The sequence below is a fragment of the Vibrio cionasavignyae genome, from assembly GCF_050337155.1.
GTDB lineage: Bacteria > Pseudomonadota > Gammaproteobacteria > Enterobacterales > Vibrionaceae > Vibrio > Vibrio nomapromontoriensis.
This window is the reverse complement of sequence record NZ_JAKJSR010000019.1, coordinates 1-57671: the sequence shown is the minus strand read 5'-3', so window position 1 is coordinate 57671 and position 57671 is coordinate 1. Positions and strand designations below refer to the sequence as shown.

General features: G+C 43.9%; 50 protein-coding genes and 2 pseudogenes (1 of these 52 running past the window's edge). 22 read left to right on the top strand and 30 right to left on the bottom strand.

Annotation, left to right across the window (positions count from 1 at the left end):
• Positions 1-696 carry the end of a diaminopimelate decarboxylase family protein gene (locus tag L4D74_RS15350; protein ID WP_428753062.1) on the top strand. The gene continues 948 nt to the left of window position 1, outside the view, so 696 of the gene's 1644 nt are visible here — the last part of the coding sequence; its start codon lies off the left edge, out of view; it ends in the stop codon at positions 694-696.
• Between the two features lie 209 nt (positions 697-905).
• Here the strand turns inward: L4D74_RS15350 and L4D74_RS15345 are convergent, their stop codons facing one another.
• Positions 906-1553 carry a hypothetical protein gene (locus L4D74_RS15345; protein WP_428753060.1) on the bottom strand — a complete coding sequence of 216 codons (648 nt, stop codon included), beginning with the start codon at positions 1551-1553 and terminating at the stop codon, positions 906-908.
• A gap of 465 nt (positions 1554-2018) precedes the next feature.
• Between L4D74_RS15345 and L4D74_RS15340 the strand changes: the two genes are divergently transcribed.
• Positions 2019-2711: a PilZ domain-containing protein gene (locus L4D74_RS15340; RefSeq protein ID WP_428753222.1), complete on the top strand. Its 693-nt coding sequence runs from the start codon at positions 2019-2021 to the stop codon at positions 2709-2711.
• A 79-nt stretch (positions 2712-2790) separates the two neighbouring features.
• On the opposite strand, the gene L4D74_RS15335 is transcribed toward L4D74_RS15340, so the two are convergent.
• From L4D74_RS15335 to L4D74_RS15325, 3 genes are all read right to left on the bottom strand, one after another.
• A complete protein-coding gene (locus tag L4D74_RS15335) occupies positions 2791-5151 on the bottom strand; it encodes a Lon protease family protein (RefSeq protein WP_428753059.1) in 2361 nt (786 codons plus the stop codon).
• Between the two features lie 160 nt (positions 5152-5311).
• The gene (locus tag L4D74_RS15330; protein ID WP_428753058.1) at positions 5312-6268 is read right to left on the bottom strand and encodes a LysR substrate-binding domain-containing protein; all 957 of its coding nucleotides are present in this window, start codon (positions 6266-6268) and stop codon (positions 5312-5314) included.
• 133 nt (positions 6269-6401) lie between these two features.
• A complete protein-coding gene (locus L4D74_RS15325) occupies positions 6402-7802 on the bottom strand; it encodes an FAD-dependent oxidoreductase (RefSeq protein ID WP_428753056.1) in 1401 nt (466 codons plus the stop codon).
• Between the two features lie 348 nt (positions 7803-8150).
• Between L4D74_RS15325 and L4D74_RS15320 the strand changes: the two genes are divergently transcribed.
• The 4 genes from L4D74_RS15320 to L4D74_RS15305 all read left to right on the top strand — a co-directional run bounded on the left by L4D74_RS15320 (position 8151) and on the right by L4D74_RS15305 (position 13239).
• Positions 8151-10280 (top strand): alkaline phosphatase family protein, encoded by a 2130-nt coding sequence (locus L4D74_RS15320; protein WP_428753055.1) that lies wholly within the window; start codon positions 8151-8153, stop codon positions 10278-10280.
• Positions 10281-10479: 199 nt separating this feature from the next.
• On the top strand, positions 10480-11568 hold the full coding sequence (locus tag L4D74_RS15315) for a linear amide C-N hydrolase (protein WP_428753054.1): 1089 nt from the start codon (positions 10480-10482) through the stop codon (positions 11566-11568).
• Between the two features lie 207 nt (positions 11569-11775).
• Positions 11776-12684: a hypothetical protein gene (locus L4D74_RS15310; RefSeq protein ID WP_428753052.1), complete on the top strand. Its 909-nt coding sequence runs from the start codon at positions 11776-11778 to the stop codon at positions 12682-12684.
• Between the two features lie 24 nt (positions 12685-12708).
• Positions 12709-13239 (top strand): GNAT family N-acetyltransferase, encoded by a 531-nt coding sequence (locus L4D74_RS15305; protein WP_428753050.1) that lies wholly within the window; start codon positions 12709-12711, stop codon positions 13237-13239.
• Between the two features lie 78 nt (positions 13240-13317).
• Here L4D74_RS15305 and L4D74_RS15300 read toward each other — a convergent pair whose 3' ends face one another.
• The 3 genes from L4D74_RS15300 to L4D74_RS15290 form a co-directional block, all read right to left on the bottom strand.
• Positions 13318-13887, bottom strand: a complete 570-nt coding sequence (locus L4D74_RS15300; protein WP_428753049.1) for a DUF4136 domain-containing protein — start codon at positions 13885-13887, stop codon at positions 13318-13320.
• A gap of 165 nt (positions 13888-14052) precedes the next feature.
• Complete coding sequence (locus L4D74_RS15295) at positions 14053-14832, bottom strand: lipid-binding SYLF domain-containing protein (RefSeq protein ID WP_428753047.1); 780 nt, start codon at positions 14830-14832, stop codon at positions 14053-14055.
• 191 nt (positions 14833-15023) lie between these two features.
• Entirely contained in the window at positions 15024-15605 is a 582-nt protein-coding gene (locus L4D74_RS15290) for a class I SAM-dependent DNA methyltransferase (RefSeq protein ID WP_265675462.1), read from the bottom strand.
• Between the two features lie 182 nt (positions 15606-15787).
• Between L4D74_RS15290 and L4D74_RS15285 the strand changes: the two genes are divergently transcribed.
• Both L4D74_RS15285 and L4D74_RS15280 read left to right on the top strand, forming a co-directional pair.
• On the top strand, positions 15788-16666 hold the full coding sequence (locus L4D74_RS15285) for a LysR family transcriptional regulator (protein ID WP_265675461.1): 879 nt from the start codon (positions 15788-15790) through the stop codon (positions 16664-16666).
• A gap of 278 nt (positions 16667-16944) precedes the next feature.
• A pseudogene (locus tag L4D74_RS15280) lies at positions 16945-17583 on the top strand (cation efflux transmembrane domain-containing protein); the annotation flags it as partial.
• Positions 17584-17715: 132 nt separating this feature from the next.
• On the opposite strand, the gene L4D74_RS15275 reads toward L4D74_RS15280, so the two are convergent.
• Both L4D74_RS15275 and yddG read right to left on the bottom strand, forming a co-directional pair.
• A complete protein-coding gene (locus L4D74_RS15275) occupies positions 17716-18411 on the bottom strand; it encodes an START domain-containing protein (RefSeq protein ID WP_428753045.1) in 696 nt (231 codons plus the stop codon).
• Between the two features lie 89 nt (positions 18412-18500).
• On the bottom strand, positions 18501-19412 hold the full coding sequence (gene yddG, locus L4D74_RS15270; RefSeq protein WP_428753220.1) for an aromatic amino acid DMT transporter YddG: 912 nt from the start codon (positions 19410-19412) through the stop codon (positions 18501-18503).
• Between the two features lie 202 nt (positions 19413-19614).
• Here yddG and L4D74_RS15265 point away from each other — a divergent pair, with 202 nt between their 5' ends.
• Positions 19615-21147 carry a phospholipase D family protein gene (locus L4D74_RS15265; protein ID WP_428753044.1) on the top strand — a complete coding sequence of 511 codons (1533 nt, stop codon included), beginning with the start codon at positions 19615-19617 and terminating at the stop codon, positions 21145-21147.
• A 45-nt stretch (positions 21148-21192) separates the two neighbouring features.
• On the opposite strand, the gene L4D74_RS15260 is transcribed toward L4D74_RS15265, so the two are convergent.
• Positions 21193-21798 carry a TetR/AcrR family transcriptional regulator gene (locus tag L4D74_RS15260; protein ID WP_428753042.1) on the bottom strand — a complete coding sequence of 202 codons (606 nt, stop codon included), beginning with the start codon at positions 21796-21798 and terminating at the stop codon, positions 21193-21195.
• Positions 21799-21881: 83 nt separating this feature from the next.
• Between L4D74_RS15260 and L4D74_RS15255 the strand changes: the two genes are divergently transcribed.
• Complete coding sequence (locus L4D74_RS15255; protein ID WP_428753040.1) at positions 21882-22412, top strand: dihydrofolate reductase family protein; 531 nt, start codon at positions 21882-21884, stop codon at positions 22410-22412.
• Positions 22413-22466: 54 nt separating this feature from the next.
• Here L4D74_RS15255 and melR read toward each other — a convergent pair whose 3' ends face one another.
• On the bottom strand, positions 22467-23471 hold the full coding sequence (gene melR, locus L4D74_RS15250) for a transcriptional regulator MelR (protein WP_428753038.1): 1005 nt from the start codon (positions 23469-23471) through the stop codon (positions 22467-22469).
• 325 nt (positions 23472-23796) lie between these two features.
• Here melR and L4D74_RS15245 point away from each other — a divergent pair, with 325 nt between their 5' ends.
• From L4D74_RS15245 to L4D74_RS15235, 3 genes are all read left to right on the top strand, one after another.
• On the top strand, positions 23797-25149 hold the full coding sequence (locus L4D74_RS15245; RefSeq protein ID WP_428753037.1) for an alpha-glucosidase/alpha-galactosidase: 1353 nt from the start codon (positions 23797-23799) through the stop codon (positions 25147-25149).
• A 95-nt stretch (positions 25150-25244) separates the two neighbouring features.
• Positions 25245-26672: a melibiose:sodium transporter MelB gene (gene melB, locus L4D74_RS15240; protein WP_428753036.1), complete on the top strand. Its 1428-nt coding sequence runs from the start codon at positions 25245-25247 to the stop codon at positions 26670-26672.
• A gap of 98 nt (positions 26673-26770) precedes the next feature.
• On the top strand, positions 26771-28984 hold the full coding sequence (locus L4D74_RS15235) for a hypothetical protein (RefSeq protein ID WP_428753034.1): 2214 nt from the start codon (positions 26771-26773) through the stop codon (positions 28982-28984).
• Positions 28985-29033: 49 nt separating this feature from the next.
• On the opposite strand, the gene L4D74_RS15230 is transcribed toward L4D74_RS15235, so the two are convergent.
• The 10 genes and pseudogenes from L4D74_RS15230 to L4D74_RS15185 all read right to left on the bottom strand — a co-directional run bounded on the left by L4D74_RS15230 (position 29034) and on the right by L4D74_RS15185 (position 41148).
• Entirely contained in the window at positions 29034-30557 is a 1524-nt protein-coding gene (locus L4D74_RS15230) for a PTS transporter subunit EIIC (RefSeq protein WP_428753032.1), read from the bottom strand.
• 225 nt (positions 30558-30782) lie between these two features.
• Positions 30783-31685, bottom strand: a complete 903-nt coding sequence (locus L4D74_RS15225) for a hypothetical protein (RefSeq protein WP_428753030.1) — start codon at positions 31683-31685, stop codon at positions 30783-30785.
• Positions 31686-31812: 127 nt separating this feature from the next.
• Positions 31813-33054: an ABC transporter substrate-binding protein gene (locus tag L4D74_RS15220; protein WP_428753028.1), complete on the bottom strand. Its 1242-nt coding sequence runs from the start codon at positions 33052-33054 to the stop codon at positions 31813-31815.
• Entirely contained in the window at positions 33051-34463 is a 1413-nt protein-coding gene (locus L4D74_RS15215; protein WP_428753026.1) for a HAMP domain-containing sensor histidine kinase, read from the bottom strand. The genes L4D74_RS15220 and L4D74_RS15215 overlap by 4 nt, the downstream gene beginning before the upstream one ends.
• Before the next feature lie 26 nt (positions 34464-34489).
• Positions 34490-35185, bottom strand: a complete 696-nt coding sequence (locus tag L4D74_RS15210) for a response regulator (RefSeq protein WP_428753024.1) — start codon at positions 35183-35185, stop codon at positions 34490-34492.
• Positions 35186-35325: 140 nt separating this feature from the next.
• Positions 35326-36225 carry an EamA family transporter gene (locus L4D74_RS15205; RefSeq protein WP_428753022.1) on the bottom strand — a complete coding sequence of 300 codons (900 nt, stop codon included), beginning with the start codon at positions 36223-36225 and terminating at the stop codon, positions 35326-35328.
• An 81-nt stretch (positions 36226-36306) separates the two neighbouring features.
• Complete coding sequence (gene phnR, locus L4D74_RS15200) at positions 36307-37011, bottom strand: phosphonate utilization transcriptional regulator PhnR (protein ID WP_428753020.1); 705 nt, start codon at positions 37009-37011, stop codon at positions 36307-36309.
• A gap of 59 nt (positions 37012-37070) precedes the next feature.
• Positions 37071-38723: pseudogene (locus tag L4D74_RS15195) on the bottom strand (putative 2-aminoethylphosphonate ABC transporter permease subunit); the annotation flags it as partial.
• Between the two features lie 80 nt (positions 38724-38803).
• Positions 38804-39946 (bottom strand): putative 2-aminoethylphosphonate ABC transporter ATP-binding protein, encoded by a 1143-nt coding sequence (locus L4D74_RS15190; RefSeq protein WP_428753019.1) that lies wholly within the window; start codon positions 39944-39946, stop codon positions 38804-38806.
• A gap of 194 nt (positions 39947-40140) precedes the next feature.
• On the bottom strand, positions 40141-41148 hold the full coding sequence (locus L4D74_RS15185; protein ID WP_265675452.1) for a putative 2-aminoethylphosphonate ABC transporter substrate-binding protein: 1008 nt from the start codon (positions 41146-41148) through the stop codon (positions 40141-40143).
• 312 nt (positions 41149-41460) lie between these two features.
• Here L4D74_RS15185 and phnW point away from each other — a divergent pair, with 312 nt between their 5' ends.
• The 3 genes from phnW to phnX are packed head-to-tail and all read left to right on the top strand — an operon-like array spanning position 41461 to position 44778.
• A complete protein-coding gene (gene phnW, locus L4D74_RS15180) occupies positions 41461-42564 on the top strand; it encodes a 2-aminoethylphosphonate--pyruvate transaminase (RefSeq protein WP_428753017.1) in 1104 nt (367 codons plus the stop codon).
• Positions 42564-43937, top strand: coding sequence for an aspartate aminotransferase family protein (locus L4D74_RS15175; protein ID WP_428753015.1), 1374 nt, complete (start codon positions 42564-42566; stop codon positions 43935-43937). The genes phnW and L4D74_RS15175 overlap by 1 nt, the downstream gene beginning before the upstream one ends.
• A complete protein-coding gene (phnX, locus tag L4D74_RS15170; protein WP_428753014.1) occupies positions 43930-44778 on the top strand; it encodes a phosphonoacetaldehyde hydrolase in 849 nt (282 codons plus the stop codon). The genes L4D74_RS15175 and phnX overlap by 8 nt, the downstream gene beginning before the upstream one ends.
• A gap of 204 nt (positions 44779-44982) precedes the next feature.
• Here phnX and L4D74_RS15165 read toward each other — a convergent pair whose 3' ends face one another.
• The gene (locus L4D74_RS15165; protein WP_428753012.1) at positions 44983-45393 is read right to left on the bottom strand and encodes a DUF2061 domain-containing protein; all 411 of its coding nucleotides are present in this window, start codon (positions 45391-45393) and stop codon (positions 44983-44985) included.
• Between the two features lie 138 nt (positions 45394-45531).
• Positions 45532-45972 carry a PACE efflux transporter gene (locus L4D74_RS15160; RefSeq protein WP_428753011.1) on the bottom strand — a complete coding sequence of 147 codons (441 nt, stop codon included), beginning with the start codon at positions 45970-45972 and terminating at the stop codon, positions 45532-45534.
• Between the two features lie 129 nt (positions 45973-46101).
• On the opposite strand from L4D74_RS15160, the gene L4D74_RS15155 reads away from it, so the two are divergent.
• Positions 46102-47019, top strand: a complete 918-nt coding sequence (locus L4D74_RS15155; protein WP_428753009.1) for a LysR family transcriptional regulator — start codon at positions 46102-46104, stop codon at positions 47017-47019.
• 64 nt (positions 47020-47083) lie between these two features.
• On the opposite strand, the gene L4D74_RS15150 is transcribed toward L4D74_RS15155, so the two are convergent.
• Entirely contained in the window at positions 47084-47461 is a 378-nt protein-coding gene (locus L4D74_RS15150; RefSeq protein ID WP_428753008.1) for a hypothetical protein, read from the bottom strand.
• Positions 47462-47588: 127 nt separating this feature from the next.
• On the opposite strand from L4D74_RS15150, the gene L4D74_RS15145 reads away from it, so the two are divergent.
• The 3 genes from L4D74_RS15145 to yghU all read left to right on the top strand — a co-directional run bounded on the left by L4D74_RS15145 (position 47589) and on the right by yghU (position 50020).
• Positions 47589-48002 carry an XRE family transcriptional regulator gene (locus L4D74_RS15145; protein WP_428753007.1) on the top strand — a complete coding sequence of 138 codons (414 nt, stop codon included), beginning with the start codon at positions 47589-47591 and terminating at the stop codon, positions 48000-48002.
• Positions 48003-48314: 312 nt separating this feature from the next.
• Positions 48315-48992, top strand: coding sequence for a glutathione S-transferase family protein (locus tag L4D74_RS15140; protein WP_428753005.1), 678 nt, complete (start codon positions 48315-48317; stop codon positions 48990-48992).
• A 167-nt stretch (positions 48993-49159) separates the two neighbouring features.
• Complete coding sequence (gene yghU / locus L4D74_RS15135; protein ID WP_428753004.1) at positions 49160-50020, top strand: glutathione-dependent disulfide-bond oxidoreductase; 861 nt, start codon at positions 49160-49162, stop codon at positions 50018-50020.
• A 274-nt stretch (positions 50021-50294) separates the two neighbouring features.
• On the opposite strand, the gene L4D74_RS15130 is transcribed toward yghU, so the two are convergent.
• A complete protein-coding gene (locus L4D74_RS15130) occupies positions 50295-50969 on the bottom strand; it encodes a hypothetical protein (RefSeq protein WP_428753003.1) in 675 nt (224 codons plus the stop codon).
• Positions 50970-51012: 43 nt separating this feature from the next.
• Positions 51013-51492, bottom strand: a complete 480-nt coding sequence (locus L4D74_RS15125; protein WP_428753001.1) for a c-type cytochrome — start codon at positions 51490-51492, stop codon at positions 51013-51015.
• Between the two features lie 130 nt (positions 51493-51622).
• On the opposite strand from L4D74_RS15125, the gene L4D74_RS15120 reads away from it, so the two are divergent.
• Positions 51623-52258: a cytochrome b/b6 domain-containing protein gene (locus tag L4D74_RS15120; RefSeq protein WP_428753219.1), complete on the top strand. Its 636-nt coding sequence runs from the start codon at positions 51623-51625 to the stop codon at positions 52256-52258.
• A gap of 2 nt (positions 52259-52260) precedes the next feature.
• Positions 52261-52689, top strand: coding sequence for a MarR family winged helix-turn-helix transcriptional regulator (locus tag L4D74_RS15115; RefSeq protein ID WP_428752999.1), 429 nt, complete (start codon positions 52261-52263; stop codon positions 52687-52689).
• A gap of 94 nt (positions 52690-52783) precedes the next feature.
• Here L4D74_RS15115 and L4D74_RS15110 read toward each other — a convergent pair whose 3' ends face one another.
• The 4 genes from L4D74_RS15110 to L4D74_RS15095 form a co-directional block, all read right to left on the bottom strand.
• Positions 52784-53998 carry a phosphoribosyltransferase family protein gene (locus tag L4D74_RS15110; protein WP_428752998.1) on the bottom strand — a complete coding sequence of 405 codons (1215 nt, stop codon included), beginning with the start codon at positions 53996-53998 and terminating at the stop codon, positions 52784-52786.
• A 240-nt stretch (positions 53999-54238) separates the two neighbouring features.
• Complete coding sequence (locus tag L4D74_RS15105) at positions 54239-55822, bottom strand: hypothetical protein (RefSeq protein WP_428752996.1); 1584 nt, start codon at positions 55820-55822, stop codon at positions 54239-54241.
• A 507-nt stretch (positions 55823-56329) separates the two neighbouring features.
• The gene (locus tag L4D74_RS15100; protein ID WP_265675953.1) at positions 56330-56722 is read right to left on the bottom strand and encodes a hypothetical protein; all 393 of its coding nucleotides are present in this window, start codon (positions 56720-56722) and stop codon (positions 56330-56332) included.
• A partial coding sequence (locus L4D74_RS15095) for a pesticin C-terminus-like muramidase (protein ID WP_428752994.1) occupies positions 56706-57671 on the bottom strand: 966 nt, incomplete at its 5' end. The genes L4D74_RS15100 and L4D74_RS15095, both read right to left, overlap by 17 nt.

Below are 57671 nucleotides of genomic sequence, written 5' to 3'. Positions count from 1 at the left end.
ACCATCGAAGACTACGCGAAAATCGTATGTACTGGTATGCTTGAAGAGTTCAACAAAGAAGGTTTCGAGATCCCACAACTGTGGCTAGAACCWGGCCGTTACATCGCWGGTAACATCGGTACGCTAYTGACTTCTGTTTACGTAGTRAAAGATGACCAAGAGATGGACTACACCTACACCATGGTGGACGCGTCTACTTACCTAGCAACGCTAGTTGAGTCTCAAGAGTCTAARAACCCWGTACTTCCWGCTAACAAGATGACTCAACCTCTTGTTGCTAAAACCACTGAAATCGCGGGCCCTATCTGCATCCCATCTATCTGGGAAAGCGGCGCAACGATGCCAGCTCTAGTACCAAACGACGTACTGGCTATCATGGATGTGGGTCACTACGCAGAGTCTCAAGCAAGCCAGTTCAACTCACTGCCACGCCCTGCAACGGTATTGGTTAAAGACGGCGAAGCTGAGCTAATCAAACGTGCTGAAACAGTAGAAGACGTATTTGCCACGCAAATCCTTCCAGAGCGTTTTGTAAAAGCGAAAGCAAAGCTAGATAAGAAAAACGCTCCAGCTAAAAAGCCAGCTCGCAAAACGGCGACCAAGAAACCGACAACTAAAAAGCCTGCGGCTAAAAAACCTGCCGCGAAAAAGCCAGCGGCTCGCCGTGTATCACGTCGCAGCTCTGATAAAATATAGTCGTCATAAAACCATTACTAAAGCTCCTGTCTGAACGCAGGAGTTTTAATTTATAATCGACTTAGAAATAACTGGTTTACATGGGGATGCGCTGTTTTAAAAATACATGAAATCAGCGACACGGTAACACTAACCGTTAGCTAGCAAGTCATCATATACAAGCAGTCATGGTACATATCCTTTGTACCTTAACCTTATAACTCATTCGTTTACATATTCTCTTCGAGTATAAATCCAGCATATTCACGCCACTCAGGGATATCACGAGGGTCACCAAATTGACGGAAGAAGCGAACTGAACTCTGTGGCGCTTTGCAATCAAGCTGATCCTGACAATAATTCGTCAATTTATAGTGACTTTGATAACCATCAACCCAAGCATCATAAGCAATATGCGACTGCTTCCAAAATACGTGATCGACCTGCCCTTTTGTCGCTAAAAACGGATAACTTGGCTTCGTTTGCTGTGTAGAGTAAAGCGCATGACCAATAAGATTCAATAGCTTAGATAAAGTGTCTGCGCCAATGTCTTCAATGGTTAATATTTTTATCTTCTCAAGATCATCACCAACAATGGATGCAACACGGTTCACCAGAAACTCCATATCAATATGCGGTTGTAACTCATAAGCGATCCAGTTGAGTCGTTCTCCAATTTCATCTAAATATTCTTGTCTCGTAAACTGCCCTTCTCTAACAGCTTTAGAATACAAAGCAACGTTAGGGTTTTTACGCGCTAAGTACTCCTGCAATTCTGGGTAATCCGTTAGTGATGTGTGATTCTTAGACAGTACTTCTAACAAAGCATCTTGATTGACAAGTAATCGTCCGAACTCATTTTTGGCACTTTCGTTCATAATTTACCTTACTTATGACTCGCTATTTATAAATTGGTCGCAAGAATAGCTTTTCAATCTCTTTTCAGTCAATTTCTATAACTCACAAAAACAATAGAAAAGCATGATCGCGCCTGAAGCTTTCTGCTATCACTGTGTGCTGATATTCATATTGATGACTACGTCGACTCTTTAGTAACGTGAAATACTCAGCTCAATCCCGCTCTATTCACCCACGTCTCCTTATTGTATTCGACAAAATTGGTAATGATTACAATAACAACAGATAAGTATAGGCAAATTGATATTCAAAACTGACAACTAAGTCAATATTTTGACTATTCCTGAGGTTTTTCGTTGCATCTCAAGAGAGGAGACCCTAGTATTTTGCCAGCACCGCTAAAAATACAATGGGTGCTCAAGTACTAAAACGTCAGGAATTATCAAGCAGTGACGCAAACAAATAATAAAAAGCCAATTTCAACTATGCCCTCACGTAGCACACAAACCTTAAACAGTACCGATGCTTTAGCTATGATTGAACATGGTAGCGACGTGACATTAACGGTAACGACCCCTGTTGGAACTTCATTCCGCTGCCCTTCTAAATTCATTGGTGCACATTCTAGTCATCGAATATTGTTGGAAATGCCACGTATTTCAGAGTCGGATCTTAAAGACTTTTATCAAGAAGGGTTCTGGTTAATAATTCGTGCAATCTCACAGCGTGGGGAAGGGGGAGTTGTACAATTTCGTTCTCAACTTCTTAATATTATTGAGGAGCCAGTTCCGTTATTGGTACTTAGTATCCCTCAGTCAATGACCATCACAAACTTACGCAAAGAAGCGCGTTATGAAGTCAATTTGGGAGCTATGTTGGAAATTGGTGACCGACGTGTTCGCTGTGAGGTCCGTGATATGTCAAAAAGCGGGTGTCGATTTATCCTCCCAGCGCTAAGCAAACACCTGACTATTGGAGAGCCCGTTACGCTTGTCGTCCAATCGGAAACAGGTAAAAGCCGCTCATTCCCTGCATTATCAGGGCCTATTTGTAATGTCCAAAAATCCAACCACTACAATGGCTATGGCATTAAATTTGATGAGCTTGGCACCAACAACGCCAAAGAACTGCTGTCCTTGCTAAAATTCGACGGCACCAAGTTTAAACTACGCGCATAGTTTTAAAAAAGCCGAAAGCCAGTAGCAGAACTAAAAATGCCACGTTGTAAACGTGGCATTTTTTATTAAGGTTATACGGTTACTTTCTTAAGGCATTAAGCCGTGCTTGCGCAATTCCAAAAACCGTATCAATAGGGTAGCTTCCTTCCAGTGATGGCGTGCCAGCCTGTTTGCCTGTAAATAACTCAACAGCTTCTGTCACATGGTCAATAGCCCAAATATGGAACTCGCCTTTTTCCACAGCTTTAACTATATCAGCACGTAACATGAGATTATGAACATTAGAGCGCGGAATGATGACACCTTGCTCCGAGTGTCGCCCCTTAATCTCACAAACATCAAAGAAGCCCTCGATTTTCTCGTTTACTCCACCTATGGGCTGAGACTCGCCAAACTGATTCATAGAGCCAGTAATGGCAATGTCTTGTCGGTTAGCTTGGCCGGAAAACGCCGACACCACGGCACAAAACTCTGCCATGCTGGCACTATCCCCATCTACACCGCCGTAAGATTGTTCAAACGTAATCGTTGTGGTCAGCGGTACTTTCGCTGTTTTGCCGAATACGGAAGACAAATACGCGGTAAGGATCATCACCCCTTTAGAGTGAATACTGCCGCCAAGATCAACGCTACGTTCTATATCGATCACATCACCTTCACCATAAGATGTCGTTGCTGTAATTCGATTAGGCGCACCAAACATATGGTCACTGGTGCTCAATACCGATAAAGCATTCACTTGCCCTACGGCTTCTCCATGGGTATGAATCAACGTTGTACCGTTAGTAAACCCTTCCATAACGCTATCTTGTAGGCGATTGACCCGCATTTGTTGATAACTCAATGCTTGCTCGACATGCCCTACGCGAATCAAGTTCGATTTGGCATTTCGAGCCACGTAATTAGATTCTCGCAACAGATTGGCGATGTGAGCTGAATGCAACGACAGTTTCTTTTGGTCGCCAGATAAACGAGAGCTGTGCTCAATAATTCGCGCAATCGCTTTTCGATCACAATGCAGCATATTGTTGTCGTGGATAATACTGGAAATAAAACGCGCATAATGCAATTCAGAATCAGCGGTTCGCTTCATCTCATCTTCAAAATCCGCGGTGACTTTAAATAGCTCACTAAACTCCGGATCATAGTGTTGCAGTAGTTGGTAAGTTCGGTAATCACCAAATAAAATGATCTTTACATCAAGAGGAATAGGCTGAGGATCTAATGACACCGCGCCCGTCAACGTGACCTCTTTTTCTAATGAAGTAAAGCTCAGTTGCCTTGAGCGCAATGCTCGCTTCAAACCATCCCAAACATAGGGCTGTTCTAACACTTTTACTGCGTCCATCAACAATACACCGCCATTCGCTTTATGTAGGCTACCTGCGCGAATTAGCGAGAAATCGGTGAATACCGTCCCTTTGTACGTTGCGGTTTCAATATACCCAAACAGTGAATGGTAGTTAGGATTTTCTTCAACGATGATGGGCAGTTCTTCGCTAGTCTGCTTCACTAACACATTCACTTTATAGCGACGAGGGAAGTTTTTATCCAGTGACGCAGTAGCAATTTCACCCTGCTCATTGCCTTCCTCAAGAAAGATATCGACGTTTTCACAAATATCCTTTTGAAGCTCTGTCAGGTACTGCTTGATTTCAGTGTAACCATTGTAGCCTTTTTTCAACTTCTTAATGAGATGAGCAATCACGCCTAGCGTCACCTCATCATTCAGCTTCTGAATGTTATCGGTGTACGTCTCTTCAAGCGCAGTTAGCTCACGCGCCATACCACGTAAGCTAATTTCTAATTCGTCGATATTAGCGCCAAAACGAGTCTGCTCCTCTTCAGGCAACTCATCGAATGATTCCTCAGTGTGCAACTCCTCACCATTCAGTGCCACAAACTGATAATCGCCTTGCGGAGTGATGGTTAAGCTAATCCCTTTATCTTTCGCTTCTTCACTTAATTTCGCTAACTCGGCTTGCTGGACGCTAGCTAAATCATTCTTTAATTTATCAGCGCGCCCATAGTAGAGCTCATTATCAAACGCCATTGGGATCGCTTTCATCAGCTTAGCAATGAGTTTTTCTACATCTTGTTTTAGACGTGTTCCCGTACCACTAGGGAGTTTCAAAACTTGAGGAATTCGAGTATCCGCAAAATTGGCAACGTAGCACCAATCAAATAGCGCCTCACTATCATGCTGATGGCGGCTAAGATAGCGCAATATCATGGTTCTTTTACCTAAACCATTTTGTCCAATGGCATAGATGTTGTAGCCCTTCTCTTTGATTGACATCGCGAACTCAACGGCTTTTTGAGCGCGCTCCTGCCCAACGATCTCATCAATGGGAGAGAGTTCTTTCGTTGACTTGCAAGGCAATTTTTCCAGCTCTGCTGGATAGTATAGCGATGTAGATTCTAACCTCTGAATAGCCATAACTCGCTCCTGATTATTGTTCTAATAATCTCAGTTTAGCTGAATTACTTTTAAAATTTAGTGACTTACTCTTAAAACCCATTCAAGTGGTTATTTTTTACACAATCACTAACTTTCCAGACAACGCTATTTGTTACGATATCGTCCTACTCACGTACAATTAGCCTGATGATCTTAGTAAACCACACTGTTTCAACCAGTGGCAAAAACTGGCTATTTTAGCTTCATTTGAAGCGGTGTTATTTTGGACTAGATAATGTTGGCTATTACTCACCATAGACATTGCCTGGACGATGACTAAGTCATTTTGTTTAATTGCATCCTCAACAAGTACCGATTTAGCGAGTAGCATGCCTAGCCCTTGTATCGCGGCTTCCGTCGATAACTGGGTGCTATCAAATGACATCACAGGTTCACTAAAAGGTAATGTCTCGTCATGCAAAGCAAACCATTCTTTCCAACCTTCGCTATAACCCAGAGTCGCCAATTTTGGAAATGAAGCAATATCTTCAATTGAGCGAGAGAAATCAAACCGCTTGGTAAACGAAGGGCTCGCGACCACCAGCCACTCTTCATTAGACGTCAGGGGTTCATACATCACATCATCCCAATGACCATAGCCATTGATAATTTCAAGGTCAACGGCGTTATTATTACTTGGATATAGGTTTGTTGTAGAGTAAAACTGCAGCGAAATATCAGGATACCTACGGTGAAAATCAGCAAGACGTGGCAAAAGCCACGTATGGCAGAAGCTTTGAGCAACACGAATTGACAATGTTTGACGAGCTTTCTTTCCAAACAAATGATCCGTGCCTAAACATAGCTTATTCAACGTATCGGTGAGTAACGGTAAATAGTGCAACGCTTGCTCAGTGAGAACAAGTTGCGCTCCGTTTCGCTCAAATAAGCGAGCATCCAGATACTCTTCCAATACGCGAATTTGCTGGCTAATTGCAGCGCGAGTGACATTGAGTTCACTCGCCGCTTGCGAAAAACTGCTATGTCTCGCTGCCGATTCAAACGCACGCAGTGCTTTAAAAGGAGGGATTCGTCGCTGATGATTGATTAACTTGGGCGTCAAGTTAGTCGGCGGTGCCGATCGATTTATTTGCATTTAACTATTTATGGCCACTAAGAAGAGTAGCAGTAACCATAACAGTACTTTGTTAAGCAGCAATGAATGAGGGCCCTAATTTTCACTTTTGTGGTGGTGAGACTCAGTCCCCCCATTTTTAGATCTATTGACGTTACGACACTTTGTCAGCTTTCCCTGCCGGCCCTGCCAACTTAGATAACCAACGGTCGACAATAAATGGCTTCACTCCCTCTTGGTCCGCTACTTCTTTTCTTCTTACTGCATCTCGCACGACCATCGCTCCACACCATCTAAACGGCTCTGGCGGAAACTGTCCTCTTGGCCCTTTAGCCAAACCACATTGGGTATAACGATTGTCGTCACCTAATACCATGCTCGATAATATCTTTGCTCCGATACGGGTTTGCGCCACACCATTTCCTGAATAACCTAACCCATAAAATATATGCGGATGCCCACGTAAGCGATCAAAAAAGGGTAAGCCGGTCACCGAACGATCAGAGCCTCCCGTCCAGCTATGCTCTATATCGTTTTTAGTTAAATAAGGAAATAACCAAGAAAAGCTGCTTTCTAACTGCGATAGATAACGAGTTTTAGAATCAAACATACCGTCGATCTTATTACCGAATGAAAAGCGATTTCCGCCCTTCCCTAACATTAATCGCCCATCTTTCGTATCCCGGTAATAGTGTACAAAAATACGAGAGTCAACCACAGTCACTCCCTTTTCCGGGCCATGAGTGGCAAGCGTATCTGCCACAGGCTTTGTTAATACCATATCGGATGACACCACGACGATAGAGCGTTTAAATTCGGGAAATTGTTCAATGAGCCATGCGTTCGTTGCAAAGATCACCTTACCCGCCGTTACCGAACCTTGATTGGTACCTATCACCGCTGGCTGCGTTTCTTGTAAGGTTTCCATTGCGGTTTGCTCATAAACCTGCACACCAAGTTGCTTGGCGACTCGCATGAGCCCACGCGCTAATTTAGCTGGCTGTACGCTGCCTGCGGCTTGTGAGTAGTGCGCTTCTTTGTGAACCTTCGATCCTGTTTTAGACGAAAGACTATTAATATCGACGTTAGACCAGCTGTTTATTTTTTCCGTTTTGAGTGCGCCCACAACTGGTGCCATGGTCCCCATTTGAGCGTGATTTGTTGCGGTATAATACGTCCCCTTCGTATACAGCTCAGCATCAATATCAAATGCTTGGCAAAATTCATCAATTTCTGCAATCACCGCCTCTGACTCTTCGACTAACCAGCGCGCTTCTTCTGCTCCGAATAGCTTTTTCAATGTTGGATATTTCGTCGCCCAAGTCAGTAAACAGCCGCCATTATAACCGGATGCTCCCGAGCCACAGATTGATTGTTCTAATACAGCAATAGACAATTCAGGCTGCTTTTGTTTAAGAAGAATGGCACTCCAAAGCCCTGTAAAGCCTCCCCCTACAATAGCAACATCGACGGTGATGTCGTTGGAAAGGACTTCAACGGTTCCAGGCTCAGAAGCCAATGCATTATTAAGCCAATAACTGTATTTCTTTGACATAGTGTTGTTCTGCTTATTCAAGTTTCATTGTGTAGCGCTAGGGTAATCGCATTCCATCTTTCTACTCAGTTAGAAAATCTAAACGCGATAGATAGAATCTTTCACCCTTCTTTTCACACATTCTTCAACACTAAGCTTCCTCCTTTAGCTCCTGTGGCCTAGCGCGCGTTTAATTCAACTTTCATTTTTAAACAAGTTAGTTTTTATGTGAAACCCGTAAAGAAACGCGCTGTGATTTTGAAATAGTTCTGCCACCTCCCCGCCATAACATTGACCGCGAAAACATTGACCACAAGAACATCAAAATAAAAAACATAAACCACATTAATACAAATTGGAGTAATACAAATGAATACGACCCTAAGGTCAACTGGCATTGCCTGTACTTTATTGCTACTGGCAGGATGTAACACCTCCTCAAATGAAAGTGAGTCAGAATCCGTCGACAAGACAAGAAAATCACTATTAGTGATGATTGATGGTGCGCGCTACGAAGCCATCCTCAACGCCTCTACCCCTAACTTAGACCAGCTTGCCATTTCACAAGCCTATACCGGAGGTATATCCAACACGCTATCACAATCTGGAACAAGTACGGTGGAAGGCGAATCAACACTGTGGACGGGAAGCTGGCACACCATTCAAAAATCAGGCGAAAACGGTTTCAAAACGATCTGGCAGCACCTGAAAGAAGACAAGCCCAATATGTCGATTGGGCTATACCCTAACTGGCCCATTTTCGACTACGTTAATTTTGACCTAAGTGATATCCAGCATAAGGAAGCCTTTCGTACGGGGACAAGTCGCGAAGCCGAACATGACAATGCACAAATCATCGCCGATAAAATTTTGTCAGGTAACTACGACGCTCTATTTACGACGATTGATATGGTTGACTATTCTGGGCATTGTAATTACGGCAACAGCGGCGGGGCTTGGTCTGACGATTATGTCGCGACGATAGAAGAAGCGGACCAAGTATTTGGCTACATGTTAGATGCAGTAAAGGCAAGAGAAGCACAACACAACGAAGACTGGCTTGTGATAGTTGCCCCTGACCATGGTTTTAACCGTCAAAAAGACAATGGTTCTGTTGACTGCGCTCATGGTTCGCAAGACATCGACGCAAAAAAAATCTGGGTTGCATCAAACCAACAACCACTACTTAATCAACAGTTTAAACAGCCATTAAACAATATCGGTAACCGAGATAAAGATGGCCTCTATCGCTATGTGGCTCAAACCGATGTCACGCCCACTATCCTTACTTGGCACCAACTCTCTCTTGAACCTGAGTGGGTGATTGAAGGAACCCCTCTCATTGGCGACGTTGGCGTTCGCGGATTGTTTGTTTCAAGTGAGCAAGAAACCAACCGTGTCAGCATCGCTTTTACCGCCTCCAACAACCTGCCAGTTCAACTGCTCGCCAACGGAAAAGAAATGGCGCAAATAACCGATACGGTGACCGGTGAAGTCTATACCTTTGACTATATCGCCGAAGATTTAGAACCGGGTAGCCACCAAATCACTTACACCTTAATCAACAATACTATTCCTAAATCCATCACAACGAATATTACCGTTGTAGATCACGTGGACTTTGACGACTTACCTTTTACGTCCATTACGTCACTATATAGTTTTGATGATGACCTCACGAGTAACAGTATTTCTGGCGGCAACGCATTAGTCAAAACGGGTGAACCAACGATTTCTTCAGTGTCAGGTAAATATAATAGTGCGCTGTACCATATTCGCTCATTTAATAACGATTTACTTTTAGAAGACACCATCACCAACACTGACAAGTTTTCCATCTCACTATGGTTTGCCGGTGACGGATCTTCCTACGACCCGGCTGTGCTTACCAATAAACGCTGGGCCTCCAGCGCCAATGGTATCGTACTCGCTCAACTCAACGACAGTTTAAAGCTTCAGGTCGGAATGGATGGTGAAGGCAGCTGCTGCTTCGTACAACTTCCTTATACGCCAACAACTAACACAAATAACTTGCAATGGAATCTACTGGTCATTGGGGTAGATAAAACTCAACCTTGGGATAACGGAGAAGGTCATGGCGTCATGACATTCGGCGTTTATGACGCAGATAATAAGTTGCAATATGGTAGCGTCAATTTAACAGGTGACCGAAATAATACCATCCATACAGAACTACCATGGCTGTTCAATAATGACCATGCGCAAGCTCATAATACTGGTCACGCCGCGCTGCTTGACGAAGTGATTATTTGGAGCGACACAATGCTGTCACCGGGTGAAGCCGTTGCACTAGGCACCTCTGAACACTCAGTGACGAGTAAAATAGTTAATAAACAAGCCATAACGTACTCTGCATCATTGAACAGTATTGACTATATTGGCGAGAGCCCAAACCTCACTGAGAGTGAGAAAAAATCCGAAGCGTTTTGGCAACGTCGCCGACAAATGGAGGAACTACGAGCCGAACTCACGCCTTAACCCTTAAATGATAAATATCGACTTCATTAAGAACCCTTTTTGAACCCCTCACTTCATAGGGTTCTTTTCGTCGAACCATTACGTTATTCGTTCAATTTTATATTTCATCAATACTAAGGTTATTGGCGACAATTGGTATTGCATACGGCGAAATTAGGTCTAACATCAGAGGAGGATTCCTTATTGTTTACTAACTATCATGAAGAAAATACTGTTTGCTTTACTGCTCTCCTCCAACGCTCTAATACCTGCGCAGGCGTGTACTGGGATTTCACTCTCCGCTCTTGATAACAGCCACATTCAGGCCAGAACCATCGAGTGGGGGGAAAGTAACCTCAATAGTCGGCTGATTGTTTCTCCTCGGGATTATGCCTTTACCTCAACCATGCCCGACCAACAACCGGGGTTAACATGGCGCAGCCGGTATGGGTTTGTTGGTATCTCGGTTAGCGATGATCGTTTTATCGGCGAAGGTGTGAATGAAGCGGGTCTAAATGCTGGATTGTTTTATTTTAAAGGCTACGGTTCACTCACACCTTTTGACCCTAACCACGTGAAAAATAATATCACCGACATGGACTTTGTCCGTTGGATGCTTTCTAATTTCAAGACAGTTGAAGAAGTCAAAGCGGCGCTAAATACCATTAATATTGTCACGGTGTATCTTGATAAAGATGGCCAACCATCGCCGACTGCTCACTGGCGCGTAACAGATAAGAGTGGTAAAAGCATTGTCATTGAGATCATGAACCAAGGTGAAATTAACATCTACGATAACAACGTTGGCGTTCTGACCAACTCACCCACCTTCCCTTGGCACGTCACCAATTTAAATAACTACGTTAATTTGCAGCCAGGCAGCAGTGCGCCTCGTCAATTTGGTGATGCTAAAGCCACTTCCTTTGGTATTGGCACGGGATTTTTAGGGTTGCCAGGCGACATCACCCCGCCTTCTCGCTTTGTACGTGCAGCATTCTATGTCAGCACAGCGCCAGCTTCTAAAACAGCAGACCAAGCAATCTCACAAGCGTTCCATATTCTAAATAACTTTGATATTCCCATTGGGAGTGAATTTAACAATGAACATCGTGCGCACATCCCTGACTTACCTAGTGCGACACAGTGGACATCGGCGATTGACCAAAGCAATGGCTTTCTCTATTACAAAACCATGTATGATAGCCAAATCAAAAAAGTGGACGTTAACAGCATCGACTTTAATACCGAAAATGAAAAAGCCTACCCACTAGACAATGGGCAATTTAACGTTAAAGCTATCAAACTCTAGCCTAACGCCAAACTCAACATCCGATCTTTCGGCGCTCTAGATTCACGCTAGTGCGCCGATATATAATCAATTCCTCCCCCCAAAAAATTGCCGAGTTTTGCTACTAAGTTGTCGAGCATACTCACAAGGTATACGGTTGTCTTTTACTCTCTGCTCAACATTCGTTATGTTGTAACCTCTATGGATGCTTTATGGACAAACTCACACATGGATAAACTCATCGCGCTATCTCGCTTGTTATTTGCGCTTGCCTTAATCGCACTTGCAGCATCAATCTATTCCTTTACTCAAGAAGCAAGACAATTGCGCACCGAGCTACCTGCACTGTTGGCGCAAGTAGATACGACAGCACAACGTATCACCCCTGTCATAGAAGAAATCAATAACCTGCAATCCATTGTGCCGTCCATTTTGGCGCAAAGCGCAGAGTACCAAAGATTAGTGCCCGAAGTACTACAACGTATTGACGACATTAACCAACAACTGCCAATTGTTGTCGGCGAAGTTGCACGAGTACGTGATGCGATCCCACCTATTCTCGCCCAGAGTGAGGCGTGGCATAGTTCATTACCCAGCGTCCTAAAACAAGTCGACTATACCAATCAAACGGTTCGTCAAACGAATCAACAAATTAACAAAGTGAACAAGCAAATACCTGATGTTTTGGCAGAAAGCGCAGCACTTCGAAAAGAGGTACCTGAAATCATTGTTCAAGCAGAAGGGTTGGTCGCTCAAGCTGAGCAAGCGGGTCGAGAAGCAAGCAAGGGTGCTGTTTCTGGTGTCATTGGCGGCATTCTCAACTCTCCTTTTCAATTAGTCGACAAAATTACCGACGTGTCTTCAGATACCTTTGGGTTAAAGCAAGATAAGAGCTATACCGACGGAGATAGAGATAAACACAAAGCCGCACTAACAAAATTGATGAAAACACCCAAAAAAGGCCACTCTACACGTTGGTCTAATTCTCGTTCAGGCAATAGTGGTGAAGTCATCATCCAGTCGGTGAGCAATGAGGGTGACGCAATCTGTTACAGCATTTTAAGCCGCCTTAACATTGCGAGAGGCCCAGATAAAGGCACACATAACGTCATTACAGACAAGTGTGTTGAAGACTAATACGTTCACAACCTGAGGTAAGAAATGACCATAGAGTACATCAAAGATAGCGCTGTTGAGGAAACATTAAATCAGCAATTAATTACCTTGCTGAGCGCTTGTTTCACAAAACCCAGTGACGAGCGATTTAAAACACAACGCTATTACAATGAGATGCCCGCTCATCGCTGGTATATAAAAGACTCTACATCCAACCTGTTGGTTGCTCACCTTGCTGTGCACGAGAAACATGTTTATCACAATGCCAAACCGATTGTCATTGGCGGCATTGCGGAGGTTTGTGTTCATCCCGAGCACAGGGGGCAAGGTTATGTGAAACAACTACTTGAGCACGCGCATATAAAGATGGCGCAACTGGGAATGCAGTATTCGATTCTATTTGGTCGTGATGAAGTCTATTCATCCAGCGGCTACAAACGGGTCACCAATTTTTTCCTAATGGATAAGTCGATGTTAATGCCCGGTACCAACATATCAGCAATGGTACGCCCCATTCCGCTACAAGGTAGCGCATGGCCAACCAGCCGAGTAGAACTTAGAGGATTGACATTCTGACCGGTAAATACAACCGTGCCCTGCTCGTTGGCAGGGCACGGTTGTATTTACCAGCTATCGGATTCTTCGCGTTCTCAACTATGGCTTAGCGGGGACATTTTTCATCATTGAACCTATAATTTGCGTCATCTCTGCTCGCTGATCCGGGTCTTCTATACGGCGCTCGGTTGGCCCTTGCGCTAAGACTCGCCAACGGGGAAAGTCGCCTAACGGCGCAAAGGCTGCGATATATAAGCTGCCTTTTTCACCACTTTCGCCCGGTTCGGCCGCGACTTGAATACCCGTCGAAATTTGCGTGCTGGCAAAAATATCATCATCCGTCATCTTCGATTCTGTCGCGATACCAAATTCCATCCACATCTGCGGTGATTGTGAAGGCGCCACTTTTACAAACCCTTTATTAAGCAGTTCTTGGTCAATAAGACTTTGAATCACAGAGAGATATTCTTTAGCATCTATTTCTTCGGAAACATGGGCTACGGCCGCGTCTGATTTCCAAGAATAGGTATTGGGTTTGCTTGCTGGCAAAAATGAAAAATCACCTGTGGTAGCAATACCATAAGAAAAATCGGCTTGAGGTGGAGTAACCGTGGTGCAACCCATTATAAGTAAGCTACTCATAATGAATAATAGTAATGATGACTTCATACTCGTGCTCTTTTTTTACTCAATTATCGTCTAATACTAATTCACGTTTTGACAAGTGCCTAGTAAAAACAACCACTTTGCCAGTACGCTGTTCGCGTGATTGTTGCCATTACTGTTACGGTTGTACTAGTTTCTAGTGGTATACGTAGCTATTGGTATACGTAGCTATTGGTACACCGCACGGTAAGCAATGCCTTCTAATCGTTTACGCAGCGTTTGAGCATAGCCTTGGTCACTATCATAGCGCTCCAGAACTTGTAAGATATCAACATCATCGCCATAGAGCGCTTGATTAAGAGGTTGGTTTAACTTGATTTGAAAGGTATCAATGCTGCCACCGAAATACAGCCCTGTATTCTCAGACACCATCATGGCTGAAATGCCACTGGTGCCACCCACCACTTTACCGCTAACACCCGACCCAATGGTTAAGTCCGCTGTCCCACCCATTTTGATTGGCTGTTGCACTAGATCATCCACCACCTCGTCTGACAAGATCACGCCAATACCACCAATTTTTTGCGCCCCAGCCAGTAAGCCAAACATAAAGCTCGTAAACTCGACAAAAACAGGCTCACTCCATTGATGTTCATGCCTAGTTAGTAATATTCCCTCTCCCCACTGTGCACCCACAAGAAATCCGGCCTGCCCGCCTATAGGAAAAATGACCACGGCTTGGGCGACCCCTGTCAAACGCTTCACCGATTGCCAGTGAGCAGTAGAATCAAACTTATCAATTTCCTCTGCCGCTAGCGCGATAACCTTAGAGGCTCGCTTGGCTTCTTCACTTTGAGAAGGGACAGCAGGAGTATGAATGCTGGAGGGATTGGCTTGCAACGATTGCGTATTCAATGCCATTACATCATCTGAAGCCAATGTTGAAACACTAAGAAGAGATAGACCGAACACGAGCGTACGGCTTAAAAGAAGAGGTAGGTAGCGCATAACTGACTCCAAAGAGGGATTGGAGCGTATAGTATCAAGAAAAAGTGGCGCTGATTACGCCACCTATTAACAATGTTGCCACTTTAACCCAAGTCTGACATTAATCCAGTCTAGCATTAACCCAAACTAACATTAACCCAGACTAAGAATTCGCGACAACAATGCAATGAACATGAAGAGTGAGTAATGCGTTACTTACGCCCCACTCCCATCAGTACTGGACGCGTACCTGAGTCAGTTTCAACCTCAAATGGCACCGATACGGTTACACTGTCAAAGCCCGCATTAAGCAATATCGTCTCTGCTCGTTGTGTTGTCATACCGTAATCAAGGTCATCACTATCCACCGCCCAGTCCCAGTGAACAAATAAACCGTATTCGTCGAGCAAGGTATAGATAATATTCGCTGTTTCCTGAGGATTGCCAAGAAAGCCGCATACAGAAGACGCCACCACTAAATCAAATTGATTGCGAAATGCTGGATGCTGAGCGACTAAACCGCGAGTCAGGAAGTCAACCACAGGCTCAACATTCACTAACGCTTTTTTGTCCAACTCTTCAATCATTGATTCAGAGCCATCTAATGCGATGATTTGTTTAGTGCATGGCGACATTAACTGGCTTAGCAACCCAGTACCACAACCAAAATCTAGCACCGTCTTGCGGGTCAGAGAGGTGATTGCCGTTAACTCTTCAAAACAAGATTGAGCAAAAACTGCCGTCGCTTGATTGTTTTCCCATGTCGCTGCGTACTCATCCCAATCGTTTGACATCGTTCACTCCATTTATTTCATCAGTATTGGTTACAGATCCCACACTGATTTTAATTCCTTAATCTCTGGCCCTAGATTAAACCAGAATACCCGCCAATTCCTAGTGTTATCTTCGTAATCTTTGCGATACATGCTATGATTTTACCCTGCATTTATTGCCGAAATTTTATCATTGGATGACTATGAACTTTACTCAAATTGAAGCGTTTTGTGCCGTCGCCGAAACAGGTTCGGTATCTGCTGCTGCTCGCCAGATCGACTGCAATAGAACCAAACTCAGCATGGCAATTAAAGCGTTAGAGAAAGATCTCGGGACAGAACTCTTTGTTCGCACCGGCAACAATGTCACCTTGTCTGAAACTGGAAAAGCCATTTATAAAGACTGTGAGAATTTACTGATCACCTCCGATAGAATTCGCAAAACATGCGCGCAGATCTCCGGAGAATTTGCGACAGAAGTGTGGATCGCTCACGACGACTCGCTTCCAGACACACTATGGCAAGATCTCACCGTACAAATTAACCAAAACTTTCCTGCCATTTCATTTAACGTTGTCTTAGCCTCTTCTGGTGATTTATCCGCTTTGGTCGAAAAAGGTCAAGTGGACTTCGCGTTTGGTGTCGACTACGAACGTATCGATGATCCTAGAATTGTCTATCAACCGCTAGGTAAAATTCGCATGATGTCGGTATGTCGTTCTGACCATAAACTGTCGAAATTACCCCGTGTCTCCGACGACGTTCTCCGCAACTCTATGCAAGTCTCGTTAGCCTATCTCAACGAAAAAGCGAATCCTGAATTGCTGCCTTTTTCCTTGAAATACATTGGGTTTTCAAGCTTTGAATACATGCTCAAAACCATTATCTCTGAAGGCGCATGGGGAGTGCTGCCTGAGCCTCTCATTCGTCAGTATCTTCGCGAGCAGAAACTCTCAGTTATCAAGCACACTTACGGACTCAACCAAGAAGACTTTTGTATGTTTACTGCGGCCGGTATGTCCGAGCACCCTGCGATGACGTGGACAGCGGATCAAATCAGTGATTATCTTTTTGCCTTTTAAGTCGTTAAACCTATCTCTCTTTTCAGTGAGCAGCCTTCTGCTAAAACATGCTGATCATCCCTAACGACAGACGCTCATCACTATTTCTCCACTTTATATCTACCTTCCATCAGTGACCGTCAGTATTTATGACACCAAAATAGCTACCTTATACTATTGAATTTAATAGAAAAATTACATAGTCACTCATATCACCACCTACTAACTTCTTAACTATTGTTTGAAATAACACCACATAGAGCAAACAATAGACTTAGAAATTAAATAAGGTATATGGTATGCGCCCGAACAATGGAAATAGTGAAACAAGAACGCTAACAGTCTCAGCCTTTATTGCTACAGTCTTTGCTGTTGGTGGTTTAGTTGTAGGATTGGTAATGGGCTCTCTTGTCATCGCTTTTGACGGAGTGTATTCATTAGTCAGCTTGCTGTTAACATTATTGTCACTGGCAGCAGCAAACCAATTAAAAAATAATCAGAGCATGTTATCTCTGCTTGGCCGTAATCGTGTTGAAGCCATCGTGATAGCCATTAAAGCGTCAGTGATTCTATTGATAGTCAGTGTCTCTTTGTACTCGGCCGTCTCTGCCATGTTTACTGGTGGACGTCCAATTGACACCTCTGTAGCAACGATTTTTGGCGTATTAAACGTACTCGGCTGTGGTTATGCATGGTGGTACATTGAAAACAAAAACAAGGCTTTGTCTTCAAATTTAATTAACGCTGAATCAAAACAGTGGCAAATGGACACCATGCTTAGTGTTGCGGTGACTGCAGGCTTTATTGTGGCTTGGTTTGTCGAGCAAACACCATGGGCAAGTTATAGCATCTACGCAGACCCTATGATGATGATTCTAATGTCAGCCTACTTTATTAAAGTACCTGCTGTGATGCTAAAAGAAGCGTTCACTCAGCTTGCGATTGAAAGAACAAAGCGCGAACGCCAAAACCGCCAATCGCGAGCCACACGCACAGCGGCAAGTAAACGAGTTGCTCCAAGTAAACGAGTAGCGACAACAAGCGCCTAAATAAGCTTTAAAAGTCTGCCTTTAATCAACAACATTAGGATGAGAGAGATGCTGGTAATGCCGTATCTCTCTTTTTAATCCCTTGAACGTTTCAATCGCCCCATCAATGGCTAGCTGATTCACTAACCAGTCAGGGAGTGCTCCCCCTGGATCGGCAAAAGCGGTATACATAATAAATACCTGCCCACCGCCTAACTTAGTTAACTCCCAACGAGACTTCACTTGAGTAATACGAACAAAGCCAGCTTGCTTGGCAAGATAATCAGATGCGTCCCGTATCTCCAATACAAAACGTTTACCTTGCTGGTAGTAGCGAGAATACGTCACCATATCACGATCTAACGCAGGCCACGGTGCAGCGAACGTCGTGTAAACAATATTTTCATTGACCGATAGTTGTGACAACACCTTAGTTTGATCGACGTTATGCAGCCACGTCGGCACATGCTCAGTATCTTCAAAAAGGAGCAAGAACCCACTAAAAGTTGTCTCCACATCAGCATGAACTCGAATTTCGACCAGCCCATCCTTATGCTCTCGTTTATACAAGGTGATCGCATCTTGGTTGTAACTCACGAGCCAAGGCTTACGTTGTGTCTGGACAAACGTTGTTGTTTCCGCAAGCGTTTCTGTTGATTTGGCGAAACAGACTATGGGGAAAACCACCATAGCCAACAGCATTAAACGAATACCTTGCTGTAATTGATATAGGTACAATAATCCATCCCTGTCAAAGATAACCCACTCTATCCATTACGTTAGTTTAACAAAGCGCTTTTCGCGAACTAATGACCAACACCAAATATCTACGTATTACTCACCGTTTTAGTTTTCTCTCTCGTCGCCCAATAGCATGTCAAAGACCCTACGGTCACCATGATCACGCCTTGCCAAAATGACGCGCCTAGAGCCACTGATAAATAAAATGAAGAGAAAATAGTCGATAGCACTGGGGTAAAATAGGAGAACGTCGCTAATAACATCATATTGCCGCCTATAATGGCGTGATTCCATAACGCATACCCTGCTCCCATAACCGCCCCGGCAAGCAGCAAAGTCAACACAGACGGCAAAGAAAACGTCATGCCTTGCTCATCACTCAAGGCATACTGAACCCATAATACACTCGCCGTGGCAATGAAAAACAACACAATAGCATTTTTGCCATTGCTCATTATCGGCGTAATATTGCAATATACCGCCCAAATAAACGCTGCTGACACTGCCATAAAATAGCTAGTTGGATTTGAGGCGATATTCTTCATAATAAGTGCAAGCGATAACCCTTCATCGCCTGTAATACACCAAACCACACCAAAAAATGCCAGCAGCACACTTGGATAGACCATAATATTAATATGGCGCTTACTCATAACAACCGCAAATAGCACGGTCAATGCTGGCCACAAATAATTAATGACCGCCATTTCTATGGCCTGATGGCGATCGTTAGCCATTCCTAATGCTAACGCAAGAAAAATCTCGTAAGTAACAAATAAACCCCCTCCGACTATCAAGTATTTAACCGAAAAGTCTTTTGGCTTAGGTACACCCATTACGAGCGTTAAAGCAATAGCACTGACCGTATACAATAATGCCGCACCACCAATAGGTCCAAACAGCTCAGCAATATTACGAGTCAATGCGAGTAAACCACTCCAAAGTAATATCGCACTGATACCAAAAAGCGTGTATTTATTCGAGCCTAATCCCGCCATCATCTCTCCTAATATCTAAACTCAGCACCCACACCAAAAGAGTTATAAGCAAGCACTATGCAACTTATGACGTTTCAATTAACCTTTACCATGCAGGTGTGAAAAATATCCGTCAAATCCTTGGAGATACAGTGCATTTGCATTTAGAAGTGGCTAAACTCGCCGTGCATTTTTTACTATTCTCGTGACCAACACTTTAACTATGTCCTACTTTTTGTCTATAAAAAAACTCTTACCCCTCATGTTTATTGTGATGCTTAGTGGCTGTGTATCCTCAAGCATTGACCCGTCACGATATGAAAAAACCACTTCATATACGCTCATCAACGACGAACCAACTCGACTGGATCAATATTTCGAACGAGAAGTGGCTTCACACTCATTAACAAAAGAAACCGGATTTTATCCACTTGATAAAGGGCACGACGCATTACTTGCCCGACTCGCTATTATTGAAACGGCACAATCAAGTATTGATGTGCAATACTATATTTTCCGCGATGACACCGCAGGTAACCTCATTGCTTGGCGTTTATTTGAAGCGGCAGAGCGTGGCGTTCGCGTTAGGCTGCTTCTCGATGACATGCAAAATTACGACGACAGTGACTTAGTACGATTTAGTAGCCATCCCAATATCGAAGTCCGTATGTTCAATCCACATCACCTACGTACGGCTCGCGGACTTGCCATGCTCAGTGATTTCGAACGTTTAAACCACCGTATGCACAATAAGTCTTTAACCGTCGATGGCGTCGCCTCCATCATCGGAGGACGAAATGTCGGCAACGAATACTACTCCATTGAATCTAATGTGGAATTTGCCGATTTGGATCTTCTCCTAGTGGGTAAAGCCGTCAGACAAGTCAACCGACAATACGATCTTTATTGGAATAGTGATTATTCAATCCCCATTGAATGGCTAACCGACAACCAATTGCAATATACCGACGCCGATGTGGATGCGTGGGTGCAAGCACAAGGCTTAGAAGAAAAGTTTTCCGGTGGCGCACATGACTTTGCCAAACTGCCCCTTTACAGTGACTTGCTCAATGGCACTATTAAGCTCTATTGGGGCGAGGGGGATCTCCTTTATGATCTCCCAGATAAACCAGACAGTAAACGAAGCACACTTATCGATAGCCTCGGCGCTGTCATTAATGAAGGTAAAACGTCACTGGTCCTTATTTCCCCCTACTTTGTCCCCACAGAGTCCGGTGTGAAAGAATTTGTCAAAGCTGTTGAAGAAGGGCGTGAGGTGATCATTATTACCAACTCGCTAGCCTCAAACGACGTCTTTGCAGTACACGGTTGGTATGCCAAATACCGACAAGACCTTGTCGAAGGAGGGGTGCAACTTTGGGAAGTCAAATCTAACGCCGAAATTAAGAAGAACTGGAGCTTAACCGGTAGCAGCCGTTCTAGTTTACATACCAAAGCGATTGTAATAGATAAACGGAAGATTTTCGTTGGTTCAATGAATTGGGATCCACGATCTGCCGATCTCAACACTGAAATGGGTGTCGTCATTGAGCAGCCTGAGTACGCACACAAAGTTTACCTAGAAATTATGAAGGAAATACCCAACACCGCCTATCAAATTGAAGTGGTTGATGGCAATACCATCTGGGTTGACCATTCCACGGGTGAAAAGCTCACTACTGAACCTGACGCCAGCATATGGCGAAGAATGGGGGCTTGGTTCAGCGGCATCCTACCAATTGAAGAGCAACTCTAACACCTAACGCATTAACACGACCTTCAACGCCAACCCACACTTCGGCTATACGCTGGCGTTGGCGTTGGCGGTCAAATTGCAGCCCGTCGTTGCCGTTGGGGATAACGCTTGCAGATACAACGACATAGAGCCGTCATAAATCGCCTTTTTTTCCTCTCGTTCAATAGTGGTAAACTGCACCGAAAATGCAAAACCATGTAAGTAGTCCGCAAATAAGTTCACAGCATGTCTCTTTGCATCCCCCACTAAACCAATATCAGAAATCACTTGCTCAAATCGAGTCATGAATACCTCAGCAGGCCCACTGCTGCGCATTTTTAATAGCGTTTCAAGTAAGCCCGGATAATCACTTAACAACGTAAGGTAGCTCCAACCTAATTCGGTCAGTTCTTCTTGCCAGGGTGCTAACCCTGCAGGCTGATAAATACCTTCAACAAGTGAAATAGCCACCGTCTCTAACAATTCCTCTTTATTGCTAAAATAGTAATAGATGGCCATAGCATCAACGCCAAGCTCAGTCGCTAGCTTTCGAATGCTTGGTACAGACCCTTGCTGCTGCATCAGTGTCTTAGCGGTGTCTACAATCATTTTCTGACTTAGGTTGGGGCCTGATTTAGAAGGGCGACCACGTTTCTTTGGCTTGACAGTCATATGAGTTCCTAGCTAAACTTATTTTCTACACTGTAGAATTATATATTAAACCTCACCTCTTTCAAACTACGGAGTCTACAACAATGGCTAACATCGTTTATATTGCTACCAGCCTAGACGGCTTTATAGCTGATAAAAACAATAACTTAGAGTGGCTTCACGACGTTCCAAACCCCGAAGGATCTGATTTTGGATTTGTCGACTTTATGGATCGTATTGATGCCCTAGTCATGGGACGTAATACTCTGGACGTCGTGCTCAGTTTTGATTGCGAGTGGCCCTACTCTAAGCCTGTTTTTGTACTCAGTAATACAATGAAAGAAGTGCCAAAAGGGTACGAAGGTAAAGTATTTTTAATAAACGGTGACCTAAACGACATCGTCAAAGACTTAAACACACGAGGTTACCACGACCTTTATATTGATGGTGGAGTCACGATTCAAAACTTCTTACAAGCAGACCTGATTGACGAAATGATTATTACCACCATCCCAATTTTGCTTGGCGGAGGGATTTCTCTGTTCGGTTCACTGGATAAACCAATAAAATTTAAGCATCTCTCAGCGCAACGTTATGCCGACTGCATTGTTAAGAATCGATATATTAAGGCGTAGCAACAGCGCAGTTTTTCTGTAAGGGAGAAACGCACTTTATGGCGAGGCACCCTGCTAGTTACCCATCACCCCCAAAGGGCGCTTACCATCGCAAGCGCCTTTTTCTAAATCATATAAAGGGCTACTGCCATGGTTACTCCAACGATGATCTTCCCTCGCAAGCTTGCGGTACTGACTGGGAGTAACACCAATATACGTTTGAAAAGTTTCGTAGAAACGACTACTCGAGTTAAAACCAACGGTCAACGAGACATCGAGTATGGTTCGGTCGGTATCGCTTAGTAGCGCACGTGCATGATTAATGCGCATAGCGGTTATGTATTGCTTAATCGTCATCTGCATGGTGCGTTGAAACACATTCATGGCGTAGTTAGCATGCAGGCCAATATGCTCCGCAATATCTTTAATCGTTAGAGGCTGATTATGATGTGTAGCAATGTATTCCAACATTTGACTCACGTAGAATTGCGAGTGCTTAGATACCCCTTTATTGGTCGATTTATCTTGTTTATTGATAAGTAGTTGTCGCCAGCCATCTAGACAAACTCGTTTTAGCATCAACCCAATTTCATCAATCGCCAATTGCTGACGGCTTTCGGATGGGTGATTCATTTCTTCTGCCCATCGAGCAATCTCAAATTCACTGATCAGCGAAGCTGAATTAGATTGTAATACGCTACCATGGGTGATTTGGTTCACTAAGTCTCGGCTTAGCGTCCAAGACATAAAATGGTGAATCGGAATATTGATGATACCCATGTTATGGCTTTGACCCGGGTTTGTCAGCCGATGCGGGACGGATGCCCAAAACACACCAATCGTGCCACTTTTGACGACAACAGGACTACCATTAATGATGTATTCCACATCATCCCCAAATGGAATATTCACCTCAACTTGCCCATGCCAATGGTAACCCGGCATAGAATGGGGTGGCCGCAGTTCAATATCAATTTTCTCATAAGAAGAATAAAGCGACAGAGGACTGACCGAAACCGTATCTGAAGAATACTTGTCTTGAGTGATCACTTTAAGGGCATCTTGGTCGTACTGTTGCATTTATCACTCCTTAGGAAGTTGTATAAAAGAATCTTAACCAGTTACTAAAAATAAAACTCTGAAGGTGATCATAGAGCGGAACTACCCTAATTCATAAGATCTTGTTTATGTGATTAAAGTCAGTACGTTAACTGAAAACCCACAGTTATTTCACCCGTGCTATCCGCAAAAACAACAAAGTTATCCTATTTCCTAAGATTTTAATTTTTCCAAGTTGAAATATTAGTAAATGGGAGAGTGATTGGTTTATCTGAGACGAATTCCCCCTTGCGCAAGGTGTACCTTATCTCCATCGAAACAGAACGTTAAGAGATAGGATTCAACTATGAAAACCCCTAAAATTACCTTTATTGGTGCTGGCTCCACCATTTTCGTTAAAAACATTCTGGGTGATGTTTTCCACAAGCCTGCGCTTAAACAAGCACAAATTGCATTGATGGATATCGATGAACTGCGTCTAGAAGAATCTCACTTAGTCGTCGGTAAACTCATGGAGTCAGCAGGAGCCACAGGCACCATCACCTGTCACCTTAACCAAAAAGAAGCGCTAAAAGACGCGGATTTTGTGGTGATTGCTTTCCAAATTGGTGGCTATGAACCCTGTACAGTCATCGACTTTGACGTCTGCAAACGCCACGGCTTAGAGCAGACTATTGCCGACACATTAGGCCCTGGCGGCATTATGCGATCGCTACGTACCATTCCCCACCTCTGGAGTGTATGTGAAGACATGACAGAAGTATGTCCAGATGCCACCATGTTGAATTACGTCAACCCAATGGCGATGAATACATGGGCGATGTATGAAAAATACCCGCATATTAAGCAAGTTGGTCTGTGCCATTCCGTACAAGGAACCGCCGAAGAACTTGCCCGCGATTTGGATATCGATTATGCCGATCTTCGCTACACGTGCGCAGGGATTAACCACATGGCTTATTACCTGACTTTAGAGAAAAAAACACCGCAAGGCCACTACGTCGACATCTATCCCGATCTTCTTCAAGCGTTTGAAAGTGGCAAAGCACCAAAACCAGGCCTTCACCACAATGGGCGCTGCACAAACCTCGTTCGCTACGAAATGTTTAAGAAGCTTGGCTACTTTGTCACAGAGTCATCGGAACATTTTTCTGAATACACGCCATATTTTATCAAACCAAATCGCCCAGATTTAATAGAACGTTATAAAGTGCCACTGGATGAATATCCTAAACGCTGTGTAGAACAAATTGCTGATTGGAAACAAGACTTACAATCCTTTAAGAACGCGGATCAAATTGTGGTTCAAGAATCGCATGAGTACGCGAGCACAATTATGAACTCTATCTTGACAGGTACACCAAGCGTAATTTACGGCAACGTAAAAAATGAAGCCTTAATCGACAACCTACCTCAAGGCTGTTGTGTCGAAGTAGCGTGTTTGGTGGATGCGAACGGAGTTCAACCACTAAAAGCGGGTCGCCTACCAAACCACTTAGCGGCGTTGATGCAAACCAACATCAATGTTCAAACTCTATTAACAGAAGCTATTCTTACCGAGAACCGCGACCGAATTTACCATGCAGCGCTGCTTGATCCTCACACCGCAACCGTACTTGGGCTAGAAGAGATATATGCATTGGTTGATGACCTCATCGAAGCTCATGGCGATTGGTTGCCAAGTTGGGTTCATCAGTAATGTCATTTCAAAAATAATAGTTTAGCTATTAATAATTTAACTAATAATAACGTGAACATCAGCGCCCTCTCAAAGAGAGGGCGTAAGGAGCAACAATGAGTATTTCTATGAATACCAAGCTAAGCTACGGCTTTGGCGCATTCGGCAAGGACTTTGCCATCACGATCGTCTACATGTACCTCATGTTCTATTACACTGACGTGGTTGGGATCTCGGCAGCCGCTGTGGGAACCATCTTCCTTGTAGCCCGTATTTGGGACGCGGTGAATGACCCTATCATGGGCTGGATCGTCAACAACACGCGCAGTCGATGGGGCAAGTTTAAGCCATGGATCTTAATCGGTACTATTGCCAATTCTGTCGTACTCATTCTGCTATTTAGTGCCCATTACATCGAAGGACCGTGGCTTATTGCCTATGTTGCTGTCACTTATATTCTTTGGGGTATGACCTATACATTAATGGACATTCCTTTCTGGTCTCTCGTACCCACGTTAACGCTCGATAAACGCGAACGTGAAGAACTGGTTCCCTACCCTAGGTTCTTTGCTAGCTTGGCATGGATCGTCACCGCTGCGATTGCGATGCCATTTATTAATTACGTCGGCGGCGACGATAAAGGCTTCGGATTTCAAATTTTCACCTTTTTACTGATCGCCTGTTTCTTAGTCTCAACTTTTATCACTTTACGTAACGTTAAAGAGCGCTACTCAACCGCCAATTTAGACGCTACGCAACCGGAAGAAAAAGTATCGCTGAAAAAATTGCTCACGCTAATCTACAAAAATGACCAACTCACCAGCGTGCTCTGTATGGCGTTGTCATACAACTTAGCGACCAACATCATTATGGCGTTTGCGGTGTACTACTTCACCTATGTCGTTGGCAATGAAGCCTTATTCCCTTACTACATGGCTTATGCTGGCATCGCCAATCTCATTACTCTGGTGCTATTCCCTAAACTGGCGCAAATGTTTTCACGCCGCGTCTTATGGGCCTGCGCATCTAGCTTTCCAATCCTAGGCAGTGCTGTCCTTATCTATGTCGGCATGTACGACAAACAAAGCATCCTACTGATTTCAACAGCAGGTGTGTTACTGCAAATTGGTACGGCCTTATTTTGGGTGTTGAATGTTATTATGGTCGCAGACACCGTTGACTACGGCGAATACAAACTGGGATCGCGCTGCGAAAGCATTGCTTACTCAGTACAAACGTTGGTGGTGAAAGCTGGCTCTGCGTTTGCCGCATTCTTCATCGGTATTGCGCTCACCGCAGTGAATTATATTCCGAACGTAGAGCAAAGCGCTGACACCGTATTCGGCATGCAGTGCATCATGGTAGGACTACCCGCATTCTTCTTTGCTATCGCGCTCATCATTTACTTCCGCTACTACAAGCTAAACGGCGCTTATCACCAGCAGATTCAAGACCATCTGACTGAAAAATACGATCACGTTACCAATGACCGCTCTGACCACGAAAAACCAACGAAACCAGTAGAGCCAGCGCAAGTGCTATAAACCCTAACAACAAAATCAGTACAGATTATTCAATCTGTACTGATGCACTAACACGTCAAACATCGGCTAATCATTCCACTTCCAATAAAGAGAACAGTATGAAACGTAAAGTCCTTGCATCCGCAATCACTTTTGCCCTCACACTATCTAGCGGGGCAATTGCACAACAGAACGATAACATAATTGTCAACCCTAGCTTTGAAAACAAAGGCTTAGGCTGGAGCTATTGGTTCGCCAATATCAAAAGCGATCAAACCCATGAGGGGGAATACAGAGGCCGTATCGCACAAGGCCAAAACCATCACATCAGCCAAGAAGTAACTATTCCTGAAAGCGGCTACTACGATTTATCCGCGTTTATCGTCAGCCCAGGGCAAGACGCCACTCTCGCAATAACAAATTTGTACGATGAAATATTAGTGCGTGACAAAGTAAAACAAAGCTCTAAATATAAACGCAATAAGCTTAAGCACATTCCTTTAGAGAAAGGAGAGCAACTGAAAGTCTGGTTCTCCGGTTCTAAGCGTGGTGGAGTAAGTGTAGATAGTGTCGGGCTAATTAAAAATAACAAAAATAAACCGCTCAATTTCAATCAGATCATTCAATTTTCAGCTCACGAACAAGTCGGGGCAACCAACCTCAATAAAAAGTCCCAGCAAATAACGTTCTACGTACCTTACGGTACTGATTTAAGCCATATCACCATCGACGACATACTGATCTCATCCAACAGTCAACTATCGCTGAAAAGTGGCGATACGGTTGATTTTACTCAGCCAGTGCGCGCCATCGTGACAGACAAAAAAGGCAATAAGCAGCGATGGACAATCAAAGCCATCGAAAAAGAAAAACAAGTTGTCGTCACCTCTTCCAATCAAAAGCTGCAAGATTCCTTCGAGTGGGCGATGGATAAAACCCGCCGCTTTGTGATGACAGGGCAACATGATTTACTCAACCGTGATGAGTTCAATAACGATGGGGACGGAACCGCTGACTACATTCCTTCTTATTGGGCCGGCTACTTTGATCGAACCGCGTTCTATTCACGGGATTTTTTACACCAAGCCAGCGGGGCAAAAATTGCGGGGCTGGATCTCGAAAACTTCTCTATGTTCAAGACCTTTGCTAAACACGCTACCGAATCGAGAAAGTGGTACACATTATGGGCAATTAACTTCGACGGTTCGGCCCACACCATCGACTACAAAGATGACGACTGGTTTGTGCGTGAGGTGCCCGCACAATTCGAGTTTGTAGAAAAAGCGTGGCAGCAGTACCAATGGACGGGTGATACGCGCTACATTGAAGACGAAGACTTATGGCGCTTCTACACCAAGGTGCTTACCGACTATATCGAGTTGCATGACGACCAAGATCCCAATGGCATTGCTGAAGGTTACGGCGGTATTTTTGAAGGCTCCGCCACTTACAACGAGCGTGGGGAATTCCCAATTGAAGCCGGAGATGGCATTGGCTCGCAGTATCAAGCTACGGTCGCCTATTCCGCCATGCTAGAAGCAAGAGAAGAATACAGTGAAGCTGCGGTGTGGCGCGAAAAAGCACAGCAACTCAAAACTTACTTTAATGAAGATTGGAGTATCGCCGATCCCGACAAGCCGCTGGACAACTACGTCAATATTGTTCAAAGAGACGGTTTCCGAATGAACGATTTTGGCAAAGAAAACAGCTGGTTTATGCCGATGAAACGTATCACCGAACCCGGTGAGCGCAACGACAGGTACCTAGACTTTATTGCAGAGAATTTGGGCGATGGTATCGGGACAACACCGGAAGCACCAAATAACATTGAAGCCTACACGTATATCCCTGAAACCTACTTCCCATACAACCGAAATAACGAAGCGTGGAAGTGGATGCAGTACATTATGGATATCAAGGACCAGCCGCACGAACGACCAACGCAAGGCACCAACGGCGATTACCCTGAGATCTCTTTCACCTTCATCTCCAATACCATTGAAGGCTTAATGGGGATTAAACCCGACGCGGCGAATCACAAATTAGTGACAGCGTCACATTTGCCAGGTGATATTGACTGGCTAGAAGTGACACAACTGCCAATGGGCAATCATGAGGTGACTATTCGCCATGATGGATTGCACCAATCAACACTCACTAACGATTCAACACAAACATTACAATGGGAAGCTTGGTTCTATGGTGACTATGCATCACTAACCGTCGATGGACAATCCATCAAAGCCAAACAAAAGCAAGTTAACGGGCAAACCGTCAGCTATGTGACGGTTTCAGTATCCGCCAATGAAACAAGGGTTGTGAAAAAGCCATAATCAACAACAGGCCACCCGCATATGGGTGGCCTGTATAACATCGTGGATGTTAACCCACTTCTGTAGAGAGCGCTCCATCAGGGCTTTCAACATCGCCATTCATTATATTTGCCACAAATTGAGCCCGTGCACCTAGTATGATTTGCAGTCCATTTGAACCAACGTGAATCACTCCCATAGCACCTAATGCTTTAATCGCATCATCATCGACCAATGAAGCATCTTTAACTTGTACACGTAAACGGGTAATACAAGCGCCAACAGTGATGATATTACCTTTACCACCAATAAGGTGAGTAATCTCACGGGCAAGTTCATCGTTTTCTAAGGTAATGGCTTTACTTTCTGTATTGTCTCGTCCAACCGTTTTCAAATCAAACTTACGAATGGCAAGCCTAAATACACTGTAATAAATAGCAGCCATCGCGGGCCCCCAAATAAACAAGTTCACCCAATTAGTTTTAAACCCGTCCATACCCGGTAGCACACCAAAAGAAATAAAATCAATAACACCAGCGGAAAATGTCTTACCAATATGAATATCTAATGCATAAGTCACCGCATAAGATACGCCGGCCATTATTGCAGAAAATAGGTACAGCATTGGCGCAACAAAAATGAAGGCAAACTCAACGGGCTCCGTGATTCCAGTAACGAAAGAAGTAAGCGCAGCAGAACCAAGAATACCGGCTGCTATTTTTTTGTTTTTATCTTTAGCTTCATGGTACATGGCTAAACAAGCGGCAGGAAACGCAAACATATAAATAGCAAAGTTACCTGACAGAAATTTCCCAGCATCTTGGTATTCTGGCGTTGAAAAGCTCGTCACACCGTCTTCTAGCATTTTAAACCAAATTGTATGGTCACCGTTGACTATAGTACCAGCAGCGGTGGTGTACTCACCAAAAGAGAACCAATAAGGACTATAAAAAATGTGATGAAGCCCGACGGGGATTAATGCCCTTTCCATAAACCCATATATAAATGTCGAGATATACATATTACCGCCATTAGCCATGTGGGATAACGCATCAATTCCAGATTGAATATATGACCAGATGTAAGGCAGTACTAAACCAATGATAAACGCAGAAAATGCAGTGACAATAGGGACAAAACGCTTACCGGCAAAGAACCCTAAGAAGTCCGGCAACTTGGTATCAAAAAAACGTTGATACATTGTCGCAGCCAAAATACCTGCAATTAAGCCACCAAAAACCCCGGTTTGCAGGGTTGGTATTCCCATAACCATCGCATAGCGACCACCACTCATTGCCATTTCTGGCGTGATACCTAACGCGACCCCCATGGTCCCATTCATTACTACCATTGCAACAATAGCGGCTAATGCTGCAATGCCCGACTCTTTCGTTAACCCAACTGCGGCCCCTACCGCAAATAATAGCGCTAGATTGTCAAATATTACACCACCTGCGCGAAGCATTAATGGAATATCAAATTTGGCTCCAAACGCTAACAGCAAACCCGCTGCAGGTAATATGGAAATAGGTAACATAAGTGCTTTTCCAATTAAGGAAAGCTTTGATAAAGCGATTTTTATATTATTAACCATTATCGTATCCTTGACGAATGTAATGCGTACTCCAATACAATATTAAAAATTGACAATGTGAAGGTTACAAATAGATGTAAATTTGTAACCTTCACTTTACAAACCAGCCTAAAGTTAATGCTACACATTTTGCAACTCATTATTTAACACTATTAAAACGTAGAAAAGCCAGTTATATAAACTGGCTTGATTACTTGTTCTCTTTACACAGGGAGGAAAAAATTACTAAGGAGCTAACCGACAATAAGCGGAACCATCGCAGTCAGCATGTGTTCTAACCGCACCATAAGTGCTAGTATTCCATACATAAACAGTTTCTGTCACGTTGGATGTCAGCGGGTCAAGATAACCATCATCGTATTGCGTAAAATAGTATTTCTTAAATTTGTTTAGCTTTATTGTTTCATTCGTACCTGGTTCTGTTGGGATATTATAAGTCACTTCCTCTATCGCGTTCGCTGGAAGGCGAGCCTTCAATGCATCAATCTCTACATTCGCTACATCAAGGTTGGCATTAGTATAGGGTTGGTCTTGACCAAACATTATTTTACACTTAGCTTGATCACCCAGTCTATACGCTGCAGTAATCAACGCCTCCTTGGTGATAAAATGATCAATGTGAGTTCCATTCGCAATTGGTACCAATGCCGTACAGTTATCACGAACCAGTATCGAGGTAAAGTTGTCTACCATCATACTAAACGTATCAATTTCTTGCTGTCTAAAGTTTCTAAATGTTCCTCCGGGACCACCACCAGCTGTTATATCTCCGGAATACATTCTAAGTGGTGCATCGTAATATCCATAACTTCTGAATCGAAACTTATCCCAACTAGTGAATAAATCCGTGAGTGCATCATAGTCTTCAGCATAACGAGATTGAGTGATCTTCAATACTCGCTTATTTGTCAGTACGTCATGATGATTAGTTGAGTAATTAGATGCGCCAAACATGACACTCACTACTCTTTCATCACTATCATTTTCTAGGTTCATACTAGAAATAAACCCAGAAAATACCAATAGTGCATCATCATGATGCGGGCTAATAAAATGGTATTCTTCTGCATTTGTATTTGGGACTAAAAGCAAAGAAGATAAAACAATACTCAGTGATGCACCCTTCATTATTACGTCTCCATTATTTATGTTAAGTCATTCAACATAAGCATTGTAACTATCCTCACCCCCATTAAGCTTACATTTTATTATAAGATTGTAAGCTTAATTTAACAAATCACTCTATAGCACATAATTAACGCACTCTTTCAATATTGATCGCATTCAAATGGCTAATAAATACCGAAGATGATATCGACGAATCTAAAAAATAACGATGGAGCTCTTTCGACACTGCATTTTGTATGGTTGGGTTTACTGCCATCGAGTCGATAAAACTTGGAATCGCTCTACCCGCCTTTCTCGCCTGATTGAAATCTTTAAACGATTGTTGCTGACAGCGATTTAAGCCATCAACCGATACATTGTTTAAGGCGGGAATTGACCCTTTCTTTCGGCTAAACTCCAAAAGAAAATCCGGTGACGACAGAGCGGTAGCGACCGCAGAAACATCCATGGTCTTATTTCCTGACGTTTTAAAGAAAGCTAGGCTATCTATATTATAGATATAGCCTTTGTCCGTAGACGGAAATGGTGTGCATTCTATGAATTCAGGAAGTCCACCATGTTGGTGAATCATCTCCCCTAATGCCCAGTCCCCTGTCAGCTGAAACGCATATTCACCTTCTAATAGTGCATCGGTCGCTTGATTCCAAGTCAATTTTGGAAGGTGGCTACCCACTATATTGGCTATTTCCCTAAAGCGTCTCAATGACTCTAGCGTTTCAGTACTATTCAAAGCCGTAGGATCCAGATTAACAAATGCCCGCCGATAGTAATCAGCACCACCTACACCATAGGCTATGTTTTCAAACATCTGGACGATTTGCCAAGGTTCATCACCCATTGCTAGCGGTTGAATTCCGCTCTTTTTCAACGCTTTTAGCGCGCTCACTAACGAGTCCCAATCTGTGGGTAAAGGAATATTGTTAGAGGCTAGCACCTCGTTATTAGTCCACATCCAATTCAATCGATGAATATTAATAGGTATTGCCACATAAGCACCTTTGTACTTATGTATTGATTGAATCTCCGTGTATATCGTTGAATCCCAATGATAGTACTCTGAAGGCTCATCAAGTTCATGGAGAAAACCTAGTGCCGCCCAAGATTTAATTGAAGGCCCCTCCATTTGCGCGATATCTGGAGGCGTACCAGCTATCGCTTTAGCCTGTAATATCGCTTTAGCTGGAGCGCCCCCTCCACCAACGATAGGCTCACTTTCCAATGTCTCTGGCAATCCTTCAAATACATCAGTCACTACTGAAAACGCCGCCTCTTCACCGCTTGACGTCCACCAGTGAAGCAGCTCAACGGATTGACTGGAAGCCACGGGCATTGAAAGGAAGACCACGATAAAACATAACCACCGTCTCATAATAGATCTACCAAAGCCAGTCTCACAACAAAACCACCATCTAAGCTGTTTTCTAACAAGATATCTCCTCCATGAGCCCTAGCGATACTCCTTGAAATTGAAAGCCCTAAACCTGAACCATCTATCTTTTTATTCGTCGCTCTAAAATAAGGAGAAAATACCTTTTCAAATAATACTTCATCAATCCCTGGCCCCGAATCATGAATAACGAATTCAGTTCTTCCAGCCTCCGAACTGACCTCTACACTAACAAAGTCTCCATATTTAATTCCGTTATCTACCAAATTAAATAGACAACGCTTAATTGCTAAAGGTTTACCGTACACTTTTGTCTTTGGAGCTATTGATACCGTCACTCGCTTCGACTCCCTGTTATACACAGCGGCACACTGTTCGAGTAAATCATTAATATCAATCCAAGCCAGCTCTTCATGTATCTCGCTATCTTTCATACACTGCAACGCACCATCAAGCATCATTTCAATTTCAGTCAGTAATTTTTCAAATCGGCTTCGAGTCGGCGCATCATCCAACATTTCAGTTCTCAGTTTAAGGCATGCTAACGGGGTTTTAATATCGTGAGAAATTGCATTAAAGAAAGTTTCTCGATCTCGCAGATAGGCCTTGATACGTCTGTTCATTTTATTAAACGCATGAATGGCAGCTTGAGTTTCTGTACTTCCCTCCTCCGTTATTTCTTCGATTCTCATTTGTGCTCCCATTAAAGTTGCAGAACGGGCTAATGAACGAAACGGACGGACTTCTTTTTGAACGACAAAATAGGAGACACCAACCAACATAATCGTTGCAATCAACAAAAACACCAATTGCCTTCCATCCAAAAATGTTTCCGTTAAAGAACTAAATGAAAGCGGCATTACCGTGGCTAAATACAGCCACTCATCGTTACTAAGTTGAACCTGTACGACAACGATAGGCAGGTCTAACTCTCCTAATACAATACTATAGTCCTTCCAGAGAGCGGGTAATTCTTTGAGTGTGATTCCCGAATTAAACAGTAACATCTCATCTCTTCGCGTAAGTGTTACATCAATTAACGAGCTGGGGATACTAAGTTTGTCTTGAAGCAACATTTGAGCACGGTGTTCAAGGTCTGGTACAAATGTATGCTGAGTAAGAGAAGGGATAGATAACGAACGATTATTGATAGATATAAAAAACCGAGTACCTCCTACGTTTCGTAATTGCTCTAAGACCAAGTAGCGGTAATTCACTGGCAAATCAGCAAAATAATCAATAGTCTCAAAAGCTGCTGCGCTTATAGCAGCCATCGCCTGCCAAGCGGAGTCTCGCTTTGATGTCGATGTTGTCGTAAACCACACAATTCCTGCAATAATTTCGGCTACTATTATTACAGCGAGCATGGAAAGCGTAATACGCGCAACCATTGACTGGAGAAAGTTTCTGTTAATCATTAGCAATTAGAATCGATTGCCAGCATATAACCACGGTTACGAACGGTGATGATCGTCGTGCGGTCTTCATCCCTGAGCTGCCTTCTTAAACGGCTAATTTGGACATCAATTCCACGCTCCAGGGGCTCGGCCTCTCTACCCCACAGTGTTTGGGAGATATCATTGCGGCTTAGCAAGCGATTCGGGAATTCCAACATCAAGCTAAGTAACCCATAGTCTGCACTTGATAGTGATATCAGCTCGCCATCATCATGACGCAATTGACGCTTTAGCGTATCAAATGTCCAATCTAAAAAACGTATTTTACGATCCGTACTGTTATCACTAAAACCACTTCGACGTAATAACGCCTTAATTCGCGCGAGTAGTTCCCTTGGATTAAATGATTTAGTTATATAATCATCAGCACCAATTTCTAGCCCTGCAATTCGATCGGCATCATCAGTAACTGCGGTGAGCATAATAATTGGAACTTGCGAGTCACGTCTTAGCTTTTGACAAAGCACTAAGCCATCATCTCCCGGAAGCATGATATCTAGGATAATTAAATCAGGGGTAATATCTCCAAGTTTTCGCCACATTTCTTCGCCATCGTGAGCGGTGTGTACTCGAAAGCTTGAACGCTCAAGGTATTCGCTCAATGCATCAAGTATTTCCTGGTTGTCATCAACGACTAAAATTGTTTTATTTTCCATGCCTCCCCCTTACGATATAGCTACTCGCCCACTCTGACGAAAGAGTAACTGAGAGACAAGCGCCATAAGAGGAATTTGTGGGTGATCTCCTTAATGTAATAAAGTGCTTACATTACAGCGATAAACAAACTTTTCCTAAACTACGCAAGTGCTATGATCAACCCAGCCAAAACCAAGCTCACGCCAACGCCACGAGTATAAAACCACTTCTCGTTTAAAAACCAAATACCCATCAATACACCAAAGATGATACTTACCTGTCTCAATGCCACCACATAGCTGACGTTATCAACCATGGTCATGGCGAACAGTACCATGCCGTATGTCAATGCCATCATAATACCTGCGGTTGCGGAGCGATAACGGTACTGCCACGTTAAGGCTAACTCATGACGCTTACCAGTGAGTAGCAGCCAAGTAATGAGGACAATAGCGATAGCAGCAAACTGCATCCCTAGAAAAAATATCGCAATCTGATGGGACGATAAACCGTCTGTTTCGAGCTGTATCCAACTCAGTGTTTGTTTGTCTACGATCGAATATATTGTCGTGCCAATGGCGGCAATCAATGCCCAAAACACACCTACGTTGGCGTACGAACTGAGCCGAAGGTCGGTAAAGTGCCTCATCGGTATTATTAAGCAGCCAAGCGTTAACACCGCAAAGCCGAACCACGCATTGACAGTAAGCGTTTGCCCGATGACGACCGTTCCCAACCCAACCATAAGCACAGGGAGTGCTCGTGCAATCGGGTACATGACGCCAATATCACCAAGGTTATATGCCTTAAGAAGGCCCACGAGGTAAATCACCTGACCAATGGCACTGAGTAGCAATAGCCCCCAAAACTTCGCAGATAGGTTGTCGACACCAATAACCGCAAGACACCACAGCAAATATGGGGAGAGTAAAATAAGCGGAGCCAAGGCTGCCCCTAAGGTAAACGAATACCCCGAGCCACCATTCGATTTACCTAAGATATTCCAGCCTGCGTGCAATAAAGCCGAACAAACCACCAAAATAATTGCGTAAAGCGCCAAAAGGAATTCCTTAAAAAAAAGCGGATGCTAAAAACATCCGCTAATTATCCATTCACCGTTTAAAGTAATGAAAAGCTCACACTAACGAGTCAACTGAGCCACAGACTCAATGCTGATCGCATCGTGGCGCCAATATTCAATATCACAATCAATAAGCTCACCATGCTGGTTGTAGTTGATACGTTCTACCATCATCGCTGGCGTGCCCGACGTTGCCCGCAAAGCCTGTGCCATTTCGCCCAGTAAGGAGGTAGTACTGACTCGGTATTTAACCTGGCTGTACACCACGCCATATTGCTCTCGATAAATATCCGTCAAAGATAGAGATAAATCATGGCTAAGCAAATTAGGAAACTGCTCGGTGCGAATATAATTCGTCACAAAAACGACTGGCCTATCTTCAAGATATCTAACGCGATCAACTCGGAAAATATCGGAAAACGGAGGCAACTGAAGTAACTCAGCGGCTTTTTTGGTGGCCATCATCGCTTTTGCTGCAACCAACGTCGTTTTTGGCTGCCTATGTTGACTCAAAGCCATATTGGTAAAGTTAAGGGTTTCTGTTGGATCGTACTTAAGTGGTTCCGGTGAAATAAACCAACCTCGACGATCTTCCCTAAAAATTCGACCTTCAGCTTCCAGTAGCGACAACGCTTCTCTCAACGTCACACGCGTCGTATCAAACGATTCCGCTAGCTTACGTTCTGCGGGCAGCTTCTGCCTAGGCGCCAAGGTGCCCGACTCTATTTGCTCTACAAGCGCATCTTTTATTTTTACGTATTGCACTTAGTATCCTTATTCCGTTCTTCCGTTCCTGGTAAATTAGACATTCTCATTTGCAAGCTCTATCGTACGCGCCACGCTTGTGTCTTGCCTTCAAGCCATTTACCAATCACCATATGCAGCAATTTAGCTACTGCTGCCGACATCATGATCATCACGGCCATGGCGGCTGCAGATCCGGTCTGACCCGCATCATCCATATTTAGCACCGACACCGATGCCGGAATCGTTTGGGTTGAATATAAGAATACTACTGCCGAAGTCGTTGTTAAAGCGTTGATAAATAAATATATCGCTATATCTAATACCGCAGGCAAACAGCACGGTAGGGTAACCTTAAAAAACAGCTTATATTGCGGCAGTTTAACCGACGCCGCCGTTGCCTCTATTTCAGTAGGTAATTGTTTTAACGCGGTTAATGCCGTCATATGCCCTACTGTATAATAGTGCACCACGGTATTAATCACTAAGAATGCCATTGTGCCATACAGCACACTCAGCGGATTATTGGCATCATTAAAGTAGAAAATGTACCCCAAACCAAGCACTAGCCCCGGCACCGCCATAGGAACGACACTCATCATTTGCATCCACTGCCGTAGTGGAGCAAACGCACGTCCTTTTTCAATACCATAAGCACCAAGAAAGATGACAATAGATCCCACGATAGCCGTCCACATACCAAGCTTTAAGGAGTTGAAATAAGGATCCCAACCATACGTACTCATTTCCGCGAAGTTATAATTGTTTAGTGTCAGTGCTTTGTTCCATGGCCAGAACGTAACCAGAGAGCCATAAATAGCCATACCTAGTACTACTACAACTGCAAAAGAAATGAACATGCAATACAGCAAGCTGATGCTATCACGCAATTTGTTTGGCTCTGGTTGATACGGCACTGAGCGTGAATCCAACATGCTCTTTTGTTTCTTTTGCACCCAGCGATCAACGGTAAACGCTAGTATGGCAGGCAGTAACAACAAGATACTGGTGACCGCACCCATTGAAAAATTTTGCTGGCCGACCACCTGCTTAAAAATGTCAGTGGCTAACACGTTGTAGCTACCACCAATCACTTTCGGTACACCAAAGTCACAGACAACGAGCGTAAATACCACAATTAACGTACTAATTAGACCGTATTTAGCGGCAGGCAATGTCACCATAAAAAATGTTTTGATCGGAGAGGTATTGAGCGCTCTGGCGGCTTCATACAGACGGGCATCCGAGGTGCGCAGTGACGTCGTTAGAATCATGAGTGCATGCGGAAAGGTCCAGAAAATCAGCCCCAGCGAGATACCAATCACACCGTATACCGAGTTGCCCTGTAGCAACTCTTTAGCGACGCCCTGATTACCAAACAAAAAGATTAAGCTAATCGCAGGAAGTAACGATGGCGCTAGAATGGGAGCGGCCCCCATAAAGCGGAAGAAACCTTTATAAGGCATACACGTTCGTGTTAACGCATAAGCATACCCAAAGGCTAAGGCCCCCACGACCACAGTTACAATCAAACCAACAGTAACGGTGTTGCTCAGGGATACCCATAGGCTATCGGTTGCAAAGTAGGCCGAGAAATTATCTAAACCGACAAATTCACCGTCGCTGTTTTGGACACTTTTTTTCATCATTGCCCATAGCGGCATAACGATAAACAGCATCATAAAGATAAAGATTAACGTCAGGAGACTTAGCAGAATCCAATTATCCTGACTCATCTTGGCGCTAGCCATTACCGCGCGTCTTTTCATTGTCTCGCCAAAAGAAAGCGTTGAAGTTGCGTCCATACTGCCCCCTACGCTGCCTGCTCTGAAACATGGCTTGCAGTACTACCTAACGCAGACGCGAACACTTGTTTTTCTAATGGGTAACCACGTAATCCCGTGCTACCAAATTCGATGTAACGGATATCATTGCGACGTAAATTGAAACGCTTAACGTCTTTCACGGGCACATCCATATATAAAGAGGTCGCTAGCGGCGCGTTTTGCATCGCTACCTCAACGCGGTAATAAGCGCCTTGAAACTCTTTCGCGATAATTCGCACTGGAATCGCCTCACTCGCCCGCTCCACAAACTGAATATTTTCTGGTCGAACAGCCAGTTGGAAGATATCCCCTTGCTTTAGCTGCATATTATCTAAGGTCGGTAACGCAAGCATAGACTCGGCAACCCTTAACGATTGATTCGAAGCGACGGACGCCTCTATGAAGTTCATACTACCGACAAAATCCGCGACAAAGCGTGTCGCTGGCGCTTCATAAATTTCCTGTGGCGTACCCACTTGCTCTATCACACCATGGTTCATAACCACAATACGATCGGCCATGGATAAGGCTTCTTCTTGATCATGTGTCACCATGATCGTAGTGATGCCCAAGCGACGTTGCATTTGGCATATTTCATCACGAAGGTGAGTACGCACTTTCGCGTCGAGTGCCGACAGAGGCTCATCTAACAACAGTAAACCTGGTGATAATGCTAGCGCTCGTGCAAGTGCGACTCGCTGCTGCTGCCCACCGGACAGTTGATTGGGAAATTTGTTTGCTGATGTTGGCAAGCCAATCATATCTAACCAATGTTCGACTTTCTCCAATGCTTCTTTATTGGACAGCCCCTGATTCTTTAGTCCTACGGCAATATTTTCTTGCACCGTAAGGTTGGGAAACAGCGCATAAGATTGGAACACAATGCCAAAGTCACGCTTTTCTGGTGGGAGGAAGGTGGTGTCTTTATCGTCTTGGCAAATGCGTCCTGAAGTAGGAAGATCCAAGCCTGCAATCGCACGCAACAACGTTGTTTTACCGCACCCAGAAGGTCCAAGAAAACACACGAACTCACCGCGCTTAATGGATAATGAAATCTCTTTCAATGCCGTGAACTGGCCAAATTTTTTCACTACGTTGTGAATGTCTAGATAAGGATTGGATACTGTCATCACTTTCTCTCCAAATGGTATATACCAATATTAAGATTGCTATATTTCATTGCAATGACAGCTTTGTTTCAGGTTGATTTCAATTTCATTGTTGTGTGGTTTCGCAAGTAAAAACGACAAAAAGAAGGCCTAATAGCAGCCTTCTTTTTAATCAGTTTTGACCGCACTATGGGTCTTAGAGCTGATTGATTAACTTATGATTTTGGCTCTGACTTTGAATCGAATTTTTGTGACCATGTTTTTAATACTTCTGCTCGGTCTGAACCCATTTTCGCAAAATCCATCTTCGCCATCGCGCCTTCCACTTCAGGGTAGTTTGATACCACGGCTTTGACTTCTTTGTGGGCCACGACAGGGTAAGATTCAACGTAGAGCTCATTCGCTGCTTTTGAAACTGACCAATCCACCACGCGCTTTGCGGCATCAGACTCTTTCACTAGGCCGACGGCTTCAGATTCCCAGCCAATCCCTTTTGGTGTGATCACGGCCAGTGGTGCGCCTTGGTTTTTCAACTTAGCACCACGAACCGCCATCGAAATACCAATCGCGACTTCACCCATCGCCGCTTGAACACAAGGTTTTGAACCTGAATGCGTATAATGGGCAATGTTGTTATCTAGCTTCTTCATGTAATCCCAAGCTTGCGTCTCGCCCATGTTCTGTAACCAAGCAGACACTTGCATGTAACCCGTTCCTGAAGACGCAGGATTTGGCATCGCAATGTGCCCTTGATAAACGGGCTTAGTTAAATCCTCCCAAGACTGAGGCTTTGGCAGGTTTAACTGCTCTGCGACGATTTCATTGAAGCAAACCGCATTAAAGAATGCGTCGTTTCCATACCACGCCTGGCTGGATTGCGGATCATTCAAATTGGCATTCAAGTTTTCTAGACCTTGCGGTGTATACGACTTAAGAATGCCCTCTTCTTTTAGTAGCGCCATGGATGAACCCGCCAATCCCCACACTACGTCTGCGCGAGTATTGTTTTTTTCAGCCAGTAGTTTAGCCGTCATGATGCCTGTCGAATCACGCACCCATTTGATAGCGATATCAGGGTTTTCCTTCTCAAACGCATTCTTATATTTAGCAAGAATATCGGTTTCAAAAGCGGTATACACCGTCACTTCCGTGGCTGCTAAGGCATTCGTTGCCCACAAAGAAACCAACGTTGCGAGTGCCCCTTTCATCAAACGGTTTTTCATTTCCATCTCCAGTTTCATTTTTGTGGCGACTTGCTGTTTATCTGCACGTCGCCTTTAAAGTCATCATTGACGGTCACACCTTAATTGGTATGTACCAGTTTCTAATTACACGGTAATTCTCATTTATGACGATTAAATGAACGAAAAATGGCAGTTTGACGACGATTTATGACAAATTCGATGACAACGATTTTCGCAACATTTCGAACTATGAAGCTTTTATTAAATCTATTTTCTCCCCCTTTACGAACACTAAAAAGGATTGCTAGAGTAGTCACAACAACTTGGTATAGTCCAATATGAGAAATGATAATGAAAAACGAATACTTACTGTTAACGCCCGGCCCGCTTTCTACCTCTGAAACCGTTCGACAAGCGATGCTTAAAGACTGGTGCACATGGGATGACGACTACAACAAAGACGTCGTTGAGGTCATTCGTTCATCGCTAACACAACTGGCAACTCGCCAACCCGGCTATACCAGCGTACTCATGCAAGGCAGTGGCACGGCATCGGTTGAAGCGACCATCGGCAGTGCGCTTGGTAAGAATGATAAACTTTTGGTCATCGATAACGGCGCTTATGGGGCTCGTATCGCTCAGATTGCGGACTATCTCGCCATTCCTACCTGTGTCATATCGTTGGGGGAAACCCAGCAACCAAGTTTAGAAGCGGTAAAGAGCGCTCTAGAAAGTGATACAGACATTACTCATGTGGCGATTGTGCACTGCGAAACCACAACGGGCATGCTCAACCCTATTGAAGCGGTCATTAAGCTAGCAAAACAACATGACAAAACGGTGATCCTAGATGCGATGTCCAGCTTTGGTGGTATCCCTATGGATATCGGTGAGTTAGACATCGACTTTATGATCAGCTCGGCCAATAAATGCATTCAAGGTGTACCGGGGTTTGGCTTTGTCATTGCTAAACAAACGTCCCTTGAAAAATGCCAAGGGCAAGCTCGCTCGCTAACATTAGATCTCTATGACCAATGGCAATGCATGGAGCACAACCACGGAAAATGGCGCTTTACTTCACCAACGCATACCGTGCGCGCATTTTACCAAGCGCTGCAAGAGTTACAGGACGAAGGCGGTATTGCCGCTCGTCATCAGCGTTATCAGACTAACCAAAAGACCTTAGTGGAAGGCATGCGATCGTTAGGCTTTTCGCCATTGCTCCATGAGGAGCTGCACTCACCAATCATCACCTCTTTCTACTCACCAAAGCACAGTGACTATCAGTTCAAAGAGTTCTACAACCGACTTAAAGCACAAGGCTTTGTGATTTACCCAGGGAAAGTCTCCAATGCTGACTGTTTCCGCATCGGTAACATTGGCGATGTACATCCAGCGGATATCTCACGTCTGATCACAGCAGTGAAAAGCTCGATGTATTGGGAGATCAAATAATGTCAGATCAAGCAACTCACTTACGCAGTGAGGGCGATGTGAACAACACTCCTGCTCGCCAAGAATGGACAGCTGGTATTCAAGATGAAGCGACCCAAGCGCTACTCAAACGCGATGCTGACGTGTTCTTACATCAATCCATGTCAACGCCTTGTCTTGATTCACTGCAAGCGGCAGAAGGTATCTACCTTCAAGATACGCGTGGCAAAAGATACATGGATTTTCATGGCAATAACGTCCATCAACTCGGTTATGGCCACCCTCATGTGATGAAGCGTGTCACCGAGAAAATGCATTCACTGCCGTTTTCTCCTCGTCGCTTTACCAACGAGACTGCAGTCAAATGCGCAGAAAAGCTCACCGATATTTGTGGTGGTGACCTAAATCGAGTGCTCTTTGCACCTGGTGGAACTTCAGTCGTAGGCATGGCACTTAAGCTGGCTCGTTACATCACTGGCAGTCACAAAGTCGTGTCATTATGGGACTCATTTCACGGCGCTTCCCTTGATGCCATATCCGTTGGCGGAGAAGCCTGTTTTCGTGAAGGGATGGGGCCATTAATGGCAGGAGTTGAGCGTATCCCACCTGCTATATCTTACCGTGGTGCACTGCCCTCTCAAGACGGCAGCGATGTTCATTACGCGGATTATTTAGAGTATGTGATCGAAAAAGAAGGTGGCATAGGCGCATTTATTGCCGAAGGTGTACGCAATACCGATGTACAGGTACCAAGCAAAGCCTACTGGCAACGTATTCGAGAGATTTGCGACAAGCATAACGTCTTATTGATCATCGATGATATTCCCAACGGCATGGGTCGCAGTGGCGAGTGGTTTACGTATCAAGCCTTTGATATTGAACCCGACATCTTATGCACTGGTAAGGGATTTGGGGGAGGACTCGTGCCCATTGCTGCCATGGTGACGAAAGAAAAATATAACACCGCAGCAGAGATATCACTGGGTCATTACACCCATGAAAAAAGTCCCATTGGATGTGCGGCGGCGTTGGCAACTATGGAAGCCATTGAACAAGATAAATTGCTCGAAAAAACACGCGCTGATGGCGAGTTTGTTAAAACTCGCTTAATGCAAATGAAAACAACCTATCCTGTGATCGGTGACGTACGCGGAATAGGGTTGTTATGGGGCGTTGAGCTGGTGAGTAACCATGTCTCCAAACAGCGCGCCTATGACGAGGCAGAATCCGTGTTGTATCAATGCCTCAATCAGGGACTGAGCTTTAAGGTCTCACAAGGTAACGTTATACAGTTGAGCCCACCGCTCATCATCACTCGTGAACAACTGACGCAAGCCCTCGATATTTTCGAGCACGCGATCGCCAAAGTATGCAAGGATTTTAATTATGTCTAATCTCTATTCAGCAACACCAAATGCCTCCACTAAGTCGCCTGTTCAAGCCATCGTTTTTGACTGGGCCGGCACCATTGTCGACTTTGGTTCATTCGCACCCACCAGTATTTTTGTGGAAGCCTTTAGGCAAGGTTATGACTTTGACATTACGCTTGCCGAAGCACGTGAGCCAATGGGCATTGGTAAGTGGGATCATATTAAAGCGGTCGGTCACCTGCCAGCCGTTGCTCAGCGCTGGGAAAAGCAGTTTGGTCGCACGATGACTGACAGCGATATCGACCAAATTTACGCGACATTTATGCCGCTACAAAAAGCAAAAGTCGCCGATCACGCCGAACCTATCCTCAACGCTATTGAGGTCGTCAATGGGCTAAAGCAGCAAGGCATTAAAATAGGTTCTTGCTCAGGTTACCCAAGAGAGGTCATGGATGTCTTGATCCCTGCCGCGAAAGACTATGGCTATGAGCCGGACTATATTGTGGCAACGGATGACCTTCCTCAAGGTGGTCGCCCAGCTCCGTTCATGGCACTAAAAAACATGATTGAGCTAAATGTCACTTGTGTCGGCGCTTGCGTAAAAGTTGACGATGCCGCTCCCGGTATTGAAGAAGGTCACAACGCCGGAATGTGGACAGTCGGACTATTACTATCGGGTAATGAAGCTGGCTTAACCTTAGAAGAATACCAAGCAGCCGATGAAGCCACATTAAATGCAGCTCGCGAGAGAGCACGTGAAAAGCTTGGTAAAGCATCACCACACTACTTAGTGGATACGATTAATGATCTTCCGAGTGTCATTAAAGATATAGAAAAGCGCTTGAGCGCTGGTGAAAGACCCTAGATACGCTGTAAATCAAAACTAAAAACCCAGTGCCATTACAGATGGCACTGGGTTTCTTCCTCTAGAACAGGTCAGTATTCCAATAATAATCTCACTTAAAACATTATTATTAAGAACGATTTCACTAATAACTATGTCAACCAATAACTATATCGATCAATAACTATGTCGATCAATAACTGTGCTGACTAATAACAGTGTCGACTAAGCAGTAATACAACCAGATTGATTCGGCGTAATAACAACGTTTTTGCTGCTAACTCTTTTATTCCATGACTTTTCATGTAAGAAGTACGCTACGGTATTAATTGCGGGCTCTAGCAATGCCACGGCTCCACCAGCAACAATACTTCCGGTCAGTGCGTATACCACCGAAAACGCGACACTATAATGAACCACTGCAAATGACGCCGTTTTAATGCGAACATTTTGACTTAATGACTTCAGCCATTGCGATTTTTCCCATAACTTTTCATGGAAATAAAACGCCACCGTATTCACTGCGGGTTCCAGCATGGCGATCATGCTACTCAGAATGATCTCACCAGTAAAAACATACGCCACGCTAAATGCAATGGTAAAGTGAATTGATGCAAACCTAAGTGTTTTCGCCATGATGTTGTCCTGCTTTGTTCAGTTGCCTCCACTATACTCAGCTCTTAACCACGAACAAAGCAGATTGAACCTACTTATTTAATAGTCAAAACCTATCAAATAGAGTTGTAACGTCTGACCTTTCAAGGATTCACATTTCTACAGTACTGCACTGACGCCTTTTAATACTCTTCGCTGCAGCACGTAAGCTCTGACATGATCATAAATGAGGTTAAAGAGAAACGCATAGATGGTAATAAAGATGGTCACACCCAAATCCATTAGGAAGGCTTGCCATAAGCTTACCTCTAGAATATAAGCCATTACCGGAATAGTAAAAAACAACAATCCAACTTCAAACAGCAGCACATGGATCACTCGCAGTGACAGTGACCGCTCGGTTTTTTCACCGGGTACAGCCCTATCAAAGCCCAAATTGAACAAGTAATTCCAAATCATCGCCATGGTTGCAATAACTATCATTGTTCCTGATAGTGAACCAATATCATGTTCAGTAAACAATGCTAACCCTAGGATGGATGATGTTACCGCCAACGTTTCAAATAATACCGAATGAAAAACACGCTCTAGTGTCCCCATAAATCGCTCCAATAGACTTACTTAACAAAAAATGAAGCTGGGATTATGTCAGGACAAACGCACAGATAAAGTTAACAGCCATCACATTTAGTGATAGCTTAGTTAACCTATTCAATCGGGGGAGTGACTATGTACAGTTTTGAGCAATTGAAGGTATTCGTAACGGTGTGCGAAAGTGGGTCATTTTCTGCGGCAGCTCGCAAGCTAAAACGCGCGCAATCAGGGGTCAGCCAAGCAATAGCTAACCTAGAGATAGCCGTTAACCAAGATTTATTCAACCGAGAAAAGAACACTCCGACATTAACAAAAAGCGGCGAGGCCTTGTTGCCCATTGCGCGATCAATTTTGCAGCAACAGGCCTATTTTGACCAGAAGGCAACAGCGCTCACCAAGGCGTACGAACATGAACTTATCATTGCTGTCGATGAAAGCATTGTCAGTGACGACTTTCTCAGCATATTAGCACCATTGGCAGACCAGTTTCCCATTACGCACTTTGAAATTATCACCGCCTCCAGCTTTGATATTGAAGATTTAGTACGTACTGGTCAGGCTCATGCCGGTATTGTGTTCGCCGATGGAGAGCTTAAAGTCGACATGGATTTCTTTGTACTTGGACAAGCCCGATTTCTAACCATTGCTGCCCCGGAACACGCGTTAACGAAACTCCCCATGGTCGAGCACGACGACTTGAAACTTCACCGTCAATGCGTTCATCGCAGTGCTAAACGAAAAGAACTTTGGTTCAGCTACGGCATTAGTTCAAAGATCTGGTATGCCAATAACCACCAAACCCTAATTGATCTTGTTCGTCAAAACATTGGTTGGGCGCTCGTTCCTGAATTGCTTATCAAAACACAATTAGAGCAAAGTGCTATCGTGTCACTTCCCGTCGCCCATGAATTTAATGGCTGGTTGACCGCTGTGGGCTGTTTGGTATCACGAAGCCATTCATCAGGGCCAGTTCTGGAGCACGTCCTCAACACACTTAAGCAATATCGCTTAAATGAGAATCGTTGGGAACGTAACGTTGCACTCGCTAACTAAGTCTTTAGCGACGGCCTCAGCCCCAATACGGCTCAACCGTTAGAAGCCCTGCAACCACACCATGCTATTGCACAGTGCGCTTTAATATTGCAGAAAAATGATCCGCAGATGAACTCGCAGAGACTAAAATCCAGCCTTTCGAGTTTAAAAAATTAACCGCGTCAATGGGGGAGTTAAAAGCCACCGTATTGCCCGCTTCATCGCGTAATAGGTCCTTATTTCGAATACCAATTTCAACCTCTTGCCCAAAGTCCACTTCCACTTTCCACTTGGTCAAACTTAATAGCTTCCCTCGAGCAACAACACGAGCATATTGCTCGGTTTGGCCTTTCACTACACTTGCTTCAGGGCTTGATAATGCGTTACTCACGGGGGAGAACAACATCATTGCTACCAGTAGCGTCAAGGTAGCTAGGGGAAAGGGTAAATTCACTATTTTCATTGCAGCCTCTTCTCTTTTTGCCATTTAGCGTCACGCTATTTGAATCAGCATACTCAGTTATATTTTCATTATTCGAAAATGTAACTACACTGGATTTCATAAAATGGAAAAACGCTAATGAGGAGCAATGATGGCGACGTTAAATACCACTGGATTTGAGTTTTTCGGTGAGTCCGAACATCGGTTCCGTGCGATGCTCATTGAGCGGATCGAAAGCTATATGGTGCACAGCCGTCTGAGCAAAAACCAATTGGCGGATAAGTCAGGAATTGGCAAAACCGCATTTTATAGCAAGATGGATAAGGTACAAGGCAGTCAGTTTACCGTTTTAGATCTCTTTCGTTTAGGCAAAGTACTTGATGTCAGCATCTTGCAGTTTTTTCCAGTCGATGACATCGATCGAGAACACGGAGGGCAACTCGCCGTGCCTGCTAGTGTATTGCATATGATGGACACCATGATGTCCATGGATCAAGCTGACATCGAATTACTGTATGACCTATTTCTATCGCTAAAAAAACACAATAAAATCAACCCGTAAATCATACTTTACTAAGTCTATTGTATAGAATGAGCCTCCCCCCCTAAATGAAACAGAGCCTTAATCGCAGCGATATTTAACTGTATGGGCCTGTATACGCCTGAGTAACTAACGATAAAACTGGGCATCATGTTCACAGCTTACCCGACACCTGATTCAATCTAGCTACTCATTTCATCGTTCGCAGTAAATTTGAACGACTGTTCAAAAACCATTTGAACGATCGTTCAAATGGTTCTATAGTGTTGGCTATCACGAGAAGGAAAGGTCTAGTGATTTGTCTCAAATTGACTCAATTCAAAGGAAAATGACATGCTAAAATTTTACTTCCACAAGACACCGAACCCGATGAAAGTCGCGCTATATCTCGCCGAGACGGGGCTACCTTATGAACTCGTTCCCGTTGATACCTATAAAGGTGAGCAACACAGCCCTGAATATCGCGCGATAAACCCGAACGGCAAAGCCCCAGCGATAGAAGATGACGGTGTTAGAGTATTTGATTCCAATGCAATTTTGCTCTACCTTTCCGAAAAAACAGGGCTTCTAGCAGGAGAACCTGAAGATCGTGGTGAGATGCTATCTTGGTTAATGTTCATTGCATCTGGACTCGGTCCATTCTCAGGTCAATCGGTTCACTTTCGACATGCATCACCAGAAAAGACCCCTTACGCGATCAATCGTTACTTACGCGAAGCACAACGTCACTACGAGGTACTCGATACGCACTTAAAAGGCAGAGACTATCTCGTTGGACAAACCTACAGCATTGCCGATATCGCAGCGTGGGGATGGATTGATAAAGCCGCTGTTGTACTGGGTGAAGAGGCACTGACGCCTTACCCGAATTTGAAGCGTTGGTTTGATGCCATCAACCAACGTCCTGCTATACAAGTCGCGCGCGATGTTGGCAAGGACATTGAGTTTAAAACAGAACAAGATGACGTCACCAAACGTGCGCTGTTCCCACAGAACTATACGACCAATTAGATGCGACCAATTAGACAACCGCTTCATGGTCTTGTTAAATACATAGTCATAAGTGACGGCAACCGTTAATCAATGCCTTGGACTAATGCGCTTTGCAATCCTGGACTAGAATTAAACATCGTTCGGCATTTTAGCTTAGCCCTTACCGATTTAACTTAGGAGTTAGTATGGAAAATCAATATACACCGCCGAAAATCTGGGTTCACGACACAAAAGGTGGCAATAAATGGGCAAGCATTAATCGCCCTGTGTCTGGCCCAACCCATGATAAAGAGCTACCAGTTGGTGACCACGCTTTGCAACTGTACTCACTCGGCACCCCAAACGGACAAAAAGTCACTATTCTTCTAGAAGAGTTACTCGCACTGGGTGTCAAAGAAGCTGAGTATGATGCTTACTTAATTAATATTGGTGAAGGTGACCAGTTTTCATCAGGTTTTGTTGGCGTAAACCCCAATTCAAAGATCCCTGCATTGGTTGACCGTTCAGGCGAAGACAGCGTGAACGTCTTTGAATCTGCTTCGATTCTTGTCCACCTTGCCGAGAAATTTGGCTATTTTCTGCCTAAAGAAGGCGCTGCACGAACACAGACATTCAATTGGCTATTTTGGGCGCAAGGTTCTGCACCTTTCTTAGGGGGTGGGTTTGGCCACTTCTATGCGTATGCGGACGAAAAACTTGAATATCCAATTAACCGCTTCGCGTTGGAGGCAAAGCGTCAACTAGATGTATTAGACAAACAACTTGCGACCAATACCTACGTGGCTGGTGAAGAGTACACGATTGCTGACATGGCTATTTGGCCATGGTACGGCAACTTAGTGCTTGGTAACTTGTATGATGCCGCCGAATTTCTACAAGTTGAAAGCTACACACATGTCATGCGCTGGGCAAAAATGCTCGAAGCTAGACAAGGCGTGCAGCGTGGTCGCATCTTAAATCGCTCTTGGGGTGAAGAGTGGGAGCAAGTGCCTGAACGTCATTGCGCCGAAGATATCGATAACGTTTTGTCATTAAAGCCACAGTAACGTTCATTTCATATTAAAAGCCGAGGTATTTTGACTGATTCAAATACCATCGGCTTTTGGCTTTTGGCTTTTAACACAGAACGCTATCACGATGTGAGTAACGCGAAAGCCTCCAACATCCCTGAATCATTATTGCTACCTTGAGTGATATGATTAGTTACGATCGGTCGCCAACCAATTCGTTCATGGTCAAAGTAGCCAATCACTTAATAACCAAGAGGGGTACTTCTAGTACATAGTCTGCCCCCCTTGGGTCGGTCGACGAAAGTAGGTGTTACAACTGAGTCATATCCAGCTTTCTTCCTAAATGCAGTACTTCTACATCGGCATACCCTAAACGGACGGCTTCAAATTTCTTACTCATCTCTATGGCCTGAGTCGCATCTTTAGCAAGTACCGATACCAAATACACTGGACGTACAACATTCGATTGCAATGTCTGCGTATTAATGTACGAGGAAGACACAGAGCCAACCTGATTCAACGCAATCACACGCTGTAGATCAATACTAAGTACTCGGTCAATTTCCAATGGTTCGATGCCAGACTTCCAAGTAAACGTTAGGCCGTAGTTATTATTCTGTGGTGACTTATCTAGCCACTTGGCTCCCATTGGTTGGATATTACTAATTTTTACAAGGTTGGCTTCATACAGAGGAAGAGCGGATAATGACGCTCTAATATCATCCTCACTTTCTCCTTCCATTACAAACCTAAGCAACTGGGTCGTCTGCTCTCCCACTTTACTGTCCGTTACAAACATGTCTTTGACTTTTCCGCTATCAACAAACTGTTTAAACGCTTGCTTTTGCTGTGGCATTTTTTCCAGTACTTGATAAATATCAGTCGTGTTCCATTTCAATTCAACGCCGAAATCTTGCGCAAAAGAAAGACTCGGTGTTAACGCTATGACCGATAGGCTCAATACTAATTTTTTAATTATTTTCATGACTTTACTCTCTATTTATTATTTCATTACAATTTTTGTAGGGTTACCAGCGAGAACGATAGGTACGATGGCAAGCACGACATGTCGACTCTGCTGATTTAATCGCTTGTTTAGCTTGTTTTTCATCTTGGTTATTAGCGGCAGTCAATAACGTTTTATAGCTATTGTTCATCTCTAACATCAACCGATTAAACTTTTCTGGTTTTTGCCACACATCCAGTTTTGCTCGACTTCCTTGGTGCGAATTTTCTGGAAACGCTTGATTTAGCATATCACTATATGCAACTAGTTTTATAGACGTATCTTCTACATCTGCCCACGTTGTCTCATTTCCATTTAAGGTTTTCTGTACAGACTCCGTCAAACTTTCTATCTGATTGAAAGCTTGCTGTCTTTGTTCGATTTCGTCCGCTTTAATTGCAGAGCTTTGTACAACTAAAGCTATAACAAACAATCTTGTGACCAACTGCGGAACGCAGCCTCCCGCAAACATTTTCAAATTCGATTTCATCAATGTAATCATCTCATGCCTCTTTATATTATGAGTTTACCTATCGCTTGAGCATTAATTTACACAACAATAGTTGCCATTGCAACTGTTGTTGTGTAAATTAATTGAACATTCGAAAAATGAGATAACCAATATGATAAAAATTAAGGTGTGGGACCTAGCAACTCGACTCTACCATTGGAGCCAAGCCATTATTTTCTTGGCACTTATGGTAACTGGTATTAGTGGTAACGGACCGCACGTTCAGTTAGGGCTCGCGTTATTTACTTTAGTTACTTGGCGAATCACCTGGGGAATGGTGGGAAGTGAAACCAGCCTTTTTCGTCAATTTATGGCCTCGCCTCAAAAAGTATGGGCCTACCTAAAAGCGGAACGCCATACACAGCTTGGCCATAACCCACTAGGGAGTTGGATGGTGTTTACCCTTCTGGCCAGCTTACTATTACAATGCATAACGGGCATGATTCTCGCAGGCATGTTTGATGGATTAGCCGCTGTTGGCGTGGAGATCCCGGAGATCATCTACTTCGGCGCAGAACAAACACACCTTCTGTTAGTGGATCTACTGCCAATGCTCATTGTGCTGCACGTTGGCGCAGTCTTGATCTACAAGCTTCGCTCTAAACCCTTACTGTGGGCAATGCTTTCTGGCTATCAACAGGTGCCAACCAATCACTTTATCGCGCAACCTAATATCGTCAGTAATAGTCGCGCAATACTCGTGCTAATAGCATCAACATTAGTTACTATAGCAATAATTGCTATTTCAATGGTGTAAGTATGGAACAAAAATTCGATCGCCAAACAAGCTTTGGCTGGCTGTTAAATGTTGTCGCGAATCACGCATCAAAAGAGTTTGATAAGCGCTTAAAAGAAAAAGGGCTGACGCTGGCACTGTGGCCAACCTTAATGTGCTTGTGGGAAAAAGAAGGGATGACTCAGCGAGAAATCGCTCAAACCTCAAAAGTAGAAAGCTCCACGACAACACGAACACTTGATAAACTTGAAACGCTCGGTCTGGTTGAGCGTCAAGCCGATCCAGAAAGCCGCCGTTCGTTTCGAATCTTTCTCACGGCTGAAGGTCGAGCGCTAAAAAATGAAGTGATTCATTTGCCTGTTGAAGTCAATCAGCAGATGCTTTCCAGCCTCAATCCTGATGAGCAAAAAACCATCATTGGCCTGCTGCAAAAAATGGTGGCTCAGGTTTAGTAGCTTAGGTTTAGTAGCTAAATTATTGAGATCATACTAATGACATGACCTCCCATATGACGGGAGGTCATGTTACGTCAATATGCCGCGTCGGTTAGCCTTTAAGCTCAGATAGCTGATCAGAGAACCAAATCTTGCGCTGAAAACGCGGGTTCTTAGAGGACATATCTATCTTATATGGGTTTTCTTCTTCTGAGCGCTGCGGTATCGCTAAAATCTTACTGAGTTCCTGTGCCAAGTACTTCTCGATTTTTAACACCACCATCTTCTTACGCAGACGGCCTTGCTCGTCGCGGTTAAGGATAGTTGGCATGGTATTCAGTGTTAAAATCTCACCCAGTGCTGGGTGAGACATACGCTCACGCCCTTCAGTGCTGGCATAGAAGTGTGAAACCGTAAACACCATATTCTTAGGTTTAAGCTGCTGTAGGAACTGGCACGATTTCACCACCGTTGAACCAGTGCGCACCATATCGTCAAACAGTACAATGCTCGATTTCTCCAGCCCCTCGAAAGTATCTTCACTCTCTTTGTGCAGGGTGATTTCCACTTTACGCTCAGCGGTACGCTCTTTATCCAACATGATGAATTTGGCTTTGCTCAAACCAATTCTGTTGTACATCTCTTTGACAAAGTCGCGCGCCCCTTTGTCTGGCGCACAAAGTACCAAACCCTCACCGTCTGGGCCGTAGTTCAACATGTTGGAGTTAAGCAGGTAGTGCGCGTAAATCTGATAAGGAATGAGGTTATAGAAACGGCCACCAAACACATCGCCAAACATCTTCTGTACCGAATCAGAGTGGTTATGTACCGTTACCACATCATCAACGCCAGACAGCTTTAATAACTGCGCATACAATTGCGCGGTAAACGGCTGACCATCAAATTTCTTAATGTCCGAAGCAGAACGCTCACCACCTGTGTCGCCAAGCCCAGGGCGTGCACCACGATCTTGAGCAGAGAAAAACAGATCAGGCTCCACCAACACCACACGACTGGCACCATTTTCTTTGGCAGCGCGGGCAATAATAAAGTTATGCATCGCCAGCTCTTGACGACTGGTAACCAAGTTGCCGGTACTGACGATGACGACAGTCTTACCGTCTAAACTATTGCCGATATTGTCCATATCGTCTTCATCAGAGATGAAGCGAGGGCAAAATTCGGTGTTCATGAAGTGTTTCATACTGATGACATCTGAAATGTCTTCATGCTGCCCCATCGCATAGGCGACATCGATGGCAAATGGGTTATCGGAAGAGTTACTAACAATCACTATATCGCTAGATAGTGTGTTTTGGCTGCTCATGGCATTCCTTATTAATTCGGAAAATGAGTGGGTTGTGATGGGGGTATTCTAGCGGTAAAGCGAGCAAAACGGCAGAGGGAAATCCGAGTTTGTGGTAAAGGCTTGTAAGTAATGGCTTGGTATTGTGGTTAGGGTAACCAGTTAAGAGAGCCTCATTACTTTCGGAGTGTTTTCGGAAGAGCTACCGACGGCTCTTCCGAAGAAAGTAACATTACCATTCAGTGCTGGTTACATCAGCCGCTATAGATGGAACTTACCCGGCAAAGCATAGATTTGTGGAATATCCCTATCCCAACTCTCTAAAGGACGGCCCGTACACTGATAAACTCGGTAACCTTGGAATGTTTCCATATACCGAAACTCAGTGTCCGACCCGGGGCAGGCAATATCCAACGCTTCTCTTTCTGAGGCGTACTCAGTCAACCCTTTTTGTATAGGACCATCGACCAACCAGTTCTCATTTTGCTTGTCACGCCATAGTACGGCAAACGCTCGACGTTTCTTTTCCTCTACTTTTTTCGATTTACCAGTATCCATAGAAGTCTTTGCTGAAACACTCTTCGTGCTAGCTGAACTCTTACTATTACGCGCTACCGAATGATTATTAGTGGTAGACTTTGATGCAGATGAGACGACCACAGGTGTACTTTTCGAACTCGTATTCTTAGATGGAGAGTGCGTAGAAGCCACTGAAGTGGACACATTTGATTGCATACCTGTCTTGGTTGATCGTACTTGGGATTTTTGAACTGCATCATTGAGCAACAGGCGCTGCTCTTGCATCATTTGATCTAAGCTTTTCCCCGCGCCGCCTGAAGAGCTAGAAGAATATGACGATGAATTAGCGGCATATGCACTGCCTACCTCTGCAACCACCCCCAAAGCTGTATTTGTCGCTCCCACGACAGAATTATTCAATGTAATTAGGACGTTTTCTCCATCGTACATTTCAGGGTCATTTTGAGAGTATAAGCTATCCAATTTATGCAGGTACGTTGAAGACAACTGTGCATATTTTTGATTATTTCTTTTAGCTACAATGTCGAGATTCTTAATAGCATGATAACGGTAACCGCTTGTATTAATACTCTTACTTTTGTTTTTCGTATGTATAACATAGTCTTTGAGCTGCTTTTCCGACAATGGCGCAAACATATCTTTATGTGCCGTATAATTCCGTGAAATTTCGTATTCTATTCTATCGTCAGCTGGCTCATAATAGATGGTTTTCTGATTTTTCTTATCGATATACGCATATTCCCAGTTCATTACTGCTTCAACTGTCATTCCAATCTTTACTGTACAATCCTGATTGAACTCTGAGATTCTCGTTATCCTAGCACCATGAACTCTAGGTCCCAAAATCACTGTAGTATCATGCCACCTTTTCTTTCCGTTATACTCTAACAACGAAGCATAACTTGCTTGGTGAACCCCATTAACGTAGTAATCATTGAGCACAGAAACTAGACGGTCATAACCGTAGCCAAAATAAATTGATTTTTGATAGGAGGCATCACATAAGTTCCAAGTCTTATATTCGGTAAACTGACAGTCATTAAAACGACTTTTATACTCGAAACAGCTATAGAGTGTATTATCAACCCAGCGTTTTATTTCTTGGTCGTAAGCCTTATAAAGCGATTTGGTTGGTGTCGATGTATTCTGCAAAGGCACTGCCGAAATTGGCATAAATAGCTGCCATTGATAGTCACCTTTAAATAGTTTCCATTCTGGTGTTGGCGCTGCTTTACTACAGCCGTTTATACTACCTACAACCCAAAAGAGACAGGCAAAAGTAACCAATAATTTTATCTTTTTCATCTTCCATATCAGTCATTGCTCATCCTATTTGACGAACAAGACCTGATTCCTACTTAACATTCCATGTGACCCATTAGGCTAGTAGGCGTATATCGTCTTCGCTTGTTTATAGTTAAAAAACACTACATAGCTAACACTTTTATGTTCAGTATCTGCCTTTTTAGTCCTTTTTTTGAACTGGTCACTAATGCCTTGTAATCAGCGAGGATGACCATATATGGCCCTTTAGTCACTTCTCGAAGGCAGAAGAATGAATTCACACTTATCAACTAATCTAAGCCGTACTGGCTTATGCAAGAGCTGACAGTTTTGCCCTGGGGTTTAACCTTGGTTTATAAGGTGTGGCTGATATACCTAAATAGTTTTTGGACAAAAATATACCAGTCCCTTTGCTAACTTAGCTATTAATGAATAACTTCAGGTTTTGCAAAATAAAAGGGGGCGAGCTAGCGCGATGGGTACCATTGAGCTAGCTAAAATGTTTGATAATACCTCTAAGTCGAAGACTTAATTAGTATAAGGCTGTTCGCAAGTTGGTTGTTCTTCGAATGTAAAATAACTACACCTCTTTGAGTACCACATCGTATGATATTCAAAAGATACGCTCTCGTTGGCAATACTTGAGAGAGTAATGAAAAAACCTGCCTTATCGCTCTTACCTAAATCTTCTGCCGTTGAGTCGATAAAGCAGAATTCTACATGCTTATTTTTAGATAAAACATTCAAGCAAGGCTTTTTTGTCGGAATATAGGCAATAAGATCACCAACTTTACCTGTACGATTATCATAACTTTGCTTTAACTCTCTAATGTCTGAGCTAGAAGGAAGTTTTTCACTCGCAAATGTTACGCTAGAAAAAGCAACAAGAACACAGAACATACTCTTATAAATGTTTTTCACGTCTTAGCCTCCTGTTCAAATCAACTCCAACCCACAAGTTGTTGCTATTGAACATTATTTTTTTAAATTTAAGAATATCAAAATCAACTAAAGCAGGAACAAACCCTTCTCTTGTTCTTGGGCTGTTGTCCCCACGATAAGTCAAATCGACTAGGACCTCCTTAACATTAAGAGGTAAACTGGCCCAATCAACAACCCCAAATTTAGCTTGAACATCTGACTTCGTTAACAAAATACGAGTCTTTTCTTCCATATACTCATAAACAGTATTAAACATTAAGTGTTGCTGCTTGCGTGTTAATGTAAGCTCATTGCTCTCCAAGCTTGAATTGTTAAGTGACTCTAGGGCGCTTTCTTTTTTCACACCTTCTACACTGAGTAACCAATCGGACAAATCTGACGTCAGTTCTGACACTTGAAATAGCTCTTTTAAGTGCAATTTAGAAGGTGACTGCCCGGTTGCTCCTGTGGGTGGGTTCCCTAAATCCAAACCTCGCCCAATCGTAACGCCCGATTGACCAATCACTATCCCGTCTGAATTATGAGGGACGTGGGCTTTTCTTGAGAAGTAAGCGGATGACTCAATATCATCGCCCTCATTATCAAAGGTAAATTGTCCCTTGGGCACAGTTAACCATTTTTCACCCATAGCATCATCAATATATTGCCAATTTTCACTGACGGCCTCATCCAAAGCAAGAGCTATGTTCTTATCTACAATCCCATCGACTTCACCAATTTTATAAGTTTCATGCGTGTTATGCGTCGGTTCATAACCCTTCTGAAACTGTTTAATAGCGCTTTCTGTCGCTTTGCCAAAATCTCCGTCAGCCCCCGCAGGACCTAAATCGAAACCCAATTCAATCAATGCCTCTTGAACGACTTTGACTTCAAGACCTTTACTTCCATTACTAAGGGCCTCTCCATCACCAAAAGCCAATAACTCCAA

Excerpts from the sequence above, each read along its gene's own strand:
- L4D74_RS15260 (WP_428753042.1), bottom strand. The coding sequence starts at position 21,798 with ATGACTGTCAAGCCAAAGAAACGTGGTCGCCCTTCTAAATCAGGCCCC.
- L4D74_RS15235 (WP_428753034.1), top strand. The coding sequence starts at position 26,771 with ATGAAACGTAAAGTCCTTGCATCCGCAATCACTTTTGCCCTCACACTA.
- melB (WP_428753036.1), top strand. The coding sequence starts at position 25,245 with ATGAGTATTTCTATGAATACCAAGCTAAGCTACGGCTTTGGCGCATTC.
- L4D74_RS15310 (WP_428753052.1), top strand. The coding sequence starts at position 11,776 with ATGGATAAACTCATCGCGCTATCTCGCTTGTTATTTGCGCTTGCCTTA.
- L4D74_RS15160 (WP_428753011.1), bottom strand. The coding sequence starts at position 45,972 with ATGGGGACACTAGAGCGTGTTTTTCATTCGGTATTATTTGAAACGTTG.
- L4D74_RS15115 (WP_428752999.1), top strand. The coding sequence starts at position 52,261 with ATGGAACAAAAATTCGATCGCCAAACAAGCTTTGGCTGGCTGTTAAAT.
- L4D74_RS15125 (WP_428753001.1), bottom strand. The coding sequence starts at position 51,492 with ATGATTACATTGATGAAATCGAATTTGAAAATGTTTGCGGGAGGCTGC.
- L4D74_RS15300 (WP_428753049.1), bottom strand. The coding sequence starts at position 13,887 with ATGAAGTCATCATTACTATTATTCATTATGAGTAGCTTACTTATAATG.
- yghU (WP_428753004.1), top strand. The coding sequence starts at position 49,160 with ATGGAAAATCAATATACACCGCCGAAAATCTGGGTTCACGACACAAAA.
- L4D74_RS15285 (WP_265675461.1), top strand. The coding sequence starts at position 15,788 with ATGAACTTTACTCAAATTGAAGCGTTTTGTGCCGTCGCCGAAACAGGT.
- L4D74_RS15320 (WP_428753055.1), top strand. The coding sequence starts at position 8,151 with ATGAATACGACCCTAAGGTCAACTGGCATTGCCTGTACTTTATTGCTA.
- L4D74_RS15340 (WP_428753222.1), top strand. The coding sequence starts at position 2,019 with ATGCCCTCACGTAGCACACAAACCTTAAACAGTACCGATGCTTTAGCT.
- L4D74_RS15315 (WP_428753054.1), top strand. The coding sequence starts at position 10,480 with ATGAAGAAAATACTGTTTGCTTTACTGCTCTCCTCCAACGCTCTAATA.
- phnW (WP_428753017.1), top strand. The coding sequence starts at position 41,461 with ATGAAAAACGAATACTTACTGTTAACGCCCGGCCCGCTTTCTACCTCT.
- L4D74_RS15175 (WP_428753015.1), top strand. The coding sequence starts at position 42,564 with ATGTCAGATCAAGCAACTCACTTACGCAGTGAGGGCGATGTGAACAAC.
- L4D74_RS15105 (WP_428752996.1), bottom strand. The coding sequence starts at position 55,822 with ATGAAAAAGATAAAATTATTGGTTACTTTTGCCTGTCTCTTTTGGGTT.
- L4D74_RS15335 (WP_428753059.1), bottom strand. The coding sequence starts at position 5,151 with ATGGCTATTCAGAGGTTAGAATCTACATCGCTATACTATCCAGCAGAG.
- L4D74_RS15255 (WP_428753040.1), top strand. The coding sequence starts at position 21,882 with ATGGCTAACATCGTTTATATTGCTACCAGCCTAGACGGCTTTATAGCT.
- L4D74_RS15145 (WP_428753007.1), top strand. The coding sequence starts at position 47,589 with ATGATGGCGACGTTAAATACCACTGGATTTGAGTTTTTCGGTGAGTCC.
- L4D74_RS15230 (WP_428753032.1), bottom strand. The coding sequence starts at position 30,557 with ATGGTTAATAATATAAAAATCGCTTTATCAAAGCTTTCCTTAATTGGA.
- L4D74_RS15165 (WP_428753012.1), bottom strand. The coding sequence starts at position 45,393 with ATGGCGAAAACACTTAGGTTTGCATCAATTCACTTTACCATTGCATTT.
- L4D74_RS15210 (WP_428753024.1), bottom strand. The coding sequence starts at position 35,185 with ATGGAAAATAAAACAATTTTAGTCGTTGATGACAACCAGGAAATACTT.
- L4D74_RS15130 (WP_428753003.1), bottom strand. The coding sequence starts at position 50,969 with ATGAAAATAATTAAAAAATTAGTATTGAGCCTATCGGTCATAGCGTTA.
- L4D74_RS15140 (WP_428753005.1), top strand. The coding sequence starts at position 48,315 with ATGCTAAAATTTTACTTCCACAAGACACCGAACCCGATGAAAGTCGCG.
- L4D74_RS15215 (WP_428753026.1), bottom strand. The coding sequence starts at position 34,463 with ATGGTTGCGCGTATTACGCTTTCCATGCTCGCTGTAATAATAGTAGCC.
- L4D74_RS15150 (WP_428753008.1), bottom strand. The coding sequence starts at position 47,461 with ATGAAAATAGTGAATTTACCCTTTCCCCTAGCTACCTTGACGCTACTG.
- L4D74_RS15305 (WP_428753050.1), top strand. The coding sequence starts at position 12,709 with ATGACCATAGAGTACATCAAAGATAGCGCTGTTGAGGAAACATTAAAT.
- L4D74_RS15245 (WP_428753037.1), top strand. The coding sequence starts at position 23,797 with ATGAAAACCCCTAAAATTACCTTTATTGGTGCTGGCTCCACCATTTTC.
- melR (WP_428753038.1), bottom strand. The coding sequence starts at position 23,471 with ATGCAACAGTACGACCAAGATGCCCTTAAAGTGATCACTCAAGACAAG.
- L4D74_RS15110 (WP_428752998.1), bottom strand. The coding sequence starts at position 53,998 with ATGAGCAGCCAAAACACACTATCTAGCGATATAGTGATTGTTAGTAAC.
- yddG (WP_428753220.1), bottom strand. The coding sequence starts at position 19,412 with ATGGCGGGATTAGGCTCGAATAAATACACGCTTTTTGGTATCAGTGCG.
- L4D74_RS15225 (WP_428753030.1), bottom strand. The coding sequence starts at position 31,685 with ATGAAGGGTGCATCACTGAGTATTGTTTTATCTTCTTTGCTTTTAGTC.
- L4D74_RS15220 (WP_428753028.1), bottom strand. The coding sequence starts at position 33,054 with ATGAGACGGTGGTTATGTTTTATCGTGGTCTTCCTTTCAATGCCCGTG.
- L4D74_RS15330 (WP_428753058.1), bottom strand. The coding sequence starts at position 6,268 with ATGCAAATAAATCGATCGGCACCGCCGACTAACTTGACGCCCAAGTTA.
- phnX (WP_428753014.1), top strand. The coding sequence starts at position 43,930 with ATGTCTAATCTCTATTCAGCAACACCAAATGCCTCCACTAAGTCGCCT.
- L4D74_RS15185 (WP_265675452.1), bottom strand. The coding sequence starts at position 41,148 with ATGAAAAACCGTTTGATGAAAGGGGCACTCGCAACGTTGGTTTCTTTG.
- L4D74_RS15190 (WP_428753019.1), bottom strand. The coding sequence starts at position 39,946 with ATGACAGTATCCAATCCTTATCTAGACATTCACAACGTAGTGAAAAAA.
- L4D74_RS15265 (WP_428753044.1), top strand. The coding sequence starts at position 19,615 with ATGTCCTACTTTTTGTCTATAAAAAAACTCTTACCCCTCATGTTTATT.
- L4D74_RS15155 (WP_428753009.1), top strand. The coding sequence starts at position 46,102 with ATGTACAGTTTTGAGCAATTGAAGGTATTCGTAACGGTGTGCGAAAGT.
- L4D74_RS15295 (WP_428753047.1), bottom strand. The coding sequence starts at position 14,832 with ATGCGCTACCTACCTCTTCTTTTAAGCCGTACGCTCGTGTTCGGTCTA.
- L4D74_RS15325 (WP_428753056.1), bottom strand. The coding sequence starts at position 7,802 with ATGTCAAAGAAATACAGTTATTGGCTTAATAATGCATTGGCTTCTGAG.
- L4D74_RS15290 (WP_265675462.1), bottom strand. The coding sequence starts at position 15,605 with ATGTCAAACGATTGGGATGAGTACGCAGCGACATGGGAAAACAATCAA.
- L4D74_RS15345 (WP_428753060.1), bottom strand. The coding sequence starts at position 1,553 with ATGAACGAAAGTGCCAAAAATGAGTTCGGACGATTACTTGTCAATCAA.